Genomic DNA, 55,581 nt, shown 5'->3' with positions numbered 1-55,581 from the left:
AGGCCCGCGAACACCGCGGGAGACGTCTTCGTGTCGACGTGCCCGGCGATGATCGCCGTGCCCACCTCGCCCGGTGACACTCCGTCGGCCTGCCAGCCGACCAGGTTCGTGTCGTCGGCGGGCGGGGGTTCGAGCTGGCCCGTGGGACCGATGGAGAGGCCGGTGAAGGGGGCGTCGACGCCGATCTTCGGGATGAGCAGCCGCTGAGGCCGGGCCCGCGGCAGGTGTTTTCCGGAGGCGCGCGGGGCCGCCGAGGGCGGTGCCTGCGTCGCCGAGGAACCGGTCGTGACCGAGGGTCCGGGCGGTTCGTCGTGCCCGCCGAACAGGCTTGTCGCGAGGACGAGAAGGCCGAGGCCCCAGGCGACCCAGACGCCGGGACGGGATCGCTGCCCGGGCGGCGCGGGATCGGTTTCAGCGGGGGAAGGCGACCGGGCTGCCATCAGAGACCACCTCAAGGACGAGCAGAAAGGAAGTACGGAAGAGCGGGGGAACAGGCGGAGATGCGGGAGGGGCCAGCCGGGCCGCCGCGTGAGGTTCAGGCGGCGGCCCCGGCCGCTATGACAGGCACCGGTCAGGACGCGTCGGACGCGCTCTTGCGGCGCATCGCGAACAGTCCGGCCGCGGCGACACCCAGGACCGCCAGGCCACCGGCCGTGACCCCCGGGCTCGCGAGCGCGCCGCCACCGGTGTGCATGCCACCGGTCGGCTTCTCGTGGTCGGAGCCGCCCCAGGAGTCGTTGCCGCTGTCGTTCTTGTACGTCTCCGGGTCGTACTTCTCCTTGTCCTTGGTCCAGTCGTCGGGCTTGTCGGCCGTCAGCGCGCCACCACCGGTGTGCATCCCGCCGCTCGGCTTGCCGTGCTCCTCGCCGCCCCAGTCCTTGCGCTCGTCGCCGCCGGAGTCCGAGCCGCCCTTCTCCTTGTCCTTCGTCCAGTCGTCGGGCTTGTCGGCCGTCAGCGCACCGCCACCGGTGTGCATCCCGCCGCTCGGCTTGCCGTGGTCGCTGTCCTTGTCGTGCTCCTTGCTGTAGGAAGAGTCGTCGTTGTTGTTCCAGTCGCCTCCGGAGGCCGCGAAGGCGCCGGGCGCGGCGATGGCGAGCGCGGCCGTGGCCGTCGCGGTGGCGAGGAGAATGCGGGCAGAACGCATCGTCGGATTTCCTTCCGCCGCGGCCAGGCCGCTGACCCCTTGTCAGCTGTTGACCAGCCCCGGCGTGATCACCGTCGGCCAGACCTGACCCGCGCACCACTCGAGCCGTCCACCCGGATCACCCCACCGGGGCCTTGCGCCGGATGACGGCCCTCGGGCGGGTCCGGCCCAGCCACCCGTCCTGAGCTGGCATTTAACGGCGTGTGAGAAGACGTACGCGCTCTGCGGCGCGCCGCGTGCACAACCCGATCAGCGGCGACACGAGTGCGCACGGACCGTCCCCCGAGCGCCCGGCCGCCCTGCCGATCGCTGACGGCCCGTCCGCGGAGAGGCCCGATGAAGCGGCGCGCCGCGAACGCACCCGAGACAGGGACGTCAACCCGAGGGCCCCCGGGGCCACTTGACCGCGGGGAGCCGCTCGCGAGGACCGGAGGGGTCCCCCGTCAGGCGTAGTAGTCCTCCGCGCCGACCAGGACCGAGGTGACATGGCGGGGCAGGCCGCCGCGCTCGCGCGGGACCTTCTGGGAGGTCTGCCGGGTGAAGCCGAGGGTCACGCCAGGGATCTTCGGATACGCGGGCGACGAGGTGTCGACCCGCCATCCACGGGCTTCGGCGCGCGCGAAGAGGTCGCGGGCGGGCGTGGTGAACACTTCGTCACCGTCCAGCAGGACACGCGTGGTGGAGCGCCGGCCCTCCCCCGGCCACCACAGCTCGACCGCCGTCACGGCGGCCCCGTCCTCGGCGAGCGCCTGGACGCCGACGTGGTCGAGGGTCCAGGCGGCGAGCGCACTGTCGCCTCGGCGGCGCACCACGTCGGCCTCGCCCCACTCCGGGGACGCCGCCGCGACGGCCTCCTCCAGCGTCACACCGAGCCGCAGCGGGCCCACGCCGTGCGGCGGGTCGAGCACCAGGTCCATCGGCCCTACTTCTCCTGCCCGGTGAGCAGCGTGGTGATCTCGCGGGCGAGGTCCTCGCCGAGTTCGCCCCAGCCGTCCTTGTATCCGTAGACGCTCGCGAGGGTGCGGGCGTCGTAGTCGCCGTTCATGATCTCGATGTCGTTCGCGGTGATGAGCGACGGGTGGGCGACGCCGACGGCGCCCGAGACCTTCAGGAGTTCCTTGCGCAGGGTGCGCAGGTAGACGGCGGCCCGGGTGGACTTCGAGGCGGGGTCGACGCCGCGCACCAGCCAGGGGTCCTGGGTGGCGATACCGGTGGGGCACTTGTCGGTGTGGCACTTCTGGGCCTGGATGCAGCCGATGGACAGCATCGCCTCGCGGCCCACGTTGATCATGTCGACGCCGAGGGCGAAGGCGACGGCCGCGTTCTCGGGCAGGCCGAGCTTGCCGGAGCCGATGAACGTGACGGAGTCGGTCAGGCCACGCTCGGCGAAGGTGCTGTAGACGCGGGAGAAGCCCATGCGGAAGGGCAGGGACACCGAGTCCGTGAAGATGAGCGGGGCGGCGCCGGTGCCGCCCTCGCCGCCGTCGATCGTCACGAAGTCGACGCCGCGGTCGCCGCGCGACATCAGCGTGGCGAGCTCCTGCCAGAAGTCCATCTCACCGACCGCGCTCTTGATGCCGACGGGCAGCCCGGTCGCGTCCGCGATCCGTTCGACGAAGTCGAGCATCGAGTCGACGTCGTGGAACGCGGTGTGCCGGGACGGGGACGCGCAGTCCTTGCCGGCCGGGATACCGCGTATGGCCGCGATCTCGGGGGTCACCTTGGCGCCGGGCAGCATGCCGCCGAGGCCCGGCTTGGCGCCCTGCGACAGCTTGATCTCGATCGCCTTGACGGGGGCGCCCGCGACGACCTCCTTGAGCTTGTCGAGGTCGAACATGCCGTTCTCGTCGCGGCAGCCGAAGTAGGAGGTGCCGATCTGGAGGATCAGGTCGCCGCCGTTGCGGTGGTACGGCGAGAGGCCGCCCTCGCCCGTGTTCTGCATCGTGCCGGCGAGCGCCGCGCCCTTGTTGAGCGCGGTGATGGCGGCGCCGGAGAGCGAGCCGAAGCTCATCGCGGAGATGTTGACGACGCTGGCGGGGCGGAAGGCCTTGGCGCGCCCGCGCGGGCCGCCGAGGACCTTGGCCGAGGGCAGCGGGGCCTGCGGGTCGTGCAGGTCGGGCAGCGGCCCGGCGAACGTGCGCTGCTTCACGTACGCGTGCCCCTGGATGTGCTCCACGTCGACGTCGGTGCCGAAGCCGAAGTAGTTGTTCTCCTCCTTCGCCGACGCGTAGATCCAGGTGCGCTGGTCGCGGCTGAAGGGGCGCTCCTCCTCGTTGGAGGTCACGACGTACTGCCGCAGCTCGGGGCCGATCGTCTCCAGCAGGTACCGGGCGTGCCCGATCACCGGGAAGTTCCTCAGCAGCGCGTGCTTCTTCTGGACGAGGTCCCGGGCCGCCACCAGGGCCACCGCCGTGACCGCCGCCGCACCGATACTCCGAGCACGCATGAAAGGTTCCTCTCCTGGACTGACGTCGTGGCCCCCGCGGGCGATCGTAGAGGCCACGTGCTGAGACGCTCCGCGAGGGGCGATGGTTCGGGGCGCCGGGCCCGTGCTCAGCCGGTGGCGGGCGGGCTCGTCCCGGCCGAGCGGGGGCGGCGTCGCGGCCCCGTCGTCGGCGACCGGCGCCGGGGGCTCGCCGACCGCCTCGTCGAAGGCGGTCGGCGCGTCGACGAGGGCGGTGCGCCGCTCGGGGGCCGGGCGCTGGACGGTCGCCGCGCTCTCCTGGCGGCGGCGCGCGGTGACGTCCTCGACCGTGCGCCGGTCCTCGTCGGTGAGCCGGAGGATGGTCTCGCGGCGGTTGCCCGGGGTGAGCCGGCGGTCGGCGAGACCGGCCGCGACGAGCCGGTCGGCCATCCGCAGGGCGGTCGACGGCGCGACCCCGACAGCTCGGCGGGCGCGACGAGCCCCCGCGAGGCGGTCAGCACGGCACGCGTCACCGCACCTTTCCCCCCTGCGCCGCCGGGCGACCGCCTCGGGTCACACGGAGTCCGGGGTGGGCCGGCCGCGGCCTGCCGCGTTCCGTGACCGGCAGGCGGCGAGGGCGTCGGCGAGCGTGGGGTGCAGGCCGCCGGTCAGGCGTCCGGCGCCCGCGGCGAGGAGGGCGCGGCGCACGGTGGTGCGGGCCACGACGGCGAGCACGGCGCCGCCCGCTCCCATCCGCAGGGCGGCCTCGGCGAAGCGCAGGGCGCCGTCGGCGGCCACCGACTCGACGGCCGCGAGGTCCACGACGAAGTGCCGCTGGCCGATCCGCGCCATCCTCAGCAGCGGCTCGCACAGCCGGTCCGCCCGGTCCGCGTCGAGCTCACCCGCGACATCGACGACGAGGACGCCCCCGTCCTCCCAGTGCGCGCTGTCGGCCGGTCGCGGTGGCACCACGCGTCCCCCTCGGTCCCGGGGCCGACGTCCGGTCGCGGGCCCACTTCTGCGCACCTGCCCATCCCGGGGCGTCCCACACCGGACCCGCGCGCGGTCAGGGGTGGGTCGTCGAGACGACGAAGACCATCGGGTGGTCGGGGTTGGACCGGTTCACGACGACGCTGAGCGTGGGCGCGGGGTCCTTCCGGTCGTGCGTGAGGCCGTACCAGGGGCCGGGGCCGGTGAAGTCCCAGCCGGCGACGTGCCGGTCCCGCGCGCCGATCGCCTCGTCGTCCCGCTTCAGCTTCGAGGGGTCGGAGCCGACGTTGCGCAGGAAGCTGTCGAGGCCCGTGTTGCTCGTGAGGAACTGCGCGTACAGGCGGCTGACCTTGTAGTTGTTGGTCTCGTAGTACGCGACGTTCCGCGAGTAGGCCGGTACGGGTATCTGGTAGAGGCGGCGCTGCACCTTCGACGGCCAGCCGATGGTGAGGCCCGTCGCCGAGTACTTCTCCTCCTTGTCCTTGCCGCTGTCCCGGCTCTGGTTCGCCGAGATCACCAGGTAGCCGGCGGGGATGCCGATGAGCAGCACGATGGTGAGAAGAGTGAGAGCGCGGCGGCGGATCACATGGCCGCGGGCCTCCGCCTCGCGCGGCGGCTCCGCGTCGGGGGCCGCGGACGGGCGGGACGTGGTCATGCGCGGGTTTCCTGTCACTTCACTTACGGTCTCGGTCGGCTGTCCGGTCAGTCCTGGTCGGCGCCGGTGCGGGCCTGGGAGTAACGCTCGTAGCGCTCGTAGCGTTCCACGCGGCGGCGCTTGGCGCGGCGGAAGCGGCGGGCGACAAGCCGGGACAGGTCCGCGGCGCCGACCATGCCGGCCTCGGGGCCGAGCTGGGCGCGGGCGATGCGGGCCTCGGGGCGGTAGCCGCGGCCGGTCAGCTGGCGCTTGAACGCGTCACGGGCCGGTCCGATCAGCAGGTCGTCGGCCGCGGACACACCGCCGCCGATGACGAAGCAGGACGGGTCGAGGGCCGCGGCGAGGTTGGCGATGCCGACGCCGAGCCACTGTCCGATGTCCTGGAGCAGCTCGACGCACATGGCGTCGCCCTCGCGGGCCAGCTCGGTGATGAGCGGGCCCGTGATGTCCGGGACGTGGCCCTTGACCCGCTCGATGATGTTGTACGCGACCGGGGAGTCGGCGGCGGCGAGCTCGCGGGCCTCCCTGACCAGCGCGTTCCCCGAGCTGTACTGCTCCCAGCAGCCGCGGTTGCCGCACGGGCAGCGGTGCCCGCCGGGCACGACCTGCATGTGGCCGAACTCACCGGCGACACCGAACTTGCCGCGCTTGACCTGGCCGTCCTCCAGGATCGCGCCGCCGATGCCCGTACCGAGCGTGATCATGACGAGGTGGTCCTCGCCGCGCCCGGCGCCGAAGCGCCATTCCGCCCAGGCGGCGGTGTTCGCGTCGTTGTCGACGAGTACGGGGACCGAGAGGCGGCCGGAGAGGCGGTCGCGCAGGGGTTCGTTGCGCCAGGACAGGTGCGGGGCGAACAGGACGCGGTTGCGGTCCGCGTCGACCCAGCCGGCGGCGCCGATGCCCACGGCGTGCACGTCGTGGCGGTCGGACAGGTCCAGGACGAGCTCGACGATGGTGTCCTCGACGACCTTCGGGCTCTTCGACTTGTCCGGGGTCTCGGTGCGCAGCGTCTCCAGGATGGTGCCGTCGGCGTCGACGACGCCGGCCATCACCTTGGTGCCGCCGATGTCGATGCCGACCGTGGGGACGCGGGGGGCGGTCAGGTGCGAGCGTCTTTCCCTCGTGCCGACCGTTCGCAGGACGGTCGCGCGGGCGCTGCCACGGTAGGTACTCATTGCCGCGATTCTGCCACGGGGGGCACTCCGTTTCGCGGGACGCCCATGGCTCGGGGGGCGTCTCGTCGTGTCGCGACCGCGGGCCGGTGGGGGCTGGTCGCGCAGTTCCCCGCGCCCCTGAGATGCACACCCTTCGGGTGGCATCTCCCCGATGAGGCGCAGCCTCATCAGGGGCGCGGGGAACTGCGCGAGAAGCCCCACCGGGGCGCGGCCGCCATCGAAACCGGCCGCCCCACGGCGATTACGCGGCGTCCGGTCCCCCGAGGTGCCGCGGACCCGGAGCCCGCTCCAGTTCGTGACGGAGGTCATCGAGCTCACTGCCCCCGGCCATCTGCCGGGTCAGCTCGTCCAGCGTGATCTCGTCCCGCGCATGGCTCCCGAACATCGCCCCGCGCTTGAGCAGGATGAAGTGATCGCCGACGAGATAGGCGTGGTGCGGATTGTGCGTGATGAGCACCACGCCGAGCCCCGCGTCCCGCGCCGCCGCCACGTACTTGAGGACGACCCCGGACTGCTTCACGCCGAGCGCCGCCGTCGGCTCGTCGAGCACGAGCACCTTCGCGCCGAAGTACACGGCACGGGCGATGGCGACACACTGCCGCTCACCGCCGGACAGCGTGCCGATGGGCTGGTCCACGTCGCGCAGGTCGATGCCCATGCGGAGCAGCTCCGCATGGGTCGTGCGGCGCATGAAGTCGACGTCGAGCCGCTTGAACGGCCCGCTCCCCTTCGTCGGCTCGGAGCCGAGGAAGAAGTTCCGCCACACCGGCATGAGCGGCACCACGGCCAGGTCCTGGTACACGGTGGCGATGCCCCGGTTGAGGGCGTCGCGCGGATTGGCGAGCTTGGTCTCCTCGCCCTCGATGGCGAACGAGCCGGCGTCGTGCTGGTGCAGCCCCGCGATGATCTTGATGAGGGTGGACTTGCCCGCGCCGTTGTCACCGAGGACGCAGGTGATGTCGCCCGCGTTCACGGTCAGCGAGACGTCCTCCAGCGCCCGGATGTTGCCGTAGTGCTTGCTGACCCCGGCCAGCTCGACCAGCGGCACGTTCGGCTGCTCGCTGTTCTTCTCGCTCACTTGATCGCCTCCGCGCGCTTGCGGACCCACGCGTTGAGCAGGGTCGCGAGGAGCAGCATCGCTCCGAGGAAGAACTTGAACCAGTCCGAGTTCCACTCGGCGAACACGATGCCCTTGCTGGTCATGCCGAAGATCAGCGCGCCGATGGCGGCGCCGACCGCGGAGCCGTAGCCACCGGTGATGAGACAGCCGCCGATGACGGCCGCGACGATGTAGATCAGCTCGTTGCCCACGCCCTCGCCGGACTGGACGACGTCGAACGAGAACAGCAGGTGCTGGCCGGAGATCCAGGCGCCGAACGCGACGCCCATGTAGAGGCCGATCTTGGTCTTGTTGACCGGGACGCCGACCGCGCGGGCGGAGTCGACGTCACCGCCGACCGCGAAGATCCAGTTGCCGACGCGGGTGCGCAGGAGCAGCCAGGTGGCCACGAGGACGAGGGCCAGCCACCACAGGATGGTGATCTTGAAGTCGACGCCGCCGATGGTGAACGTGGAGGCGAAGACGTCCTTGGCGGAGCCGAAGCCCTCCATGTCGGAGATCGACTTGGTGGAGACGGTGCCGCTGATGAGCTTGGTGAAGCCCAGGTTCATGCCGGTCAGCATCAGGAAGGTGCCGAGCGTGATGATGAAGCTGGGCAGTTTCGTCCGGGTCAGCATGAAGCCGTTGAACGCGCCGATGGCGAGCGTGACCAGCAGGGACACGCCGACGCCGACCCAGGTGTTGGCCGTCATCTGGTAGCTGAACATCGACGAGACCAGCGCGGACGAGGTCACGAGGACACCGGCCGACAGGTCGAACTCGCCGCCGATCATCAGCAGCGCCACCGGTACGGCCATGATGCCGAGGGTCGAGGACGCGTAGAGGACGGTCGCGAGGCTGGAGGCGCGCAGGAAGCTGTCGGCGAAGATCGAGAAGAAGACGAAGACCGCGAGGGCGCCGACGATCGAGCCGAGCTCGGGCCGCCCCATCAGTTTCTTCAGCGGCGAGGTCTTGATCAGGCGTTCGTCGAGTCGCTCCGCGGGCTCGCGCCCGGGCTGCTTCTCGGGAACCGTGGTGGTCATCGTGTCCCCCGCTTCGCGAATTCCTCCAGCGCGGCGGCCTGATCCTTGGTCACGATCTGCGGGCCGGTGAGGACCGGCCGGCCGCCGCCGAGCACGTTGGCGTTGTACCGGTAGAGCCAGAGCAGGTCGACGGCCTCGTAGCCCTGGAGGTACGGCTGCTGGTCCACGGCGAAGCCGAGGTCGCCGCTCTTGAGGCCCTGGGCGACCTTCTCGTTGAGGTCGAAGGTGTCGATCTCGGCCTTGCTGCCCGCGTCCTCCTTGGCCTTCACGGCGGTGGCGGCGAACGGGGCGCCGAGCGTGACGACCGAGTCGATCGACTTGTCGGACTGCAGCTTGGCCTCGATCGCGGACTGCACGTCGGGCATGTTCGTGCCCTCGACGTAGAGGTTCGCCATCTTGCCGTCGAAGGTCGACTTGGCTCCCGCGCAGCGCTGCTCGTGGCCCACGTTGCCCTGCTCGTGCAGGACGCACAGGGCCTTCTTGCGGCCCCGCTTGTTGAGCTCCTCGCCGACGGCCTCGCCCGCGATGGTCTCGTCCTGCCCGATGTGGGTGAGGGCGCCGAACTTCTTGGACTCGGCCGAGCCGGAGTTCACGGTGATGACGGGGATGCCGGCCTTGCGGGCGCGGGCCACGGCCGCCTTCATCGCGTCGGGCTTTGCGAGTGTGACGATGATGCCGTCGACCTTCTTGTCGACGGCGGCGTCCACGAGCTGCGCCTGCTGCTGGGCCTCGTCGTTGTGCGAGTAGACGAAGTTGATGTTGTCCTTGCGCGCGGCCTCCTCGGCCCCGCTCTGGACGATGTCCCAGAAGGTGTCGCCATCGCCCGAATGGGTGATCATCGCGAAGGTCCAGCGCGGGGTGCTCACCGCCGCCTTGCCCCGCGCGGCACTGGCCTTGCGGGCGTCCTCCGCCCGCTTGCCGCCGGTGCTGCTGCATCCCGCCAGCGAGAGGCCGAGCGCCCCCGCTACGGCGATGCTCACCCAGGTCCGAAACCGTGCCACGAGGCCGTGCCCTTCTTGGTCTGCTGCGTCGTTCACCGGGACCGGCGCGCGGCCCGTCCCGGCGGACCGTTCACCGGTCCCCGGGGACCGCTTCGCGGTCCCAAACGCACAAGTATGGGTCACGGGGATCATGCATCCGTTCACCGGGTACCGCGCGCGGTGTACTTCTCCAGGCGCGGTACGTCCTTCCCGGTGACGAGCGCGGGACCGGTGAGGACGGGCTTGCCGCCGCCCAGCACGTTGGCGTTGGTCCGGTACAGCCACAGCTCGTCGACGGCGAGGTAGCCCTGGAGGTACGGCTGCTGGTCGACGGCGAAGCCGACCTCCTTCGCCTTGAGGCGGCGGACCACCTCGGCGTTCAGGTCGAAGGTGGCGATCTCCGCCTTGCTGTCCGCGTCGTCCTTGGCCTTGACGGCGAGCGCGGCGATCGGGGCGCCGAGCGCGACGACGGCGTCGATCGACGGGTCGGCCTGGAGCTTGGCCTCGATGGAGGACTGGGAGCTGGGGGCGTTGGTCCCGTCGACGTTCAGGTTCTCGACCTTGCCGTCGAAGGTCTTCTTGACGCCGGCGCAGCGCTGCTCCAGCGAGACGTTGCCCTGCTCGTGGATGACGCAGAGGACCTTCTTGCGGCCCTCCTTGCCGAGCTGGGTGCCGACGGCCTCACCGGCGACGCTCTCGTCCTGGCCGATGTGGCTGAGCGCGCCGAACCTCGCGGAGAACTCCGAGCCCGAGTTGATCGACACGACCGGGATGCCGGCCTGCTCCGCCTTCTTGAGGACGGCCTCCATGGCCTCGGGCTTGGCGAGCGTGACGACGATCCCGTCGACCTTCTTGTCGATCGCGGCCTGGACCAGCTCGGCCTGCCCCTTGGCCTCTTTGTCGTTGGAGTAGAGGAAGTCGACGTTGTCCTTGGCGGCGGCCTGCTTCGCACCCTTCTGCACGATGTCCCAGAAGGTGTCGCCCTCGCCGGAGTGCGTGATCATCGCGATCTTGAGGCGCGGGGTGTCGACGGCCTTGCCGCCCTGCGCGCCGTCGCTCTTGTCCTCGGAGTCCTTGCCGCCCGAGCCGCTGCATCCGGCGGCGAGCGCGATCACCGCGACGAGGGCCGCGGCCGTACGGGCCGTACGCGTCGTGAGCATGGTCGAGCCACCTCTCCTCCGCCGCCCCGTGCGGCTGGAGGTGTTTGTAGCGGGGGCCGCGCCGCGCGGTCAATGGAATTGTCAGAACATTCGGACCCGCGGGCCTCAGGGCCGCTCCGTCAGGCCTCGGGCCTCGGGCCTCAGGGCCGGACGAGGAGCTGGAACTCGAAGGAGTAGCGGGAGGCCCGGTAGACGTGGGCGCCGAACTCGACGGCGCGGCCGGTGGCGTCGAAGGTGGTGCGACGCATGGCGAGGAGCGGCGCGCCGTCCGCCTCGCCGAGGTGTCCGGCCTCGGCGGCGGTGGCGGCGCGCGCCCCGATGGACTGGCGGGCGCTGTGCAGGGTGAGGCCGGCGGAGCGCATCAGCCGGTACAGGCCGGTGGCCTCAAGGCGGGAGTCCTCCAGGGCGAGCAGGCCGGTGGGCAGGTGGTTGCACAGGTACGCGACGGGCTCGCCGTGGGCCAGCCGCAGCCGCTCGACGCGGTGCACCAGCTCGCCCTCGGCCACCCCGAGTTCGGCGGCGACCTCCGCGGTGGCGGGCACGAGGATGTTGGCGTGGACGCGGGTCTCGGGGCGCTGGCCCGCGGCGGCGAGGTCGTCGTAGAGGCTGCTGAGTTCGAGGGGGCGGCGGACCTGGCTGTGCACGACCTGGGTGCCGACGCCGCGGCGGCGCACGAGCAGCCCCTTGTCGACCAGGGCCTGGATGGCCTGGCGGACGGTGGGCCGGGACAGGCCGAGCCGGCCCGCGAGGGCGATCTCGTTGCCGAGCAGGCTGCCCGGGGTCAGCGCGCCGCGCTCGATCGCCGCCTCCAGCTGCTGGGACAGCTGGAAGTAGAGCGGCACCGGGCTGCTGCGGTCGACGCCGAGCTCCAGGGTGCCGGTCGGGTCGGCTACGGGTTTGGCCACGCGGGCGAGGTTAGCGGCGGGAACGAGGGACGGGAAGTCCGGTTGTCCGGACAAAACAGCCGGGAGGCGGCCGGGCCGGGCGGACGGGTGTTTGTCAGGACAAAGGATTGACAGGGTCCCGGCGGGGCGGCACGTTGAGTCCCATGCGCATCGGACTGATCGGAACGGGCCGTATCGGCACCTTTCACGCGGGGGTTCTGGAGCGTGAGGTGGGCTCGCTCGTCGTCACCGACGCCGAGCCCGGGCGGGCTCAGGCGCTCGCCGAGCGGATCGGCGCGACGGCCGCGCCGAGCGTCGACGAGATCTTCAAGTGGGGCGTGGACGCGCTGGTGATCACCGCGGCGACCTCCGCGCACGCGGAGCTGATCGGGCGGGCCGCGCGGGCCGGTCTCCCCGTCTTCTGCGAGAAGCCCATCGCCCTCGACCTGCCGGGGACGCTGGCCGCGCTGCGGGAGGTCGAGGCGGCGGGCACCGTGCTGCAACTCGGCTTCCAGCGGCGCTTCGACGCCGGGTACACGGCGGCGCGGGCCGCCGTGCGCGACGGCCGGCTCGGCCGGGTGCACACCGTGCGCGCCATGACCTCGGACCCGGCGCCGCCGCCGGCCGCGTATCTGCCGCTGTCGGGAGGCCTGTACCGGGACTGCCTGGTGCACGACTTCGACGCGCTGCGCTGGGTCACCGGCCGGGAGATCGTCGAGGTGTACGCGACGGGGTCCGACGCGGGTCCGCCCATGTTCCGCGAGGCCGGGGACGTGGACACGGCAGCGGTCGTCCTGACCCTGGACGACGGGACGCTCGCGACGGCGACGGCGACGCGGTGCAACGGCGCGGGGTACGACGTGCGCATGGAGCTCTCCGGTGAACGGGACACGGTCGTCGTCGGCCTCGACGACCGCACGCCGATCGCCTCCACGGAACCGGAGGGGCCACGGGCCGCGCCGAAGCCGTGGCCCGGTTTCCTGGAGCGGTTCGCCCCGGCGTACGAGGCGGAGCTCAAGGCGTTCGTGTCCGTGGCCCAGGGCGAGCGGGACAATCCGTGCGACGGGTGGGAGGCGTTGGCCGCTCTGCGGGTGGCCGAGGCGTGTGAGCTGTCCCGTGCGGAGCGGCGGGTTGTCCGCCTGGACGAGGTGCCCGGCGCCTGATCGCGGCTCCGTCCGGGTGGGTGCGGCGTCGTGTGCCGGGTGCGGGTCCGGTGGGGGCTTGTCGCGCAGTTCCCCGCGCCCCTGAAATGCAGACCCTTCGGGTCGCATTTCCCCGATACAGGTGCGGGGCGCCTGTCATCTGGGGAAGGCGCGGCGAAGCCGCTGCCTTTCAGGGGCGCGGGGAACTGCGCGAGACGGAGCCACCGGGCCGCACCCGGCGACGACCCGGAACCCCCCGAGCTGGAAGCCGAGGCCCCCCTACCAGCGGACGCGCAGCTCGCGGACCCCGCGCATCAGCATGCCCGGCAACCACTCCCCCGGCGCCTCCTCCAGGCGGAGCCCCGGACACCGTTCCAACAGCGCCCGAAGGGCGATCCGACCCTCCAGCCGAGCCAGCGGAGCGCCCAGGCAGTAGTGGATCCCGTGCCCGAACGCGAGATGCCCGCGCGCGTCCCGCCGGATGTCGAAGTCGTCCGGCGCGGGGAACCGCTCGGGGTCCCGCCCACCCGTCCCGATCCCGATGAGCACCGGCTGCCCCTCCGGGATCACCGTCCCGCCGATCTCGACCGGCGCCGCGGAGAAGCGGTACGTGGAGGTCTCGACCGGCCCGTCGTAGCGCAGCATCTCCTCCACCGCCCCGTCGAGCAGCGACATGTCGGCCCGCAGCGCGGCGAGCTGCTCGGGATGGTCGAGCAGGGCCCGCACGCCGTTCCCGATCAGGTTCACCGTCGTCTCGTGGCCGGCGATGAGCAGCAGGAAGGCCATGCCGCGCAGTTCGGTGGGTGACAGCCGGTCGCCGTCCTCGGCGGTGGTGCGGATGAGGGCGCCGAGCAGGTCGTCGGCGGGGGCGGAGCCCCGCTTGTCCTCGATCAACGCGTCGAAGAACTCGATGAGTTCCTGCATCAGGACGCCGTCGGGCGCGGCGGTCGGCGCCACGACCTCGGTCGACATGCGGCGGAACCGCTCGTGGTCGATGTCGGGCACGCCGAGCAGCTCGCAGATGACGGCGAACGGGAGCGGGAAGGCGAGCGCCTCGATGAGGTCGGCGGAGCCGAGCGGCACCATCGCGTCGAGCAGCTCGTCGGTGATCTTCTGGATGCGCGGGGCGAGCGCCTCCACCCGGCGCGGGGTGAACTCGCGGGTCACGAGGGCGCGCAGCCGTCCGTGCTCGGGCGGGTCGGCGATCAGGAGGTGGCGGCCGATCGGGTCCATCTCCCGTACGCCGGGCGTGGTCTTGAGGAGGCTCGGGTGGGTGAACGCGGCGCGGGAGGCCTCGTGCCCGACGACGAGCCACAGGTCCTGGCGGGGCTCGGGGCCCGGCACGCGTACGTGGTGGACGGGTCCGAGCTTCCGCAGCCGCTCGTACGTGGGGTACGGGTCGGCCCAGAACGCCTCGGCTCCGTCCGCGTACTCCTCCAGGTCCACCGGTCCTCGTGCTGCACCCATGTGCCGTGGCCTTTCTCTCGCCGCCTGTCCGGTCGTCCCTTCTCCAACTCCCCTGCCCCGCCCGGGGTTCCCCGAACAGCCGGGGAGAGGACAGGAATTGGCCGGGTCAGGGCGCGTCGAGCAGGTCCGCGTCGTGCACGAGCAGGGCGATCTGCACCCGGTTGTTGAGGTCCAGTTTCGTCATGACGCGGGAGACATGGGTCTTGACGGTGGCGACGCTCATGTAGAGGGTCGCGGCGATCTCCGCGTTGGACTTGCCGCGGCCCACTTCGAGGGCGACGTCGCGCTCGCGCTCGGCGAGCAGGGCGACCCGTGCACGGGCCCGCGCGGAGCGGTTCTCGCGCTCGGTCGCGGCGGCGTGGGTCATCAACTGCCGGGTGACGGCCGGGGACAGGACGGGGTCACCGGCCGCGACGCTGCGCACCGCGCCGAGGATCTCGGCCGGTGTGGCGTCCTTGAGGACGAAGCCGGCGGCCCCGGCGCGCAGGGCCCGCAGGACCTGTTCGTCGGCGTGGAAGGTGGTGAGGACGACGACCTCGGGGGCGTCGGGCGCCGCGCGCAGCCGCTCCGTGGCGGTGAGCCCGTCCATGACCGGCATCCGGATGTCCATGAGGACGACGTCGGGCCGTGCCGTGGCGGTGAGTTCGAGGGCCTGCGACCCGTCGGAGGCCTCCCCGACGATCTCGACGTCGTCGGCGCCGCCCAGCATGAGTCTGAGGCCGGAGCGGACGAGGGCGTCGTCGTCGACGAGCAGCAGTCGGATCGGGTTCATGGCCCCACCGTAGTCATCACCGGAATCACCAAGATCAGGATCGGGGAAAGCGTGCGACGGCCCTTGTCACCGCGCCCGGGCGTCATCCTGGCCACGGGAGCCAGGCCTTCACCGTGAAGCCTCCGTCGGGGCCCGGGCCGTGGTCGAGGCGGCCGCCCGCGAGGGTGGCGCGTTCGGTGAGGCCGATCAGGCCCTGCCCCGAGCCGGGCACGTGCGGGACCGGGCCGGGGGGCGGCGGGTTGGTGACGGTGACGGTGAGCCCGTCGCCGGGGGCGCCGTCGACGGTGACGGTGACCTCGGCGCCGGGGGCGTGCTTGCGGGCGTTGGTGAGGCCCTCCTGGGTGATGCGGTAGGCGGTGCGTCCGACGGAGGCGGGGACGGTCGCGGGTGCGCGCACCCGGTGGTCGAGTTCGACCTTCATGCCGGCCTCGCGGGACTCGGCGACGAGCCCGTCGAGCGCGGCGAGCGTGGGCTGCGGGCGGCCCGGTTCGTCGCCCTGGTCGCCGGCCCGCAGCACGCCGATGATCTCGCGCAGGTCCTGGAGCGCCTCGTGCGCGCTCTCGCGGATGACTCCGGCGGCGCGTGCGATCTCCGCGCGGGGTGCGTCGGGCCGGAACTCCAGGGCCCCCGCGTGCACGCTGAGCAGGGTGAGCCGGTGGGCGAGGACGTCGTGCATCTCGCGGGCGATGGCCTCGCGGGCCAGGCGCTGGGCCTGTTCGGCGCGGAGTCCGGCCTCGGTCTCGGCGCGCGTGGCCCGCTCGCGCAGCGACAGCAGGAGCTGGCGCCGGGAGCGGACGAACAGGCCCCAGCCGACCACCGTGATCATGATGACGGCGGTGAAGGCGACGGAGACCCCGTACGAGGTGTCGGCCTCGGGCCGCCACCAGAAGAAGAACGGCAGCAGGGCCGCCGAGACGCCCGCGACCCAGGCGGCGTCGCGGAACGGGCGGTGCACGGCGACGGTGAAGATCGAGATCATGACGGCGCCGCCCGCGGTGTCGGACACGAATCCGGCGGGGATCATCGCGATCGCGTAGCCGAGGGGCCAGCGCCGCCGCAGCCAGACTCCGGCGCAGGCGAGGGCGCCGACCGCCTGGTCGAGGAGGGCGAGGGAGCGCGGCAGGTCCGGGTTCTCCCAGACCTCCTGGGAGAAGGTCAGGCCGAGGAGGACGGCGACGAAGAAGCAGCCGAAGTCGACGGCCCAGTCCCGGGCGGTGCGCCGGCGGCGGCCCGGCCGCCCGTCGGAGTCGAGGTCGAGTTCGTCGGCGACGGCGGAGGACGTCAGCCGGCGGCGCCAGGGCGGACGCGTCCGCTCCGCCGGCTCCGGGGACGTGATCTGCCCGTTTGCTTCCATGGTCGACAAATCTACGCACGGGAGGCGGCCCGGACCGCTTCCTTCGCCCGGCGCGCGACCGAAGTCGCACGACGAACGACTTCGGTCGCACGCGCACCGCCCGGGAGGCGACGTGAGGTGGACGCGCCTCGCCCCGCGGCCGATGTGCGTGGGGGGCCCGCGGGGCGAGAGTCCTCGGTATGGACAACATGGGCAACACGGAGAAGAAGCGGCTGCGCAAGGCTCTGGAGATCGTCGGCGGGATCATGCTTCTGCAGGGCGTCGCGGGACTCGTCAACGAGTTCACCGGGCGGCTGACCTGGGGCCTGATCCAGCACATCGGTTTCCTCGACGGCCGCGAGGTGTACGGCAGCATCGCCCTGATCGTGCTGGCGATCGCCGTCCTCGCGGCCACCGAGAGCCGCCTGGGCGAGCGGCCGGCGGGGTCCGGCGACTAACAGCCGAAGTCGACCAGGTCGAACGTCGCGTAGTGGTCGGCGGTGTAGTAGTCCTCCTGGCTGCGCTCGCCGGTCACGATGCGGCGGGCGCCGCGGGTGTCGGAGCCCGGGGTGATGACCGTGTACTCGTGGTAGTAGCCGGTGGTCTGCTGGGGCAGGACGCCCTCGCGGTTCTGGAAGACGGTGCCGTCCTGGTCGTACGGGTACGGGCCGCCCTGCTCGATGAGGTCCAGGGTGTCGTGCGCCTGCGAGGGCAGGGCCGAGTAGCAGATGTCGCCGACGGCGGCGGTGGACAGGACGGACGCGGAGACCGGGGCCGGTGCGGCCTCGGCGGCGACGGTGGCGGGGCCGCCGAGGAAGAGGGCGGCTGCGATCGCGGCGACGCTGATGAAGCGTGGGGGAATCTTCATGCCTTCAGTGTGACGCGCGTAGAGGAGGCGTCAACACCAACTGCGCCTTGTTTTCCAGGAGTTAACCCGTCGCACTGACACCCCGTGAGTCCGGGCGGCGTACGTGTCCGATGGCCGCCAGCTTCCGTCGCCGGGGCCGACTGGAATGGCGGGACAGGAAGGCGACAGCCGTGACGGGCGCCGAGTTCGCGGTGGACGGCGGGCACGCCGCGTAGCTCCGGCACGGGACACGAAAAATGCGGGGCGCACCGGTGCTGTCAGGCCGGTGCGCCCCGCACGTCCTGTGCGGGACCGCTTACTTGGTGCGGTCGAGCAGCTTGCCCTGCGGCTCGGTGAACTCGCCGTCGGCGACGATGCGCTCGCCGCGCAGCCAGGTCGACTTGACGACACCGTGCAGCGTCTTGCCGGCGTAGGCGGTGACGCGGTTGCGGTGCTGGAGCTCGGCCGGGTCGACCGTGAAGGTCTCCTCGGGGGCGAGGACGGCGAAGTCGGCGTCGCGGCCGACGGCGATGGCGCCCTTGCGGTCGTCGAGGCCGACCAGCGCGGAGGTCCGCTCGGACATCCAGCGGACGACGTCCTCCAGCGAGTGGCCGCGCTTGCGGGCCTCGGTCCAGATCGCCGAGAGGCTCAGCTGGAGGCCGGAGATGCCGCCCCACGCGGTGGCGAAGTCGTCGGTCTTCAGGTCGGCGGTGGACGGCGAGTGGTCGGTGACGACGCAGTCGATGGTGCCGTCGGCCAGCGCCTGCCACAGCAGGTCCTGGTTGGCCGCCTCGCGAATGGGCGGGCAGCACTTGAACTCGCTGGCGCCGTCCGGGACTTCCTCGGCGGTGAGCGTGAGGTAGTGCGGGCAGGTCTCGACGGTGAGCTTGACGCCCTCGGCCTTGGCGGCGGCGATCAGCGGCAGCGCGTCGGAGGACGACAGGTGCAGGATGTGGACGCGGGCGCCGATCCGCTTGGCGGTGTCGATCAGGCCCTTGATCGCGACGTCCTCGGAGACGCGCGGGCGGGTCGCCAGGTAGTCGTCGTACTTCGGGCCGCTGTTGTGCGGGGCGACGTCCAGCTCGTGCGGGTCCTCGGCGTGCACGATGAGCAGGCCGCCGAACCCGGCGATCTCGGCCATGGAGGCGGTGAGCTGGTCGCTGTTCAGGTGCGGGAACTCGTCGACGCCGGAGGGCGACAGGAAGCACTTGAAGCCGAAGACGCCGGCCTCGTGCAGCGGGCGCAGGTCCTTGACGTTGTCCGGCAGGGCGCCGCCCCAGAAGCCGACGTCGATGTGCGCCTTGGCGGCGGCGACCTCCTGCTTGGTGCGCAGGTTGTCGACCGTGGTGGTCGGCGGCAGCGAGTTCAGCGGCATGTCGACGAGGGTCGTGATGCCGCCGGCCGCGGCGGCGCGGGTGGCCGTCCAGAAGCCTTCCCACTCGGTGCGGCCCGGGTCGTTGACGTGCACGTGGGTGTCCACGATGCCGGGCAGCAGCACGTGGTCGCCGAAGTCCTCGACGCGGGCACCGGCCGGCACCTCGGCGTCGTGCGCGAGCACCCCGACGATCTTCCCGCCGGCGACGGCGACCGAAGCGGGCCGCGTTCCTTCGGGGGTGATGACGCGGCTCGAGCGCAGTACCAGTTCGACGTCCGACACCGTGGACCTCCTCATTTCAACGTTCTGTTGAAGGAGTTTTCACTCCGACATGCGAGCCGTCAAGGCTCTGGATGTTTCCACAAAGTGGAATTATGATTCCGATAAGCAGAACGTAGCTACCGACGAACTTAGGGGTCAAGGCAGGACCCGGAAGGAAACCGCCGGGTAGGCTGCACCATTGCCTGCCTGCCCTCGAAAGGAACGCGCCGTGCCGACGTCGTCCCACGCCAGCACCACTGAACCCGCCAAACCCGCGGCCGGTGGTGTCCAGTCCCTCGAGCGCGCCTTCGACCTGCTCGAGCGGATGGCCGACGCCGGCGGCGAGGTCGGCCTGAGCGAGCTCTCCGCCAGCAGCGGCCTGCCGCTCCCCACGATCCACCGCCTGATGCGCACTCTGGTCGCCTGCGGCTACGTACGCCAGCAGCCGAACCGTCGCTACGCGCTCGGCCCCCGCCTGATCCGCCTCGGCGAGTCGGCCTCCCGCCTGCTCGGCACCTGGGCGCGCCCCTACCTCGCCCGCCTGGTCGAGGAGACCGGCGAGACGGCGAACATGGCACTGCTCGACGGCGACGAGATCGTCTACGTGGCCCAGGTCCCCTCCAAGCACTCGATGCGCATGTTCACCGAGGTCGGCCGGCGCGTGCTGCCGCACTCGACCGGCGTGGGCAAGGCCCTGCTCGCGCACACGCCCGCGGACGAGGTGCGGGCGCTGCTCGCCCGTACGGGGATGCCGGCGGCGACCGAGAAGACGATCACGACGCCCGACGGGTTCCTGGACGCGCTGGAAGAGGTGCGCGGGCTCGGGTACGCCGTGGACGACAACGAGCAGGAAATAGGAGTCCGGTGCCTCGCGGTGCTCGTGCCGGACTCGCCGACGGCGGCGGCGATCTCCATCTCCGGCCCCGCGGGCCGCGTCACGGAGGCCGCGACGGACAAGATCGTGCCGGTGCTCCAGCAGGTGGCGCGTGAACTGTCGACGGCGCTGGCCAACACGGGTAACGGGGCGGGCGTCTAGGTCTCGTCGCCGGGTGCGCCCCGGTGGGGGCTGGTCGCGCAGTTCCCCGCGCCCCTGAAATGCAGACCCTTCGGGTCGCATTTCCCCGATGAGGCGAAGCCTCACCAGGGGCGCGGGGAACTGCGCGACCAGCCACGACGAGGCCCGCGGGCGGCGACGGTCAGGCGGTCCCACCCCGGACGCCGGCCTCGGCGAGAACCCCGTCCGCCATCTCGACGACCTGATCGGCAACCCCGAGTTGCCCCCGATCATGGGTGACCAGCACCGTGGCCGTGCCCCGCTCCCGCGTGAGCCCCCCGATCAACTCCAGCACGGCCACCCCCCGTTCATGATCCAGCGCACTGGTCGGCTCGTCGACCAGCAGCACCCGCGGCCCGTTCATGAGGGCCCGCGCGATATTGACCCGCTGCCGCTGCCCGCCGGACAGCTGATGCGGCCGACGGTGCACCTGCCCCGCGAGCCCGACGGAGTCGAGCAGCTCCGCCGCCCGCGCCCGCACGTCCCGGGGACGGCCCCCGCCCAGGTGCGCCATGACCTGCAACTGCTCCAGCGCGGTCAGCGACGGCAGCAGGTTGGGCTGCTGGAAGACGATCCCGACGGCCCCCCGCCGCAGCGCCGCCGCGTCGGCCCGGCTCAGCCCGGTCGCCTCCGTACCGTCGATCACGACCCGCCCGTTGTCCGGCGTGACCAGCGTCGCGGCGACCGCGAGAAGACTGGACTTCCCTGAGCCCGAGGGGCCGACCACGGCGGTCAGCGTCCCGGCCGGGACCTCGAGGCCGACCCGGTCGAGCGCGGTGAGCCGCCCGTCGCCGTCGGGGTAGGTGAGCGTGATGTCGTCGAGCAGCAGGGTCATCGGGCGCTCCCGAGAGCGGTGAGGGGGTCGACGGCGGTGATCCGCCGGATGGACAGGGCGGCGCCGACGAGACCGAGCACGGTCATCACCGCGGCGGGGCCGAGCGCGGTCACGGGTTCGAGGACGAACGGCACACCGTCCGGCACGAACGCCCCGAAGAGCGAGGCGAGCAGGGTCCCGACGGCCGTGCCGCCGAGGAGCATCACGACGGCCTGCCCGAGCGCGTCGCGCAGCAGATAGGGCGTCGAGGAGCCGAGCGCCTTCAGGACGGCGATGTCCCCGCTGCGCTGAATCGTCCAGACGGTGAAGAACGCGCCGACGACGAGCGCCGAGATCACGAAGAGGAAGCCGCGCATCAGCTGCAGCGAGCCGTTCTCCGCCTGGTAGGACCCTATGGCGGACAGCGCGCCCTCGATGGTCGTCGACTCCGTGCCGGCGGCCCGGTCGGCGGCGGCGAGGTCCGCCCCCGCCGAGGTGCGCAGGGCGACGACCGTGGCGCCGGCCGAGTGCGCGAGGGACTGCCAGTCGCCGAGATCGGCCCAGACGACGGGCGTGTGGCTGTACGAGTCCTGGCCGGACACGGCGGTGACGGTGAGCCGCTGCCCGCCCAGCTCGATCCGGTCGCCGCGTGCGGCGCCGAGCTCGTCGGCGGCCTTCGCGGAGAGGACCACGGAGCCGGGCCCGGTGGCGGCGGGCGACAGCCCGGAGTCCGGCCGCACTCCGAACACGGACACGGCCGCGCTCTGCCGCCCCGCCTCGGCGTTGACCGTACGGATCCCGATCGGCTCGGCGCTGTCCACCCCCGGACGCCCGCCCAGCTCCCGCCACTGTTTCTCCGTGACGTCGGAGCCGGTGAAGGACACCGACTGGCCGGCGGCGGGCCGGGCGAAGGCGAGGTGGTCGGCGGGCAGTGCGGTCAGCGCGGACGTGTTGTCCCGGGCCAGGCCCGCGGTCAGTCCCGACAGCAGTCCCACCAGCAGTGTGATCAGTACGATCACGGCCCCCATCAGGGCGAACCGGCCCCTGGCGAACCGTAGGTCTCTCCATGCGACGAACATGAGGTCCACCCTGCTGCTCCAGGCCCCCCGCGGGCATCGCGCCACAGCACGCTTCACCCGAATCGAAGGGGGGAGGCGGCTTTCAAACTTTCGGTTGACCGCGCCGCCCCGCCGGGCTCCGTAGGCTGGTGAGCGGTATGGATCCACGTTCACTCACCCCCGCCCTGCGCGTCCTGCGCCTCTGCCTGCACCTGCTGACGGCGGGGCTGCTCGCGCTCGTCGTGGTCCGCGCGGCCACGGGACGGTCCGACGAACCGGCCGGGGCGGTCGTGGCCGTCGCCGTCGCGATGGGCCTCGTCTACGCGGCGGGCTCCCTGGTGCCGGCCGTGCGCGACGCGCGCACGGGCGCCGCCCTCTGGCTGGCCGCCCTCGGCGCGGTGTGGGCGGTGCTGCTCGTCCTGTCGCCCGACGCGCTGTGGCTGGCCTTCCCCCTGTACTTCCTGCTGCTGCACCTGCTGCCGGCCCGCTGGGCGGTCCCGGCGGTGGTGCTCGCGGCGGGCGCGGCCATCGCCTCGTACGTGGGGCACGACGGGGCGGTGAACCCGGGCGCGTTCATCGGGCCGCTGCTCGGGGCCGCCGTCGCCGTGGCGACCGTGCTCGGCTACCAGGCGCTGTACCGGGAGAGCGAGCGCAGACGGCGGCTGATCGAGGAGCTGATCGCGACCCGGGCCGAGCTCGCCGACGCGGAGCGCGCCGCGGGCACCCTCGCGGAGCGGGAGCGGCTCGCCCGCGAGATCCACGACACGCTGGCGCAGGGCCTGTCCTCGATCCAGCTGCTGCTGCGCGCGGCCCAGCGCGACCTGCCCGGGGACTCCCCCGCCGCCGCGCACATCGAGCAGGCGCGGGCGGCGGCGCAGGACAACCTCGCCGAGGCCCGCCGCTTCGTACGGGCGCTCACGCCGCCGGATCTGGCGCACGGTTCACTGGCCGGTGCGCTGGAGCGGCTGTGCGCGACCGCGCCGGGCCTGACCGCCCGGTGCACGGTGAGCGGCACGCCGCTGGAGCTGCCGACCCCGTACGAGGTGGCGCTGCTGCGGATCGCTCAGTCGGCGCTCGGCAACACGGTGCGGCACGCGCACGCGCGCCGCGCGGAGATCACTCTCAGCTTCATGGAGACCTCGGTGGCCCTGGACGTGGTGGACGACGGAGACGGCTTCGATCCGGAGCGGGCAGCGTCCGGAGACGGCGGCTTCGGCCTGCCGGCGATGCGGGCGCGGGTGCGGGAGCTCGGCGGCACGTTCACGGTCGAGTCGGCACCCGGGCGCGGCACGGCCGTCGCGGTGACCCTGCCGGTACCGGTGCCCGTCGGGGGTGACGCGTGATCCGGCTGCTGCTCGCCGACGACCATCCCGTCGTACGGGCCGGACTGCGGGCCGTGCTCGACGCGGAGCCCGACTTCGAGATCGTCGCGGAGGCCGCCACGGCGGAGCGGGCGGTCGAGGTGGCCGGTGCGGGCGGGATCGACGTCGTGCTGATGGACCTGCAGTTCGGCACGGGGATGCACGGGGCGGAGGCCACGCAGCGGATCGCGGCGCTCGACGGTGCGCCGCGCGTCCTGGTCCTCACGACCTACGACACGGACGCGGACATTCTGGCGGCGGTGGAGGCGGGGGCCTCCGGCTATCTGCTGAAGGACGCGCCGCCGGAGGAGCTGGCGGCGGCGGTGCGGACGGCCGCGTCCGGGCGGAGCGCGCTCGCCCCGGCGATCGCGCTCCGCTTGATGGACCGGATGCGGGCGCCCTCCGAGGCGCTGAGCCGGCGGGAGCTGGAGGTGTTGCAGCTCGTGCGGGACGGACTGTCCAACGCGGAGATCGCCGGTCAGCTCTTCCTCAGCCAGGCGACGGTGAAGTCCCATCTGGTGCACATCTACGCGAAGCTCGGCGTTGAATCGCGCACGGCGGCTGTGGCTCGGGCGACGCGGCAGGGGTTGCTGCGGCCGTAGCGTCGGCGGGTGCGGGTCTCGTCGTGGCTGGTCGCGCAGTTCCCCGCGCCCCTGGAGATGCGCACTTCGTGCGCGACCTCCATCGGGCGGTCACCCGTCGGGGAAATGCGACCCGAAGGGTCTGCATTTCAGGGGCGCGGGGAACTGCGCGAGAAGCCCCACCGGGCCGCAGACAGCAACGAAACAGGTCGGACCGAGCTCTCAGCGGCTCAGGTCGAAGTCCGACGGAGTCGCCCGGCGCAGGGCACGCAGTTCCGCGCGGGGAACAACCCGCAGCGGAACGGAGAGCACAGGGCACACCGCCCCCCGCCGCACCCCACGAGCGACCCGCCCCCGGCGCAGCCGGCGCGGCCGGACGCCGAGGACGAGGAGGTCGTCGGCCTGATCGGCGAAGGACAGGAGCGCCGGCGCGGGCCGCTCGCGGACCACCCGGAGCTCCACGTCCAGCCCCACCGGAATCCCGCCGAGCGCACGCGACACCGCACGGGCCAGCTCCCGCCGCGCCTCCCCGTACCAGTGCCGCGCCCACTGAGGATCGGGCCAGCGCCGGTAGAGGCCCTCGCCCTCGGGCGGCTCCCAGGCCAGCACCACGACGAGCGCCCGCCCCGACCGCCCCGCCTCCGCGGCAGCGACGCGCAGCGCCCCCAGGCTCGCGGCCGACCCCCCGACGCCGACCACGACCCGACCGCTCCTGCCGGTCCCCATGCCCCTGCCTCCTTCACTCCCGTACCAGGCCACTGGTGTGGATTCTGTAGGCTGATTGGTCTGGACGGCAGGGCCAATATCGGAGATGTGGCATGGCAGGTGGCGGCGTGGACGGCTCGGCGGTCGTGCTGAGCAGCAGACGGCTCGGCACGCTCGTGACAGGGGTGACCGGTGAGCGCCCCGGCTACCGGGCCCTGGCCCAGGGCGTACGAACACTGCTGCTCGACGGCCGGATCGCCCTGCACGCGCGACTGCCCGCGGAGCGTGAGTTCGCGGCGGCGCTCGGAGTGAGCCGGGCCACCGTGACCGCCGCGTACGACCTGCTGCGGGAGAGCGGGTACGCGCGCAGCAGGCGCGGCGCCGGCACCTGGACCGAGCTGCCCGACGGGGTGCGGCCGACGAGCGTGGCGACCCCGGCGGCGGGCGACGACGTGATCGATCTGGCGATCGCCGCGCCGGGCGCGCTCGCGGACGAGCTGTCGGCGGCCTATCTGGCGGCGGCGCCCGACGTGACCCGGCACGCGGAGACCGCCGGCTACCACCCGTACGGGCTGCCCGAGCTGCGGGCCGCGATCGCCGAGCGGTACACGCGGCGCGGGCTGCCGACGCTGCCCGACCAGATCCTCGTCACGACCGGCGCCCAGCAGGCGGTGTCACTGACCCTGACGCTGCTCGGCCGGCCCGGCGACCGGATCATGGTCGAGAACCCTTCGTACGCCAACGCGCTGTCGGTGATCCGGCGGCTCGGGCTGCGCACGGTGCCCGTGCCGGTGTCGGCGGACGGCTGGGACTCCGAGCTGATGGAGGCGACGCTGCGGCAGGGCACGCCCCGGCTCGCGTATCTGATCCCGGACTTCCAGAACCCGACGGGCCGGGTGATGCCGCCCGAGACGCGGCAGCGGCTCCTGGCCGCGGCGCGGGCGACCGGCACCTGGCTGGTCATCGACGAGACGGTGGCGGACATCGCGCTCGACGTGCCGACGCCGCCGCCGTTCGGGGCGCTGGCCACCGGGGGCGGCGGCGAGCAGATCGTCACCGTCGGCTCGCTCAGCAAGGGGCACTGGAGCGGGCTGCGGGTCGGCTGGGTGCGGGCGGGGACGCGGCTCATCACCGAGCTCACGACGCTCCGCGTGACGGCCGACATGTCGGGCTCGGTGCTCGACCAGCTGGTCGCGGGGCGGCTGCTGGAGCGGGAGGAGGAGATCCTGCGGCGCCGGCTGCCGATTCTGCGGGCGCAGCGGGATCATCTCGTGGAGCGGCTCGGGGAGGTGTTTCCCGAGTGGCGGTGGCGGTTGCCGGCGGGGGGTCTGTCGCTGTGGGTCGACCTGGGGCGGCCGATCGCGTCGGCGCTCGCGCAGGGGGCGCTTCGGCACGGGGTGCGGATCGAAGGGGGGTCCCGCTTCGGGGCGGATCCGGGGACCTTCGAGCATCGGTTGCGGTTTCCCTATACGCAGCCGGCGGATGTGGCGGACGAGGCGATCCGCCGTATCGCGTCGGGGCTCTCCGAGGGTTTGGCGGGGGCTGACGTGGCCCCGGGCCGACCTCCGTGGGTGGCCTGACCGGTCCATCGCCGGGTGCCGCCCGGTGGGGCTTCTCGCGCAGTTCCCCGCGCCCCTGAAATGCATGCCTTCGGGCGCATTTCCCCGATGCGCAACCGCCCGATGAGATCGCGCACGAAGTGCGCATCTCAGGGGCGCGGGGAACTGCGCGACCAGCCACGACGTACGTGTCACCCGGCAACGAGACGATCAGCCCCGCGGCGGGCCGCCGAACAGCTCCACAGCCCCCCGCACCTGAGCCAGCGCAGCGGAAAGCGCCGAGACCGACCCGACGGCCCCCGCGACAAGGAGCAGCGACCGGCGTAACCGGGGAACCTCGGGCACCCCGCCCCGAGCCATCGCATCGAGCGCCGCCAACTCGTCCTCCGCGATCCCCCGGTCCGGAAACTCCACGGCGTACCCGGCGAGTTCGCGCCGCAGCCGGGACACCGCGGTACGCAGCTCGACCACCCGCGGATCCTCGCCGCTGCCCGCCACCCGCCCCTGCTCCACGCTCCGCAACACAGCTCTCCCCCTCGCACATCGTTGTGCGTGCACCCCTGGCGGACGTCACCCAAAAAGCTCAACCGGGCTTTGTGGGCGCCCAGTTAACGCCACACATCGCCGCTCCGCCAGCCCGTTGCGCAAGGCAACCTCATCGGGTGCGGTATGCAGGGGCCATGACGACGAACAAGGCGCAGGTGGCGGGGCTGCTTCTGGCGGCGGGCGGTGGCCGGCGGCTCGGCGGGCACCCGAAGGCTCTGTTGACGCATCGCGGCCGGCCACTGGTGGAGCACGCGCTGGAGGTGCTGCGCGCGGGCGGTTGCGGCCCGCTGCACGTGGTACTCGGCGCGGCGGCCGGCACCGTACGGGAGCGGGCGCGGCTGGACGGGGTCACGGCGGTGACCAATCCGGAGTGGGCGGACGGGATGGGGTCCTCGCTGCGGGCGGGGCTGGAGTCGCTCGCGGCGACCGGCGCCGACGCGGCGCTCGTCCTCCTGGTGGACCAGCCGGGCATCGGAGCCGCGGCGGTGACCCGGGTCCGGGAGGCGTACCGCTCTCCGGCGTCCCTGGTGGCGGCCTCGTACGACGGGGAGCGGGGGCATCCGGTGCTGTTCGGGCGGGAGCACTGGGCGGGGATCGCGGCGAGCGCCACGGGGGACCGTGGTGCGCGCGCCTATCTGAAGGAGCACCGTGGTGCTGTGGAACTCGTCGAGTGCGGGGACGTCGCGGAGGCGTTCGACATCGACACCGAAGCCGATCTCGGCCACCTTGAGTGAAAGGGGTGGCACCGAGCGCCACGTTCTGTCGACTCAGAGAATCTCGACATCAACAAACCTTGAACTTCCACGATAAGGAAACTAGTATCCACTTCTCAGAAGGGCCGGTCCCCGGAAGCGGGGCCAGCAGCCATACCCAGGCGCCCCGGCACCGAGTGCCGCACGCGTCCGTTCGCTGAAGGAAGTGACAGCCTCATGTCCGCACCAGCGCCGTCCCCGCTGGCCATCGTCGACGCCGAGCCCCTGCCCCGGCAGGACGAGGTGCTCACCGATGCGGCCCTCGCCTTCGTGGCCGAGCTGCACCGGCTGTTCACGCCCCGGCGTGACGAGCTCCTCGCCCGCCGCGCCGAGCGCCGCGCCGAGATCGCCCGCACCTCCACGCTCGACTTCCGCCCCGAGACCGCCGCGATCCGCGCCGACGACTCGTGGAAGGTCGCCGAGGCCCCGGCCGCGCTGAACGACCGCCGCGTCGAGATCACCGGCCCCACCGACCGCAAGATGACGATCAACGCCCTCAACTCGGGCGCCCGCGTGTGGCTGGCCGACTTCGAGGACGCCTCGGCCCCGACCTGGGAGAACGTCGTCGGTGGTCAGCTGAACCTGACCGCGGCCTACAACCGCACCATCGACTTCACCGACGAGCGCACCGGCAAGTCGTACGCCCTCAAGGACGCCGACCAGCTCGCGACCGTCGTGATGCGCCCGCGCGGCTGGCACCTCGAGGAGCGCCACCTGGTGGACGAGAGCGGCAAGCCGGTCCCCGGCGCCCTCGTCGACTTCGGCCTGTACTTCTTCCACAACGCCAAGCGCCTCATCGAGCTCGGCAAGGGCCCGTACTTCTACCTCCCGAAGACGGAGTCGTACCTGGAGGCCCGCCTCTGGAACGACATCTTCGTCTTCGCCCAGGACTACGTCGGCATCCCGCAGGGCACCGTCCGCGCCACCGTCCTCATCGAGACGATCACCGCCGCGTACGAGATGGAGGAGATCCTCTACGAGCTGCGCGACCACGCCGCGGGCCTGAACGCCGGCCGCTGGGACTACCTCTTCTCCATCGTCAAGAACTTCCGTGACGGCGGCCAGAAGTTCGTCCTGCCGGACCGCAACGCGGTGACGATGACCGCCCCGTTCATGCGCGCCTACACCGAACTGCTCGTGCGCACCTGCCACAAGCGCGGTGCCCACGCCATCGGCGGCATGGCGGCCTTCATCCCGTCGCGCCGCGACGCCGAGGTCAACAAGGTCGCGTTCGAGAAGGTCCGCGCCGACAAGGACCGCGAGGCCGGCGACGGCTTCGACGGCTCCTGGGTCGCCCACCCCGACCTGGTCCCGATCGCCATGGAGTCCTTCGACAAGGTCCTCGGCGACAAGCCGAACCAGAAGGACCGTCTGCGCGAGGACGTCTCCGTCGCCCCCGGCGACCTCATCGCCATCGACTCGCTCGACGCGAAGCCCACGTACGACGGTCTCGTCAACGCCGTCCAGGTCGGCATCCGCTACATCGAGGCGTGGCTGCGCGGCCTCGGCGCCGTCGCCATCTTCAACCTGATGGAGGACGCCGCCACCGCCGAGATCTCGCGCTCGCAGATCTGGCAGTGGATCAACGCGGGTGTCGTGTTCGAGAACGGTCAGCCCGCGACCGCCGAGCTGGCGCGCACCGTCGCCGGTGAGGAGCTCGCGAAGATCAAGGCCGAGATCGGCGAGGAGGCCTTCGCGGCCGGCAAGTGGCAGCAGGCCCATGACCTGCTGCTCCAGGTCTCCCTGGACGCCGATTACGCGGACTTCCTGACCCTTCCCGCGTACGAGCAGCTCCGCTGATCTACCCGCACCCTTGGCCCCCGGCACCGCACAGCGCCGGGGGCTTTGTGCTTCGTCTGCGGCCCGGTGGGGGCTGGTCGCGCAGTTCCCCGCGCCCCTGAAATGCAGACCCTTCGGGTCGCATTTCCCCGATGAGGCGCAGCATCCTTAGGGGCGCGGGGAACTGCGCGACCAGCCCCCACCGGGCCGTCAGCCGAGATGCACCGACCAGTCCTGCTCGGCGCCGGGCTTGCCGTGGAGGTCGGGGACGCGCTTCAGCCAGGCCGGACGATCCCGCTCCATGGCGGCAGCCCGCTCCGCGTCGGCCGCCGCCAGCTCGTCCCGCGACGGGAACTCCGTCGGCAGCCAGGACGCCGAGCTCCGGGCGCGGGCCAGCAGAAAGCCGACGTAGGCGTCCCGTACCGCGTCGGGCCCGTCGAACCCCGGCTCGTCCACCAGCCAGGCATCAGGCACCAGCGCGAGCACCTCCCGCAGCATGTCCTCGGTCACCCGCGGAGCGAGCTCCGCGTCGGCGGCCCGCACATCGGGCCCGTACACCCCCAGCGCGTGATGCCGGAAGTCGTACGCCTTCTCCGGCGCGGCCCCGTCCCAGCGGTGGTGGAAGACGAGCGCCGCCCCGTGATCGATGAGCCACAGGCGCGGCGGCGCCGTGCCGAAAGTGGGCCACACCATCAGGTTCGAGCTGTGGACGGTGCGGTCCACGTTCACCGTCAGCGCGTCGAGCCAGACGATCCGCCCGGCCTCCAGCGGGTCGACGGGGAACACCCCGGCGATCTCGGGCGTGAAGTCGGCGGCGCCCGGCAGGAAGTCCATGCCGAGGTTGAGCCCGGCGCTGGCCCGCAACAGGTCCTGGACCTCCTGGTGCGGCTCGCCCGCGGCGACGGCCGGGTCGAAGTGCGCGAGCACCAGCTCGGGGAAGCGCAGCCCGAGCCGTCGCGCCAGCTCCCCCACGACGATCTCCGCGACGAGCGCCTTCACGCCCTGCGCCGAGCCGGTGAACTTCAGGACGTAGGTGCCGAGGTCGTCCGCCTCGACCACACCGGGGACCGAGCCTCCGGTGTGCAGCGGGTTCAGATAACGGACGGCAGTCACTTCGCGCAGCACAACGCCACTGTAGATCAGGGGACGCGGCCGGTTCCTGTCGGTTTCCGCCCGCCGGGGGCCCGGGGCTGGAAGGATCACGCGCGGTGTCGTCGACCACAGGGAGTGGGCATGCGCAGGGGTCAGGGGCCGTCCGTGGCCGTCGTGGGCGGGAGCATCGCGGGGTGCGCCGCGGCGCTGGCCCTGCGGCGGGGCGGCGCGGGCGCGGTGACCGTGCACGAGCGAGCCGCGGGATCGCTGGACGCGCGCGGCGTCGGCGTGGCCCTGCACGACGGCCGCTACGCGGAGCTGGCGGCGTCCGGCTATGTCGACGAATCGATGCCGTGGGTCCAGATGAGGAAGCGGCGCTGGTACGTGCGGGACGAGAGGGCCGCCGTGCCGCTCGGCCGCGAGCTGTGGACGACACCGTTCCCGTTCCGCGCGTACAACTGGGGTTCCCTGTGGCGGGAGCTGCGGCGCCGGGTGCCCGCCGATGTGGAGGTGCGGTCGGGTTCGCCGGTGCGGGAGGTGGCCGCGGATCCGGACGGCGACGGGGTGCTCGTCCACGCCGGGACGGGCGCGCCGGAGCGCTTCGACCTGGTGGTCGGCGCCGACGGGTACCGGTCGGTGGTGCGGGCCGCGGCCTGCGGTGACGTACGCCCCGAGTACGCGGGATACACGGCGTGGCGCGGCGCGTTCCCGGTCGAGCGGCTCGCGGCGCCCGGCCTCTGGCCCGACGACGAGTGCGCGTACGTCGTCTTCCCCGGCGGGCATCTGATCGTGTACCGCATCCCGGACGCGTCCGGCGGCGGGCAGCACGCCAACTGGGTGCTGTACACGACGCCGCCGCCCGGTCACGCCCCGGCGCCCGACTCGCCGGTGAGCCTGCCACCGGGCACCGCGCCCGCGCCGCTGAGGGAGCATCTCGCGTACGTGGCCGAGGAGTTGCTGCCCCCGTACTGGGGTGACCTGGTCCGGCTGACGACCCCGGAGGAGCTGATCCTCCAGCCGCTGTACGACTTCACCGCGCAGCGGTACACGGCGCCGGGGATGGCGCTGACGGGCGACGCGGCGACCGTGGCCCGGCCGCACACCGGTGCGGGCGCGGTGAAGGCGCTGCAGGACGCGACGGCCCTGGAGGCGGCGCTGTCCGGGACGCCCACCCTGTCCGCCGCCCTGGCCGCGTACGACGCGGACCGCGCCGCGGTGGGCCGCACGATGGTGACGCTCGGGCGCCGGCTGGGCCGTGAGCTGGTGGAACGGACCCCGCGCTGGGGGGAGATGGACCGCGTGGAGCTGGAGAAGTGGTGGGGCGGGCTCGACGGCTCGGGCGCGTTCGGCGGACGCAGCCTCGCGCAGGGAAAGAGCTGAGGAAAGAGGTGAGGAAGGAGGTGAGGAAGGAGGTGAGGACGAGCTGACGACGGGTCCCGCGAAGTGTGCCGGGACACAAAGCGGCTGATCCCCTATCAGAACCCGGTCGCCGTTTTGGCATCGACGCGCCCGGCTCCATAGGATCCGCCGATGATCACTAGAAAACGGCTGGCGGCGGGCGCGAGCGCCCTGCTCGCCGCCGTCGCCCTCGGCGGGTTCGGTCCCGTCGGCAGCGCGGCGGCCGCCGACGAGCCTGCGGGGGACAAGCCCGCTCCCAAGGTCGAACTCGTCCTGGACGTCAGCGGGTCCATGCGGGCCCGCGACATCGACGGCGACTCCCGGATGGCCGCCGCGAAGCAGGCGTTCAACGAGGTGCTCGACGCGACGCCCGAGGAGGTCGAGCTCGGCATACGCACCCTCGGTGCGAACTATCCCGGCGAGGACCGCAAGACGGGCTGCAAGGACACCGCGCAGCTCTACCCCGTGGGCCCGCTGGACCGCACCGAGGCGAAGACCGCCGTGGCGACGCTGCGGCCGACCGGCTGGACGCCGATCGGCCCGGCGCTGCTGAAGGCGGCCGACGACCTGGAGGGCGGTGACGGCACCCGCCGGATCGTCCTCATCAGCGACGGCGAGGACACCTGCCAGCCGCTCGACCCGTGCGAGGTGGCCCGCGAGATCGCGGCGAAGGGCATCGGCCTCACCATCGACACGCTCGGCCTCGTCGCCGACGCCAAGACGCGGGCGCAGCTGTCCTGCATCGCGGACGCCACCGGCGGCACGTACACCTCCGTCCGCCACAAGGACGAACTGACCGACCGCGTCGGCCAGTTGGTGGACCGGGCCGCCGACCCGGTCGTGACGCCGGTCGCGGTCGAGGGCGCGGCGCAGTGCGCGAGCGCCCCGCAGCTCAAGCCCGGCCTGTACACCGACCGGGAGAAGTTCGGCGAGCACCGCTACTACCGGGTGGACGTCGAGCCCGGCAAGGAGCTGCGCGCCGCGGTGAGCGTCGCGGCGGACCGGGCCGTGAACCGGGACTACGGGGTGCTGCTGCGCGCCGTCACCACGCACGGCCGGGAGATCGTGCGGGGTCAGGGTGCCGGGGACGGGCGCACGGACGTCGTCTCGACCGGCCTGCGCTACCCGAAGCCGGACGCCGATTCCGGTACCGAATCCGACTCCGATGAGCCGCAGGCCGAGACGGTCTGCCTCCAGGTGTCCAACTCCTACTCCGCTCCGGCGTCCGTGAAGACCACGCCCGGCCTGCCGGTCGAGCTCACGGTCGACGTCGTGGACGGGCCGGACAGCTCCTCCGACGTGGCGGCGTTCGGTCTGGGACGCGGCTGGTGGCTGCTCGGCGCGCTCGTCGTGGCCGGGTTCCTCACCGGTGTGATCTGGGGCTGGCTGTCGCGCTGGCGCGTGGCCGTCTGGAGGACGAACTGATGCGACGCACACGAATGCTGACGGGTGCCCTGCTGGGCGGCCTGGTCTCCCTGCTCGCCTTCGCAGGCCCCGCGGCGGCCGCGGGCGAGGACACGGAGCAGAAGGCGCCGACCGAGGCGGGCACGTCGTTCCGTACGGCGACCCCGTTCGAGCAGGGCCAGAAGGCGACGGCGAGCGCGTCGACCGGCGACTACCTGTACTGGTCGTTCCCGGCGCACTCCGGGCAGCGCCCGACGGTCCGGGCGAGCGTCGCACTCCCCGACGCGCAGGCCCGGCACGGTGCGCAGAGCTGGCGGATCGACGTGTACGACGGGCTGCGGCGCCGCCAGTCGTGCATGTACGGGACACAGGCGCGCACGGTTGCGGCGGACGCGGCGAAGGTCGAACTGGCCTGCACGCTGCGGACGGTGCGGGCCTGGTCGGAGCCGTGGGCCGATGACCCGCTGCCCGGCTCCTACTACGTGCGGCTCACGGTGACGGGGCTCGACGACGCGGACCTGGGTCTGCCGGTGTCGGCGTCGCTGGAGGCGACGTCGAAGGAGATCGGCGCGGCCTCGGCGGTGGACGGCGCCCTGTCCGAGCCCCTGCTCGCGCCCGGCGCCCCGGACGACCACGACTGGTCCTCCCCGTGGTGGACCACGCGCTGGCTCTGGACCGCGCTCGGCGCGGCGCTCGCCTCACTGGCCGGCATCTGGGGCTACACCCTGACCCGCCCCCGCCGGGCCTGACCCTCTTCGGCCCCGAAGCCCCTGAGGAGCGCACGAAGTGCGCCTTCAGGGGCGCGGGGCTGTATCGATCTGCGGCTCCGCCGCGCGGGCGCGCTCAGCCACGACGCCGGCACCCCCAGGGGCTCCGCCCCAGCCCCCGCTCCTCAATCGCCGGAGGGGCTTGAATCACCCACCCACCGCCCCTGGGGTGCACGAAGTGCGCCTTCAGGGGCGCGGGGAACTGCGCGAGAAGCCCCACCGGCCCGCGCCCGGCGACGACATCGCAACCCCCAACGGCGGCACCCCCCGGGGCTCCGCCCCGGACCCCGCTCCTCAATCGCCGGAGGGGCTTGATTTTCCCGGACTACCGCTGTCAGGCGCGCCATGGGTCTGGGGCCGGCCTACCCCTGCGAGGCTAGGAGGGCCTTCGCCAAGGCCCCTGCGCCGGTGACGTTCACCGCCCCCTCCCGCGCGGCCACGACCACATCCCGCTCCCCGCGAGCGATCGCCCCGGCCACCTCCGCCTCCAGTTCCAGCCGCACATCGGCCTCCCCGCCCCCGAACACGCCCTCCCCGTACGGGTCCCCGTCCAGACCGACCCGTACGAAGAACTCGCCCTCGTCGACCCGGACGGCGACGACCCCGCTCTCTCCCAGCCCGGCGAGCCCACGCAGCACGGGAAAGGCCAGCCAGTGGGCACGGACCGCGTCCGTGGCGCGCCGCTCGGCCAGCAGGGGCCCGCCCCACTCCCCCAGCGCCTGGAGCACGGGCAGCAACTCGCGTCCGCGCGGGGTGAGTTCATACACGTAGGAGGAGGCGGGCGGCGCGAGGCGGCGGCGCACGGCGACCCCGTCCCGCTCCAGGTCCTTGAGCCGCGCGGCCAGCATGTCCGTGCTGACGCCGGGCAGATCGGCGTGCAGGTCCGTGTAGCGGCGCGGCCCGGCGAGGAGTTCCCGCACGATCAACAGCGTCCAGCGGTCCCCGACGACGTCGAGAGCGCGGGCGGCGGCGCAGTACTGGTCGTAGCTTCGGCGGCTCATGACCGGCAGTCTATGCAACTTGTTGGACTTTCCAAGCTCCAGCTTGGTAAAACCAAGTACCCCAGCAAGGAGGCACGCACATGGAGTTCCGGCAGTCGAGCAAGCTGAGCGAGGTCTGCTACGAGATCCGCGGCCCGGTGATCGAGCACGCCAACGCGCTCGAGGAGGCCGGCCACAGCGTGCTGCGCCTCAACACCGGGAATCCCGCCCTCTTCGGATTCGAGGCGCCCGAGGAGATCGTCCAGGACATGATCCGGATGCTCCCGCAGGCGCACGGGTACACCGACTCGCGCGGCATCCTCTCCGCCCGCCGCGCCGTGGCCCAGCGGTACCAGGCACTCGGCCTGGAGGTGGGCGTCGACGACGTGTTCCTCGGCAACGGCGTCTCCGAGCTGGTCTCCATGGCCGTACAGGCGCTCCTGGAGGACGGTGACGAAGTCCTGATCCCCGCCCCGGACTTCCCGCTGTGGACGGCGGTCACGACGCTGTCCGGCGGCAAGGCCGTGCACTACCTGTGCGACGAGCAGTCCGAGTGGTACCCGGACCTCGACGACATGGCCGCGAAGATCACGGACCGCACCAGGGCCGTCGTCATCATCAACCCCAACAACCCGACCGGCGCGGTCTATCCGAAGGAGATCGTCGAGGGCATCCTCGATCTCGCCCGCCGGCACGGCCTGATGGTGTTCGCCGACGAGATCTACGACCAGATCCTCTACGACGACGCGGTGCACCACAGCGCCGCCGCCCTCGCCCCCGACCTGGTCGTGCTCACCTTCTCCGGGCTCTCCAAGACGTACCGGGTGGCGGGCTTCCGGTCGGGCTGGCTGGTCGTCACAGGTCCGCGGCAGCACGCGAAGAGCTACCTGGAGGGCCTGACCATGCTGGCCTCCATGCGGTTGTGCCCGAACGCGCCGGCCCAGTACGCGATCCAGGCCGCGCTCGGCGGTCGCCAGTCGATCCGTGAACTGACCGCGCCGGGCGGCCGGTTGCACGAGCAGCGCGACAAGGCGTGGGAGAAGCTCAACGAGATCCCCGGCGTCAGCTGCGTCAAGCCGAAGGGCGCGCTGTACGCGTTCCCGCGCATCGACCCGGCCGTGCATCCGATCGTGGACGACGAGAAGTTCGTCCTCGACCTGCTGCTGCGCGAGAAGATCCAGGTGGTGCAGGGCACGGGCTTCAACTGGCCGCGCCCCGACCACTTCCGCATCCTCACCCTCCCGCACGCCGACGACCTCGACGCCGCGATCAGCCGCATCGGCCGCTTCCTGAGCGGCTACCGGCAGTAGGTCACCGCCCGGCGGCTCCGGCCGCCGCCTCCACGACGAAGAACAGGAAGCACGGCTGCGTCGCGAGCTTCTCGAAGTCGTCGGGGAAGAGCGCGCGGACGGCCGGGTCGGGCCGCGGCTCGCTGAGCGCGGTGACGCGGAAGCCGGCGGCGGCGAAGGCCTCGGTCATCGCGTGGATCGGCCTGCGCCACAGTCGCATCGGCAGGCTCCGCCCGCCGAACTCCCAGGTGAAGTCGTAGCTGCTGGTCGCGAAGTAGTCGGGCCGCGTGCCCGGGTGCGTGTACGCGACGAAGGGGTGGTCCACGGACGCGATCAGCCGGCCGCCGGGCCTCAGCACGCGACGCAGTTCGGCGAGGGTGGGCCCCCAGTCCTCCAGGTAGTGCAGCACCAGGGACGCGATCACGTCGTCGAACGCGCCGTCGCCGAACGGCAGCGGGTCGCGCAGGTCGCCCACGTGCAGGTCGGCGCGGTCCCCGAGGCGGCGGCGGGCGAGCGCGATCATCGCGGCGCTCGCGTCGATGCCGGTGACCCGCGCGCCGCGTTCCGCCAGCGTGGCGGACAGCGGGCCCGCGCCGCAGCCGGCGTCGAGGATCCGGCGGCCGGTCACGTCACCGGCGAGGCCGAGCACCGCCGGCCGCTCGTAGTGGGCGTTCGCGAGGCTGTGCTCGTTGACCTCGGCGTACACCTCGGCGAACCCGTCGTAGTCGTTCTCCGTCGTGCCCGTCAGTCGATCCATCGGGGCAGCCTACGGGGCGGCCGGAACCGGAGGGGGGCTGAACGAGCCGTTCCGGGGGCGGGTTACGGTCGGGGGATGGAGAACGTACTGCGCCCGCTGATCGTCCTCGGCGGTTCCGTCGTGCTCACACTCCTCGTCGGGTGGGCCGTCGACCGTCTGCTGCAACGCGCCGACCGACGCCACCCGGAGACCCCGCTGTGGGATCTGCTGCGCCGCTGCCGGCTCCCGTACCAGCTGGTGCTGTGCTCGGCGCTGCTGCGCGGCTCGTACGACCAGGCGCGGGTCGCCCGCGACCACACGGCGCTGATCGGCCAGGTGCTGAGCCTCGTGCTGATCGGCGCCACCGCGTGGCTCGTCGTGCGGATCGCGACGGCGATCGTCGAGTCGTCCTACACGCGCTACGCCGACCAGCACCGGGACGCGGCGCGGGTCCGGCGCGTCCGCACCCAGATCACGCTCATCCAGCGGATCGTGACCGCGGTCGTCGGGGTGGTGGCGGTCGCCGCGATGCTCCTGACGTTCCCGTCGTTCCGCGCGGCCGGGGCCTCGTTGCTCGCGTCCGCGGGCATCATCAGCGTCGTCGCCGGTGTCGCCGCGCAGTCGACGCTGGGCAACCTGTTCGCCGGGTTCCAGATCGCGTTCGGCGACATGGTGCGGATAGGCGACACCGTCGTGGTCGACGGTGAATGGGGCACCATCGAGGAGGTCACCCTGACCTACCTCGCCGTACGCACCTGGGACGAGCGGCGGATCACGATGCCGGTCTCGTACTTCACGTCGAAGCCGTTCGAGAACTGGTCGCGGGGCGGCGCCCAGATGACCGGCACGGTCTTCTTCCATCTGGACCACAGCGCCCCGATCGACGCGATGCGCGAGAAGCTCCACGACATCCTGCGCGAGTGCCCGGCCTGGGACGGCCGCAACTGGGGCCTGGCCGTCACCGACACGACACCGAGCACCCTCCAGGTGCGCGCGGTGGTCACCGCGAAGGACGCGGACGACATCTGGACGGTCCGGGTCACGGTCCGCGAGCACCTGGTCCGCTGGCTCGCCGATCAGCACCCCTACGCCCTCCCCCGCGTCAACACGGCCACTGCCGCCCTTCCCCCGGACACGGACGCGGTCGTCTCCCTGAGCCGCGACGGCCGCCCGCCCCGCACCGGCCGGGGCTGACCCTCCCCGACCACGCGGGACTTTCGACACACGCCCTAAGCGGCGCCCGACCCGTCGTGGACGGTCAGGGCTCCGGCGAGGTCGAGGTCGGCGTTGGTGCCGTGGGCGCCGGCGCGGACGAGCAGCACGGCGCCGAGCGCGGTGCTCCAGAAGGTCCTGGCCTCCACGTCGAACGGCCGGCCGGCCCCCCAGCCGCGCGTCTCGACGAGCCGGGACACGTAGCGCTCCGACTGCCGGAACAGCAGTTGGAGGTGCTGGTCGACCACAGGCGCGAGTTCGGGCTTGGAGATCGCGGCGGCCAGGGCCCGGGCGACCGACGGCAGCGAGGGCATGGCCAGGACGGCGCGCGCGATGTTGCGCCGGAACGCCGCCGCGTCGGGGGCCTGGCGGCCGATGCGCTCGATGCGCCGGGCGTCGTGCAGCAGTCCGAGGAACGCGGCGTGCACGAGCAGCGCGTCCTTGGACCCGAAGTGGTACGTGACCTGGTTCGGGAAGACTCCTGCCGCCGCGGCGATCTCCGCGACGCTCACCTCGGCGCCGGGCCGCTCCTCGCAGAGCCGCGCCGTCACCTCGATCAGTCTGCGCTTGGTCGCGCGCCCGCGATCACGGGGCCGGGCGGCGGCCTGTCGCGCCTCGGTCCTCTTCTTCTCCGCCTTCTCCACCCCGGAATTGTATGTGATACAACATGGCTTCGTTCATTTGTATCGCATACAAGAAAAGGCGAAGCGCATGCACCGGACCGAAGTCGTCGTGACCGGACTCGGCGCGATCACACCGCTCGGCGCCGACGTGGCGTCCACCTGGGAGGCCCTGCTCGCCGGAGAGTCCGGCATCCGCGGCGGCGCTCTGCCGGGCCACGAGGACATCGACCTGCCGGACATCGCGGCCGGCACGATGGCGGCCGATCCCGCCGCGGGGCTGCCTCCGGCCCGGGCCAGGCGGCTCGACCGTTCGCAGCAGGCGGCCCTCACCGCGGCGGCCGAGGCCTGGGCGGACGCGGGCGCGCCGGGCGTGGACCCGGACCGGCTCGCGTCGTCGATCGGCACGGGCATCGGCGGCGTGCGGACGCTGCTGAAGGAGGACGACACCCTGGAGGCCGCCGGGACCCGGCGCGTCTCGCCGCGCACGGTGCCCATGCTGATGCCGAACGCGGCGGCGGCCCTGATCAGCATCGAGTACGGCGCCCGGGCCGGCGCCCACACCCCCGTCTCGGCCTGTTCGTCCGGGGCCGAGGCCATCGCCCTGGGCGCCCGGCTCATCCGGGCCGGCGAGGCGGACATCGTCATCGCTGGCGGCACCGAGGCCGCGCTCACCCCGATCACCGTCGCCGGCTTCACCCAGGCGCAGGCGCTGTCCCGGCACACCGGCGAACCCGCCTCGGCGTCCCGGCCGTTCGCCGCGGACCGCAGCGGGTTCGTCCTCGGTGAGGGCGCCGCCGTCCTGGTGCTCGAGAGCGCCGAGCACGCCGGGGCCCGGGGCGCCCGCGTCCACGCGGTGCTCGCGGGAGCCGGCATCGCCGCCGACGCCCACCACATCACGGCGCCCGCCACCGACGGCGCCGGTCAGATCTCGGCGATGCGCAAGGCCCTCGCAGAGGCCGGTCTGCCCCCGGAGCGGATCGGCCACGTCAACGCGCACGCCACCGGGACTCCGGTCGGTGACGCCGCCGAGGCGCGCGCGATCCGGGAGGTCCTCGGCCGCGCCACGGTGACCGCGCCCAAGGCGGCGCTCGGTCATCTCTTCGGCGCGGCGGGCGCGGTCGAGGCGCTCGTCGCCGCCCTCAGTGTGCGGGACGGCATGATCCCGCCGACCCGCAACCTCACCCCGTCCGGCGTCGATCCCGGCATCGACCTCGATGTCGTCGCGGAGCGCCGGGACGTCCCCCAGGAGGCCGTGCTGAGCAACTCCTTCGGTTTCGGCGGGCAGAACGTGTCCCTCGTCCTGCGGCGTCCCTAGGTCCCGTCCGCACTCGACAGCGGTGGCCCCATCGGGTTGAGTTCGTGCCGACCGGTGTCCGGTGGTCGATCGGTGAGTCGAGGGGTGCGAGGCGATGGATGCGGCGCTGATTGCCGTGCTGGGAACGCTGTTGGGGTCCGTGGTCACGCACTTCTTCCAGGGGCGGGCCACCGTGCGCAGCGCCGAACTGGCGCGGGCCGAGCAGATGCGGCAGGAGCGGATCTCCAGCTACAGCGCGTTCGCCGGGGAACTGCACGACTATCGGCGGGCGCAGAACGACCGCTGGTACCGGGCCCACGAGGACGCACCGGCGAGCATCGCCGACGCCTCGCGCTACGCCTCCTACGAGGCACGCATCGCGGCCCGGGCCGCACTCACCCGCGTACAACTGGTCTGCGCGGACCCGGCCCTGCGCGAACTCGCCGCCCGAGCCTTCGAGTTGACGAACTGCATGCACGACGCGACCGACGAGTCCGACCGTGACCGCCGCTCACGCGAGGCGAAGGCGGCCCTGGACACCTTCGTCACGCGCGCGGCGCCGACCGTGCACGAGTGAAGCCCCGTCAGGTGAGGCCGAGCAGCGAGTCGAGTGCCGACACCGGGTCCGGGGAGGGTTCGCCGCGGGGCCACCAGTCCTCGCGGCCGGGGTCGGACTCGTAGCCGTACCAGCGGCCGTCGCGGCCCAGGCGGAGCTGGAGGGACGGGGTCGAGAGGTGGTTGCGGCGCGGGCGGAACTCGGGGTGGCCCGTGGCGAGGAGCGCGGGGCGGGCGCGGTCGAAGGGGCCGGCCGGCGGGTCCCACTCCTCCTCCAGGACGCCGAGGCCCGCGAATCCGCCCTGCCGCCAGGCGGCGACCGCGCGGGCGAGGTCGGCAGGGGTGCGGCCGGTGCCGCGGGCCAGGGAGGCGTACAGGGCGCGGGTCGCCGCGGTGAGGCCGGAGCCGGGATGCGCGGCGGCGAGCCGGACCGCGTCCTGCCAGGGCGTGAATCCGGCGAGCGGGTCGAGGCCCGTCGTGAGCAGGGCGTGGGCGCGGGCCGTCGCCTCCGTGGCGAGGAGGTCGAGGGCGAGCGGGTCGGGGGCGCCGGGCGCCTGCGGGTAGGACGGCGGGCGCTCGGGGTGGGCGGGCGGCGGGAACTCCGGTGGCAGGGCGGGCAGTCGGGCCGTGTCCCGCGCGAACACGTCACGGGCGGGGAGCGAGTCGAGCTCGGGACCAGCGGCCTCGGCGCCGGCCTCCTGCTGCTCGCGCGCCGTGTGCGTGGCGTGCCGCCGGGTCAGGTCGGCGAGCAGCTCCTGCTCGCCGCGTCCGCGCAGCAGGAAGAGGACGAACGGGTCCTCGTCGATGAGCCGCGCCGTCTGGTAGCAGAGCGCCGCCGCGTGCTTGCACGGGTGCGCGCGGTCCGGACAGGTGCACTCGGGGGTGAGGTCGTCGACGGCCGGGAGGAGGTCGGCGGACGCGGCGAGCGCGTGCGGCACGTCCTTGTCGAGCAGGGACGCCATGTGGTCGGGGCGGGAGACCGCGGTGTCCAGGAAGCGCTCCCAGGCCTCGTCCGGCAGGGTGCGCAGCCGCAGTTCGGCCCGGTAGGGGCGGGGGCGCGAGCCGTGCACGTACGCGACGACGCGGCCGGGCGTGACGGTGATCGCGTCGACGTGGCCCCGGTCCGCGTAGGCACGGCCGCGGGCGAGGCGGGCCGGGTCGAGGGCGGTGTCCTCCAGGGCGTCCACCCACGCGTTGCCCCACCAGGTCAGCGCGAACGCGGCGCTCGCCTGGGCGCGGGGCGGCAGCGGCGGGAAGGTGCGGCGGGTGTCGGTGTGCCGGGCCTGGGCCTGCTCACCGGACCGGGCGCGGCCGGGGATGTGCGCGGCGGGACGCCGGGCGCGGGCGGGGCTCATGTCGGGTCACTTCCCTTCGCGCTCATGACGCCTGCCGGCGCAGGGAGACCAGGTCGGTCAGCTCGCGGTCGGACAGCTCGGTGAGGGCGGCCTCGCCGGAGCCGAGCACGGCGTCGGCAAGGGCCCGCTTGCTCGCGAGGAGTTCGGCGATGCGGTCCTCCACGGTGCCCTCGGTGATGAGCCGGTGGACCTGGACGGGCTGGGTCTGTCCGATGCGGTAGGCGCGGTCGGTGGCCTGCTCCTCCACGGCCGGGTTCCACCAGCGGTCGAAGTGCACGACGTGGCCGGCGCGCGTCAGGTTGAGCCCCGTGCCCGCGGCCTTCAACGACAGCAGGAAGACGGGGACTTCGCCGGCCTGGAACCGGTCGACCATGCGCTCGCGCTCCGCGACCGGGGTGCCGCCGTGCAGCAGCTGGCAGGGGATCGCGCGGGTGGCCAGGTGGGTGGCGAGCAGCTTGGCCATGGACACGTACTGGGTGAAGACGAGGACGGAGCCTCCCGAGCCGTCCTCGGCGACGATCGTGTCGAGGAGTTCGTCGAGCAGGGCGAGCTTGCCGGAGCGGCCGGCGAGCCGGGGGCGGCTCTCCTCGGCCTCTTTCAGGTACTGCGCCGGGTGGTTGCAGATCTGCTTGAGGGAGGTCAGCAGCTTCATGACGAGGCCGCGGCGGCCGATGCCCTCGGCGGCCTCGATCTGCGCCATGGACTCGCGGACCACGGCCTCGTACAGCGAGGCCTGTTCACGGGTGAGCGGGGCCGGGTGGTCGGACTCGGTCTTGGGCGGCAGCTCGGGGACGATGCCGGGGTCGGACTTCTTGCGGCGCAGGATGAACGGGCGGACGAGCCGGGCCAGCCGCTCGATCGCCTCCGGGTCCGTGCCGCCGTGCCCCTGGAGCGGGACCTCGCCCTCGACCACGCGCGCGTGCCGGGCGCGGAACGCCTTGAGCGGGCCGAGCAGTCCGGGGGTCGTCCAGTCGAGCAGGGCCCACAGCTCCGACAGGTTGTTCTCCACCGGGGTGCCGGTGAGGGCCACGCGCGCGGGGGCGTCGATGGTGCGCAGCGCCTTCGCCGTCGCCGAGTGCGGGTTCTTGACGTGCTGGGCCTCGTCGGCGACGACCATGCCCCAGGTGTGCGCGGCGAGTTCGGCGGCGCGGGTGCGGACGGTGCCGTACGTGGTGAGGACGAAGCCGCTGGAGTCGAGCGTGCGGGCGCTGCTGTGGAAGCGGGTCACGGGGACGCCGGGGGCGAACTTCTCGATCTCGCGCTGCCAGTTGCCGAGGAGGGAGGCGGGGCAGACGACGAGGGTGGGGTGCGGGCGGGCGCGGCGCAGGTGGAGGGCGATGAGGGTGACGGTCTTGCCGAGGCCCATGTCGTCGGCGAGACAGCCGCCGAGGCCGAGTGAGGTCATGAGGTCGAGCCAGGCGAGGCCGCGCAGCTGGTAGTCGCGCAGGGTGGCGGCGAGGCCCGGGGGCGGCTCGACGGTGTCGAGGCCGCGGGTGAGGCGGTCGCGCAGCTCGGCGAGGCGCCCGGTCGGCACGGCGGGGACGCGCTCCCCGTCGACCTCTGCTTCGCCGGTGAGCGCGACGGCCAGCGCGTCGACGGGCTGGAGCAGTCCCAGTTCGCGCTTGCGGGCCTTGCGCACGAGGTCGGGGTCGACGACGACCCACTGGTCGCGCAGCCGCACCACCGCGCGGTGGGACTCGGCGAGCCGGTCCATCTCGCGCTCGGTGAGCGGGTCGCCGTCGAGCGCCAGCTGCCAGTTGAACGCGAGCAGTTCGTCGCTGTCGAAGAACGGCGTGCCGTCGGTCGCGGAGCCGGGCGCGGCCTGGGCCCGGACGACGGCCGTGGCGGTGAGGGAGCGGGCCAGCTCGCGGGGCCAGTGGACGGCGACGCCGGCCTTCGCGAGGCGTGCGGCGCCCGGCCCGAGCAGGTCGATCAGCTCGCTCTCGCTCAGGGCGAGGACGTCGGGCACGTCCTGCTCCATGAGGCGGCCGAGCGGCGGCCAGGCGGCGACGGCGCGGCGCACGGCGAGCACCGCGTCGATCCGGGCGCGCGGCCCGAAGTGCTCGTCGGCGTCCCCGGCCCACAGGGCGGCGGCGTCGACGACGCGCGTGGGGTCGGCGAGGCTGTGCACCTGGACGACGGCGGCCCCGGCGCGCCGCTCCCCCGTCTCCTCGGGCGAGGCGTCCTCCTCGGCCGCGTCGAAGAGGGCGTGCTGCGCGAGGTCGAGCCGGAGCGAGACCTTCACCCCGGCGTCAAGGCCGGCGGCTGCCTCGACGGCCCAGGGGCGCGCGTGCGGGAGGTACTGGGCGGCGGCCGCGGCGAACGGCGCGCCGGCCGCGTGCGCCGCGGCCGGGGTGCGGGGCAGCGTGTCGGCGACGGCGTCGAGGAACGCGCGCACGAGCGCCTGCGGCTCGGGCAGCCGCAGCGGGCGGCGGCCCGGGAGCGGGATCGCGTACCCCTCGGGCGGCAGGGCGGCGGCGATGCCCCGGATCTGCGCGACGTCGTCCTCGTCGAGCGGGCCCGCGCGCCAGGCGTCGTGGTCGGAGGCGGTGAGTCCGGGCAGCAGCCGGCCGCGGGCGACCAGGTGCAGGGCGTGGGCGGCGGCGGCGCCCCAGGCGGCGGTGGCGGGGTGGGCGGCGCGGGTGCGGCGGGCCCGCAGGAGCAGCGGCAGCGCGTCGGCCACGGGCAGGACGCGCGCGGGGACCTTGCGGGAGCGCACGCCGGTGCCGTGCGGCCGGACCACCGTGATCTCCTCGTCGGCGCCGGGCGGCCCGGCGCCCTCCGGGCACCACAGGGCGACACGGCCCTCGCGCGGCAGCGGCGCGGGCAGGAAGACGGCGGCGACCTCCGCGCCCACACCCTGCGGCTCCGGCAGCGTCACGCCACGTCACCTCCTCCTGCTGACTGCTCACTGTTGGTGTCCTGTCCGGTCCGCGTCCCGTGCGGCCCGGTCTCCACGACCCGTACGACCTTACGGGCCGGGTCTGACAATCACGGTCGGCGCTCCCCGGTCCGCGCCGTGGGCGGGCCTCGGGGAGAATGGCCCCGGACCTGCACGAGACCTCATGAACAGGCGTGAACCTTGGGTGATCTGCTTCTCGTCCGGCACGGCGAGACCGAATGGGCGCTGAACGGACGGCACACCAGCTGGACGGACATCCCGCTCACGGAGAACGGCAGGGAGCAGGCGCGCCGGGTCGCGCCGCTCGTCGGCAGCTATCACGTGGGGGCGGTGTTCACGAGCCCGATGCGGCGCGCCCGGGACACGGCGAAGCTCGCGGGCCTGGACCAGGCCGTGGTGGACCCGGACCTGTGCGAGTGGGACTACGGCGGCTACGAGGGCGTGACGACGCTGGAGATCCATCGCACCCGGCCCGACTGGTTCCTGTTCGACGACGGGGTGGCGCCGGGTCCGCCGGAACACCCGGGCGAGACGCCGGAGCAGGTGGGGGCGCGCGCGGACCGGATGCTGTCGAAGGTGGACGCGGCGCTCGCCAACAACGAGGGCAGTGTCGTGCTCGTCGCCCACGGCCATTTCCTGCGGGCCCTGACCGCGCGGCGTCTCGGCCTGCCGGCGTCCGAGGGCGCGCACTTCCTGCTGGCGACGGGCACGGTGAGCCGGATCAGTACGGAGCACGGCCGGCCGGTGATCGCGGGCTGGAACCTGCGTCCCTGACCTGGCGCCCGACGCAGCGTTGTCGGCGTTGTCGGCGTTGTCAGTGGTCCCGTGCACCATCGTGGTCAGGAGGTGTGCCATGACCAGACCGCCGACCGCCGCGCAACGGCGGATCATCGACGCGGCCGACCCGGAGACGGGCCGGATCACCGGGAGCGAGGCCCAGCTGGCGCGGCTCGTCGTGCTGAAGCTGGCGTTCCGGCATCCCCGGCCGCCGCACGCCCACTTCCTGACCCCGGAGGGGCACCGGCTGCGGGAGGCGGGCCCGGAGCTGCCGCCGCCGCCCGAGCCGGAGACAACGCAGGACGGGCGGTTCCGGGCGCGGCTGGGCGGCGAGCCGGACGCCGTGGCTTCGCCCGCGCGAGCCCGCGAGGTGCGCACGGCCTGGCAGGGGCTGCTCGAGATACGCCGGATGACGAATCCGGACGGCGCGCTCGACCGGCCGTGCGCCTGGGAGCGCGGCCGGCTCGAACACGCGGCGGCCCTCGCCCTGGAGGCGGCGGGCCGGGAGCCCGCGAGCGGGGCGGCGCCGGGGTACCGGGTGACGTCGACGCCGCAGCCCGAGGCGGTGTCGGTGCACCATCCGGACGCGGCGGGCCTCGCCGCCTGCGCGGCGACGCTGACCGAGGCCGGCTGGCAGGTCAGCGAGCACGCCGGGAAGCGGGGCGAGCGCTGGCTGCTCGCCTCGCCCAGACGCACGTAGCTGCCCCCTGGTCCGGGCCAGGGACGAGGAATGCGGGGCCGCTCCCGGCTGTTGGCCTCGTCAAGAGGCCTGAGCAAGCGCTCAGGCATAGAGGCAGGCAGCGCAGGGCGCAGCGAGAGGAACATCGTGACCGATCCGCACAACAGCGAGCCGTACTCCGTCCACATCCAGGTCCGGGGCTACGAGACCGACTCCCAGGGGCATCTGAACCAGGCGGTCTACCTCCAGTACGCGGAGCACGCGCGCTGGTCGGCGCTGCGGCACGGCGGCATCGAGCAGGGCGACCTGCTGGCCCGGGGCGTGGGCCCGGTGGCGCTGGAGACGACCATCCGCTACCTGCGCGAGCTGCGGGCCGGCGACGAGGTGGACGTGGACTGTGTCTTCGAATGGGGCGAGGGAAAGACGTTCCGCATGCGTCAGACGGTGCGCAAGGCGGACGGCACGGTGTCGGCGGAGGTGTCCGCCGTGGGCGGGATCCTGGACCTGAAGGCGCGCAAGCTGGTGCCGGACCCGCGGCAGATCTTCAAGGAGCTGTCGGCGGACCCGGGCGTGTTCGGCCTGTAGACCGGACACCCGGGCCCGCCGGTCGGCCCGGGGCTCAGTCGGCCGTCAGGCGGCGGGCCGGGACGATCTGCTGTTCCTGGTCCGGGCCGGACCAGAGGAGCTTCATGTGGGCCTCGCCGGTGTTCTCCGTGTAGTCGATCCGGATCGCGTGCCGGGTGCCGGCCGTGAGGCGCACCGTCCCCTTGTCGACGCGCGGGCCGTGCGGATCCGAGGCGTCGACGACCAGTTTGCCGTCGATCCAGACGCGGGCGGTGTCGTCGGAGACGGTGGTGAGGGTGTAGTTCTCCGTGCGCGGGGCGGTCAGGTGGCCGCTCCAGCGGACGGAGAAGGTGTCCGCCGGGATGCTCGGGTCGGGTGAACCGGCGTACTTCCAGGCGTGGTTGACGGTCGGGTCGACGCGGGTGATCTTCGGGTCGCCGCTGAGCGTGGCGTTGTCGAAGATCTCCTGCTTGAGCCCGTGGCCCGTGCTCGTGGGCGTCTCGGGGCCTGTGTCGACGGTCAGCCGGACGACGGTGGCGATGTCGTTGGTGGGCCCTCCGGACGGGGCGAGGTCGTAGCCGTCACCGGAGCGGGTGACGGTGACCTCCTGGTCGCTGCCGAGCACCCGCGCGTGCGCGATCTTGAAGTCGGTGCGGGCCTTGAGGTGCAGCGGCTGTCCGGCGGCGGGCCAGTCGGTGACGGCGGCGTACAGCACGTCGCCCTTGCGGCTGACCGAGCCCCAGGCCGGCTCGTCGACGAGGCCCGCGTACCGGGCCCCGTACACGGCATCGCCCTGGCCGTCCGCCCGGAGCCAGTCACCCATCTGCTTCAGGCGGTCCACAGATTGCTGCGGGATGCGGCCGCGGCTGTCGGGGCCGACGTTGAGCAGATAGTTGCCGCTGCGCGAGGACGTGGCGAGCAGGTTGCGGACGAGGCCGCCGGGGGACTTCCAGTTCTGGTCGTAACGGGCGTAGCCCCAGTGCCCGTTGAGGGTCATGCAGGACTCCCAGAGCTGGCCGTCGACCGGGGCGTCGGGGATGGTCTGCTCGGGGGTGCCGTAGTCGCCGTCGACGACGCGGCGCTTGCCGACGCGGTTGTTGACGACGAGGTCCGGGTCGAGGTCGTGGAGGTAGGACTCCAGGCGTTCGCCGTCGCGCGCGGTCCAGGGGTTGTGCGGGTCCTCGGTGTCCCATTCGCCGTCGAACCACAGCAGGGCGGGGTCGTAGGAGTCGACGAGCTCCTTGAGCTGGGCGTACATGCGCTTCTCGTACTTCGGGAAGGTCGCCGGGTCCGGGAAGTCGGGGTCGTGCCAGTCCCAGATCGAGTAGTAGAAGCCGAGCTTGATGCCCGCGTCGTCGGCGGCCTTCTTCAGTTCGGCGAGGATGTCGCGGTTCTTGTCGAAGGACGAATGGTCGCGCAGGTTCCAGGAGTTGACCTTCGTGGGCCACATCGCGTAGCCCTCGTGGTGCTTGGACGTGATGACGATGTACTTCATCCCCGCGTCCTTGGCGGTCTTCACGACGGCCTTCGCGTCGAAGTCGGCGGGGTCGAACGTCGCCGCCTTCTTCTCGTACGCGTCCTTGGAGATCTTGCACGAACGCTGGATCCACTCGGCGTCGCGGCAGACGGTGCCGTCGGCCCGCGGATACTCGCCCTCCCAGTTCGAGTAGGCGCCGAAGTGGATGAACATGCCGAAGCGGTCCTGGCGCCACCAGTCGGTGCGTTCGGCGGTGAAGGGGTCGTCGTGGGCGTAGTCCGTGCCGGGTCCTGCGGCGGTGGCGGCGGCGGCCGCCGGCGGCTCGGACGGGGCCGCGGCGACCGGCACGGCGGCCGTGGCCGCCAGGGTCGCGGCGAGCAGGACGGCGAGTCCCGCGATGCTTCGCTGGATGCGCATGGTGCGGCTCCCGGGGTGTGGGTACGTCGGTGCATGCGTGGCGCGTGGGACCTGAGGCGAACCAAACGCATCGGAACGTAGAGGCGCAGACATCGGATGTCAATGCGTCCGGCACTCGACGGATACCCGGGAGTCGCACGAGAATCAGCCACTCCGACGCCACTACATCCGATGAATCGGCACGCGATCCGGCCGCGGTCGACGGGGTCGCGCGTGCGTCGCGGCGGGGGTCGTTCACCTGTCTCCTGCCGGGGCTTCGGCATGGCGTCACCTCCGCCGGGGGTCGCGCCGGGTATGCAGGAGCCATGCCGCTGGCTCGCCGTACGCTCCTGACCGCGCTCGCCGGATCGGCCGCGGTGTCCTGCACCGCCGGGGCCGACCGGGCCGACGCCCTACCCTCCTCCGCCGCGACCAGCGGCGCCGCCGCACGCGCCGCGCGCCGGCTCCTCGGGCCCGTCGCGGACCAGCTGGACTTCGGCCCACCGGGCGGCACGCACGACACCTACCGGGTGGCGGCCTCGGGTGGCCGGATCCGGGTGACGGGATCCTCGCCCGCCGTCCAGCTGGCCGGTCTGCGCCGGTACTTGAAGGACGTCGCGCACGCCAACATCTCCTGGGCGGGCGAGCAACTGGACCTGCCGGACCGGCTGCCGCTGCCCGCGCGGGCGCTGACCGGGCGCGCGGGTGTGCCGCACCGGTTCGTCCTCAACGACACGAACGACGGCTACACCGGGGCGTACCACGACTGGGCGTACTGGGAACGCGAGCTGGACGTGCTCGCGCTGCACGGGTTCAACGAGGTGTTCGTGCAGGCCGGCGCGGACGCGCTGTACCACCGTGTGTTCCGCCGCTTCGGGTACACGGACGCCGAGCTGCGGGCCTGGATCCCCTCCCCCGCGCACCAGCCGTGGTGGCTGCTGCAGAACATGGCGGGCCCGGCGGGCGGGCCCGTCTCGGCGCAGCTGCTCGCGGCGCGGGCCCGGCTCGGTCGCCGGATCGCGGACCGCGTACGGGAGTTGGGCATGGAGCCGGTGTTCCCCGGCTACTTCGGGACGGTGCCGCCGGGCTTCGCGGACCGCAACCCGGGCGCGCACGTAGTGCCGCAGGGCGACTGGTACGGGTACCGGCGCCCCGACTGGCTGGATCCGCGCGGCCGACAGTTCGCCGCGGTGGCCGCCGCGTTCTACCGGGACCAGGAGGAGCTGTTCGGTCCCGCCCGGCTGTTCAAGATGGATCTGCTGCACGAGGGCGGCAGCGCGGGCGACGTACCGGTCGGGGACGCGGCACGCGGCGTCGAGCGGGGTCTGCGCGACGCGCGCGGCGACGCGGTCTGGGTGATCCTCGGCTGGCGGCACAATCCGCCGCGGGCGATCGTGGACGCCATCGACAAGCGGCACATGCTGGTCGTCGACGGGCTCTCCGACCGGTTCACGAGCGTCACCGACCGGGACACGGACTGGGGCGGCACACCGTACGCGTTCGGCTCGATCTGGAACTTCGGCGGGCACACCGTGCTCGGGGCCAACACCCGGGACTGGGCGGAGCTGTTCCCGGCCTGGCGGGACCGCCCGGGCAGCGCGCTGCGCGGTACGGCGCTGCTGCCGGAGGCGGCCGACAACAATCCGGCCGCGTTCGAGATGTTCTCCGAACTCGCCTGGAGCAACGGCGCGTTGGACCTCAAGAGCTGGTTCGAGGCGTACGCCGTGGCCCGGTACGGGGAGCGGGACGCGCGGGCCGTCGCCGCGTGGGACGTGCTGCGGCGCACCGCCTACGGGACGACGCGCGCGGACGAGTGGGCGGAGGGCGCGGACGGGCTGTTCGGGGCGCGACCCTCGCTCAAGGCCGTGTCGGCGGCGACGTGGTCGCCGAAGCGGCTGCGCTACGACGCGGGCGAGTTCGAGAAGGCCCTCGACCATCTGCTGGCGGTGCGCTCGGGACTGCGCGGCTCGTCGGCGTACCGCACCGACCTGCTCGACGTGGCGCGGCAGGCCCTGTCGAACCGGAGCCGGACGCTGCTGCCGCGGATCAGGGCGGCGTACGAGGCGAAGGACGCGGCCAAGTTCGACCGGCTGTGCGCGGACTGGCTCTCCCTCATGAGCCTGCTCGACCGGCTGCTCGCCACCGACTCCCGTCATCTGCTGGGCCGTTGGGTCGCCGAGGCGCGGGCCTGGGGCGCCGACCCGGCCGAGCGGAACCGGCTCGCGCAGGACGCGCTGTCGATCGTGACGGTGTGGGGGACGCGGTCGGGCGCCGCGGCGGGCCTGCACGACTACGCGAACCGGGAGTGGGCGGGCCTGGTCGGCGGGCTCTACCGCAAGCGCTGGGCGGCGTACTTCACCGAGCTGCGGGCCGCGCTCGGCGCGGGGCGCGCGCCGGGGAAGCAGGACTGGTACGCGTTCGACTCGGCGTGGATCCGCGATCCGGGGGCGCTCGCGACGCGGCCGAGCGGCAGCACGTACGACCTGGCGGTTCAGGTGCGGGACCGGCTGCGGCAGGGCTGAACCGGCCCCGCTCCGCAGACGTCTGACGGGTGCTTGACGGGTGTACGTCACGCCAGATCTCTGGTAGGAAACCTTCCTAACAGTCGGCGGAACGTTCAACTCCCCCAGGAGGAACCGTGCCCACCCCCCACATACGCACCTCCCGTCGCACGCTGCTCACCCTGATCGGCGCCACCGTCGTGGCGGCTCCGCTCCTCACCACCCAGCTCGCCGGGGCCGCCGGGTTGCCGGCGCGCGCGGTCGGGCTCGACGACCCGGCGAAGAAGGAGATCGCCATGCAGCTCGTGTCGAGCGCGGAGAACTCCTCGCTCGACTGGAAGGCCCAGTACCGGTACATCGAGGACATCGGCGACGGCCGCGGCTACACGGCGGGCATCATCGGGTTCTGCTCCGGCACCGGCGACATGCTCGACCTCGTCGAGCTCTACACCCGGCGCGCACCGGACAACCCTCTCGCCGACTATCTGCCCGCCCTGCGCGAGGTCGACGGCAGCGACTCGCACGAGGGCCTCGACCCGGGCTTCCCCGACGCCTGGGCCGAGGCGGCCCGCGACAGCGCGTTCCGCAAGGCGCAGGACGACGAACGGGACCGGGTCTACTTCGATCCGGCCGTGTCCCGCGGAAAGGCCGACGGGGTCGGCACGCTCGGGCAGTTCGCGTACTACGACGCCATCGTGATGCACGGCGACGGGTCGGACCCCACGAGCTTCGGCGGGATCCGCGCGCGGGCGCTCCGCGCGGCGCAGCCGCCGGCGCGGGGCGGGGACGAGGTGGCGTGGCTCGACGCGTTCCTGGACGCGCGGGTGTGGGCGATGCGGCAGGAGGAGGCGCACAGTGACACCAGCCGGGTCGACACGGCTCAGCGGGTTTTCCTCCGGAAGGGGAACCTGGGGCTTGAGACGCCGCTCGACTGGAAGGTGTACGGGGATGCGTATCACATTGGGTGAGTTGGTCTAGGCCCCGCTGGGGTGCGGGGAGTCGGGCTGCGCGGACTCGTCTGCCTGGACCGGCGCGTGCGCGTCTGCCGGTCGCGTCGTGGCTGGTCGCGCAGTTCCCCGCGCCCCTTACGGGGCGCTTGCGCCCTCTCAGCCGATCGTGACCACTCGGGCCCAGTCTGGGGGGCCCGCGGGCTCGTAGTCCTCGTTGTTCTCGTTCACCCTGCGGGCGGGGCGGGGGAAGAGGCCCACCACTGTGCGGCAGGGTGGGCGTTCGGAGGGCCAGGGGGTCTGGCCGTCGGTCAGGGCGACGATCACGTCGGGGCCCGGGCTGCGGCGCAGGGCCGTCGCGAAGCCCGAGCGCAGGTCGGTGCCGCCCCCGCCCACCAGTTCCAGGCTCTCCGCGCGGCAGAGCGGCACCGCGACCCCGGCCGCCGCGTCGCACGAGACGACCGAGACGAGGTCGCGCCGGCCGCCCACCGCGCGGGCGATCGCGGCCACCTCCAGCAGGGCGCTGCCGAGTTCGGCGTCGCTCACCGAGCCGGACGTGTCGATGACCACGCAGACCCGGGGCGGCGTGCGGCGCAGGCTCGGCAGGATGACGCCGGGCAGCGAGGCGGAGCGGCGCGAGGGGCGCCGGTAGCTGTGGTTCTCGCCGACGCCGGGGGCGCCCGCCGCCGAGCGGATCGCGGCGCCGAGCAACTGCCGCCAGGGCTGGGGAGGTTGGAACGCCTCGTCGGCCCAGCGCCGCCAGCCCGCGGGGGCCTCGCCGGGGGCGCCCTTGATCGCCTCGGTCACCCGGAACCGTACGGCGTCCCGCTGCTGGCGGGTGAGGCCGTGGGCGCCGTCGGGGCCCAGCTCCCACGGGCGCGGTTCGCCGTCGGCGCCGCTGCCGCAGTCCAGCCAGGCCAGGTCGCCGGCGAGGCCCTTCATGGAGGCGGTCCGCAGGTACTCCTCCATCAGCAGGCCGTCGCTGAGCCTCAGCCGCGAGGGCAGGACGACTCCGGCGGGCGTCGGGAGGCCGTCGCCGTAGATGTCGTCGTTGATCTCGAAGTCGGCGGCGATGTTGCGGCGCAGCCGCTGGAAGGCGCCGTGCTCCTCGTGTTCCCGGGCGTAGCGGGCGCCGCGTTCGTGATGGTCGCGCAGCAGGTGGGACACCTCGTGCACCCAGACCCCGGCCAGGTCCTCGACGCTCGTCCGGGCCACGAAGGCGGGCGAGACGTAGCAGCGCCAGTGCGCGTCGACACCCATGGTCGGCACCGCCCGGTCCTCCACGATCTGCAGCGCGAACAGGGCCGCCGCGAGGTAGGGCCGGACCTTCACGGCGTGCAGCCGCGCGGCGAGCAGCTTCTCCATGTCGAGCGGCGGCCCGGACGTGTCGGGGGTCCGGGCGGGCGGCTGGGTGAGCGGGGCCTTCACCGGGCGCGGCGGCGGGGGTGGGGCCATGGGGCGGGGCAGGGGGCGCGGGGCCGGATTCGTGGTCGTCATCGGCGTGCGCCGTTCGCCGCGGAGCGGACGCGGTCCACCGAGCGGTCGGCCGTCCTGGCGATGCCGATGACGTCGGCCAGGCGTTCCATCGCGGCCGGGACCTCCCAGGAGTCGCGGCGCAGGCCGGCCAGGGCCGTCGCGGGGGCGACCAGGAGGTCGGGGGCTCCGGTCTCCAGGGCCCGTACGAGGACGGTCCAGGCCGCGTCCCAGCGGGCCCGTTCCGGGCGGGCGCCCACGGCGGCGACCACCGCTTCGAGCGCGGCCTGGCGCAGGTCTCCGCGCTCGGGGAGCTCCGCGCGGGGCGGCTGGGCGAGGAGGTCCTCCGGGTTCGGCAGGTCCATCCGGTCGAGGTGGGCGAGGAGTTCGAGCCCGGGGCCGTCGCCGACCGCGCCCCGCACCAGCAGCGCCAGCACGTCGCGCGAGACGCCGGCCGCCGTGGCGAAGGCCAGCAGGGTCAGCGCCGCCTCCCAACTGCGCGGCGAGGGCCAGGCACCGCCGCGCCGGGTCTCGGAGGTGGGCAGCCGGTGGATCAGGGTGGGGCGGGCCTCCAGGAAGCCGCAGACCGCGCGCCGGGCGAGCGCGACGGCGTCGGCGAGCCGGTCCGGGTCGAGGCTCGGCAGGGTGGGCCGGGGCCAGACGCCGCCCAGCCCCCGCACGACCACGTCGCGGTCGTGCACCCAGTACAGGTGCACGAACCGGTTGGCGAGCGGCGGGCTGAGCTCCCAGCCGTCGGCGGCGGAGGCCCGCGGGTTGGCGGCGGCCACGATCCGTACGCCGGGCGGCAGTTGGAGCGATCCGACGCGGCGCTCCAGGACGACCCGGAGCAGGGCCGCCTGTACGGCCGGGGTCGCGGTGGACAGCTCGTCGAGGAAGAGCAGACCGCGGCCGGCCCGTACGAGGTCCACCGCCCACTGCGGCGGGGCCATCGGGACGCCCTGCGTGGCGGGGTCCTCGCCGACGATCGGGAGGCCCGAGAAGTCGGACGGCTCGTGCACGCTGGCGATCACGGTCGTGAGCGGCAGTCCGAGCGAGTCGGCGAGCTGGTTCAGCGCGGCGGTCTTCCCGATGCCGGGTTCGCCCCAGAGCAGCACGGGGAGGTCGGCGGCCACGGCGAGGGTGAGCGCCTCCAGCTGCTCGTCGGGGCGGGGTTCGGTCGTGGTCCGCCGCAGCAGCGTCAACAGGTCCCCGGCGACGGCGAGTCGGGAGGCGGGACCCTCCGGGTGCGCGGGAGTAGGAGGGGGCGTGGGCGTGGGCAGAAGGGAGCTGAGCGTCATGGGCATCACCTGGTGTGTTGGGGGACGGGACACACGCCCGTCCGGAGGCTGGGAGAAAAGCAGGGGACGTTGTCGGGTGCGGGTACGTGGGGGCTGGGGCATCGGGGAAATGCGCCCGAAGGGCAGGCATTTCAGGGGCGCGGGGAACTGCGCGACCAGCCCCCACCGGAGCGGCACCCGGCGACGAACCCGTCAACGGCTCCGCGGCCGCCGCCACCCGTTCCGACGCCCCCGCTTGAGGAGGAGTTCGGGCGGAAGGCTGCGGGCCAGACGCAGACGCGCCCGGGGCCCCGCCTCCGCACCCGGGTGCTCCTCGGGGAGGCCGGAGCGGAAGAGGCCGTGGTCGACCCGGCCCGCCGCGGCCTGTTCCAAGGCGTCGCGGAGCGGACCGGCGCGGAGCATCGCTCCAGCGCCGAGCAGGCCTTCGACGACATCGAGCGCTCCGCGTACGTCGCCGTGTCCGAGCCGTTCGCGTACGGCCGGCAGGGCCTCGGGCGTGCGGTGGACCGCGTCGATGGCGCGCAGGCAGGGCAGCGGCGGGCCGCCGAGCGCCACCAGGAGGTCCTCGCGGCGCAGTTGCTCGGCGTCGTGGTCGACCGCGGTCAGGACGCCGTCGCGCAGTGCGATCCGGTGGATCTCGCCGCGGCACTCGACGCGGTGCGGGTCGGCCGGTTCGGTGCCGGCGTCGAAAGACCCTGGTTCCGGTCCCGCGTACGGGTGCAGTGCTGCCGCGACCAACGGGTGGAGGTCGCCGAGGGAGACGAGTCCGGATCGCAGGAGGGCCAGGTCGGGGGCCTCGTGGACGGCCGCTTCTGGGAGCGCGGGCAGCGCGGCGGCCTGGCGGGCCGGCACGGCGTCGCGCAGCGGGCGGACCGTGGGGGCGTGGCTGTCGTCGGGGGCGACGAGTTCGAGCACGGCGCGC

51 protein-coding genes and 1 pseudogene (2 of these 52 only partly in view) are annotated in these 55,581 nt (G+C 73.1%); 20 read left to right on the top strand and 32 right to left on the bottom strand.

Going from position 1 to position 55,581, the window contains the following annotated elements; translation table 11 throughout:
* The 13 genes and pseudogenes from ACZ4E1_RS09630 to ACZ4E1_RS09570 all read right to left on the bottom strand — a co-directional run.
* Positions 1-440, bottom strand: the 5' portion of a protein-coding gene (locus ACZ4E1_RS09630; protein ID WP_467537458.1) for a class F sortase. It extends 229 nt beyond the left edge of the window; the window shows 440 of its 669 coding nt (coding positions 1-440); it begins with the start codon at positions 438-440; the stop codon falls past the left edge of the window.
* 131 nt (positions 441-571) lie between these two features.
* On the bottom strand, positions 572-1,144 hold the full coding sequence (locus tag ACZ4E1_RS09625) for a hypothetical protein (protein WP_467537456.1): 573 nt from the start codon (positions 1,142-1,144) through the stop codon (positions 572-574).
* A 443-nt stretch (positions 1,145-1,587) separates the two neighbouring features.
* Positions 1,588-2,061 carry a hypothetical protein gene (locus ACZ4E1_RS09620; RefSeq protein ID WP_467537454.1) on the bottom strand — a complete coding sequence of 158 codons (474 nt, stop codon included), beginning with the start codon at positions 2,059-2,061 and terminating at the stop codon, positions 1,588-1,590.
* Between the two features lie 5 nt (positions 2,062-2,066).
* Positions 2,067-3,590 (bottom strand): FMN-binding glutamate synthase family protein, encoded by a 1,524-nt coding sequence (locus ACZ4E1_RS09615; protein ID WP_467537621.1) that lies wholly within the window; start codon positions 3,588-3,590, stop codon positions 2,067-2,069.
* Between the two features lie 135 nt (positions 3,591-3,725).
* Positions 3,726-4,022 (bottom strand): annotated as a pseudogene (locus tag ACZ4E1_RS09610) (MarR family transcriptional regulator); the annotation flags it as partial.
* 99 nt (positions 4,023-4,121) lie between these two features.
* Positions 4,122-4,520, bottom strand: a complete 399-nt coding sequence (locus ACZ4E1_RS09605) for an STAS domain-containing protein (protein WP_467537452.1) — start codon at positions 4,518-4,520, stop codon at positions 4,122-4,124.
* Between the two features lie 94 nt (positions 4,521-4,614).
* The gene (locus tag ACZ4E1_RS09600) at positions 4,615-5,193 is read right to left on the bottom strand and encodes a sugar kinase (RefSeq protein WP_467537449.1); all 579 of its coding nucleotides are present in this window, start codon (positions 5,191-5,193) and stop codon (positions 4,615-4,617) included.
* A gap of 47 nt (positions 5,194-5,240) precedes the next feature.
* Positions 5,241-6,368, bottom strand: a complete 1,128-nt coding sequence (locus ACZ4E1_RS09595; protein WP_467537447.1) for an ROK family glucokinase — start codon at positions 6,366-6,368, stop codon at positions 5,241-5,243.
* Between the two features lie 241 nt (positions 6,369-6,609).
* The gene (locus ACZ4E1_RS09590; RefSeq protein ID WP_467537445.1) at positions 6,610-7,446 is read right to left on the bottom strand and encodes an ATP-binding cassette domain-containing protein; all 837 of its coding nucleotides are present in this window, start codon (positions 7,444-7,446) and stop codon (positions 6,610-6,612) included.
* Complete coding sequence (locus ACZ4E1_RS09585; protein WP_467537443.1) at positions 7,443-8,510, bottom strand: ABC transporter permease; 1,068 nt, start codon at positions 8,508-8,510, stop codon at positions 7,443-7,445. The genes ACZ4E1_RS09590 and ACZ4E1_RS09585 overlap by 4 nt, the downstream gene beginning before the upstream one ends.
* The gene (locus ACZ4E1_RS09580) at positions 8,507-9,511 is read right to left on the bottom strand and encodes a sugar ABC transporter substrate-binding protein (RefSeq protein ID WP_467537441.1); all 1,005 of its coding nucleotides are present in this window, start codon (positions 9,509-9,511) and stop codon (positions 8,507-8,509) included. The genes ACZ4E1_RS09585 and ACZ4E1_RS09580 overlap by 4 nt, the downstream gene beginning before the upstream one ends.
* A 140-nt stretch (positions 9,512-9,651) precedes the next feature.
* Entirely contained in the window at positions 9,652-10,650 is a 999-nt protein-coding gene (locus tag ACZ4E1_RS09575) for a sugar ABC transporter substrate-binding protein (RefSeq protein ID WP_467537439.1), read from the bottom strand.
* Between the two features lie 140 nt (positions 10,651-10,790).
* Positions 10,791-11,555, bottom strand: coding sequence for a GntR family transcriptional regulator (locus tag ACZ4E1_RS09570; protein ID WP_467537437.1), 765 nt, complete (start codon positions 11,553-11,555; stop codon positions 10,791-10,793).
* 143 nt (positions 11,556-11,698) lie between these two features.
* On the opposite strand from ACZ4E1_RS09570, the gene ACZ4E1_RS09565 reads away from it, so the two are divergent.
* Positions 11,699-12,697: a Gfo/Idh/MocA family protein gene (locus ACZ4E1_RS09565; protein ID WP_467537434.1), complete on the top strand. Its 999-nt coding sequence runs from the start codon at positions 11,699-11,701 to the stop codon at positions 12,695-12,697.
* Between the two features lie 258 nt (positions 12,698-12,955).
* Here the strand turns inward: ACZ4E1_RS09565 and ACZ4E1_RS09560 are convergent, their stop codons facing one another.
* The 3 genes from ACZ4E1_RS09560 to ACZ4E1_RS09550 all read right to left on the bottom strand — a co-directional run bounded on the left by ACZ4E1_RS09560 (position 12,956) and on the right by ACZ4E1_RS09550 (position 16,269).
* On the bottom strand, positions 12,956-14,143 hold the full coding sequence (locus tag ACZ4E1_RS09560) for a cytochrome P450 family protein (RefSeq protein WP_467537432.1): 1,188 nt from the start codon (positions 14,141-14,143) through the stop codon (positions 12,956-12,958).
* A gap of 106 nt (positions 14,144-14,249) precedes the next feature.
* A complete protein-coding gene (locus tag ACZ4E1_RS09555) occupies positions 14,250-14,915 on the bottom strand; it encodes a response regulator transcription factor (RefSeq protein WP_467537430.1) in 666 nt (221 codons plus the stop codon).
* Between the two features lie 82 nt (positions 14,916-14,997).
* Complete coding sequence (locus ACZ4E1_RS09550) at positions 14,998-16,269, bottom strand: sensor histidine kinase (protein ID WP_467537429.1); 1,272 nt, start codon at positions 16,267-16,269, stop codon at positions 14,998-15,000.
* A 179-nt stretch (positions 16,270-16,448) separates the two neighbouring features.
* Between ACZ4E1_RS09550 and ACZ4E1_RS09545 the strand changes: the two genes are divergently transcribed.
* A complete protein-coding gene (locus tag ACZ4E1_RS09545; protein ID WP_467537427.1) occupies positions 16,449-16,706 on the top strand; it encodes a hypothetical protein in 258 nt (85 codons plus the stop codon).
* Here ACZ4E1_RS09545 and ACZ4E1_RS09540 read toward each other — a convergent pair.
* Together ACZ4E1_RS09540 and allB are read right to left on the bottom strand one after the other, a co-directional pair.
* Positions 16,703-17,116 (bottom strand): ribonuclease, encoded by a 414-nt coding sequence (locus ACZ4E1_RS09540; RefSeq protein WP_467537426.1) that lies wholly within the window; start codon positions 17,114-17,116, stop codon positions 16,703-16,705. The genes ACZ4E1_RS09545 and ACZ4E1_RS09540 overlap by 4 nt on opposite strands.
* Before the next feature lie 295 nt (positions 17,117-17,411).
* Positions 17,412-18,752: an allantoinase AllB gene (gene allB / locus ACZ4E1_RS09535; protein WP_467537425.1), complete on the bottom strand. Its 1,341-nt coding sequence runs from the start codon at positions 18,750-18,752 to the stop codon at positions 17,412-17,414.
* A gap of 208 nt (positions 18,753-18,960) precedes the next feature.
* Here allB and ACZ4E1_RS09530 point away from each other — a divergent pair, with 208 nt between their 5' ends.
* Positions 18,961-19,767 (top strand): IclR family transcriptional regulator, encoded by an 807-nt coding sequence (locus tag ACZ4E1_RS09530; RefSeq protein WP_467537424.1) that lies wholly within the window; start codon positions 18,961-18,963, stop codon positions 19,765-19,767.
* Between the two features lie 160 nt (positions 19,768-19,927).
* Here the strand turns inward: ACZ4E1_RS09530 and ACZ4E1_RS09525 are convergent, their stop codons facing one another.
* Both ACZ4E1_RS09525 and ACZ4E1_RS09520 read right to left on the bottom strand, forming a co-directional pair.
* The gene (locus ACZ4E1_RS09525) at positions 19,928-20,620 is read right to left on the bottom strand and encodes an ABC transporter ATP-binding protein (protein ID WP_467537422.1); all 693 of its coding nucleotides are present in this window, start codon (positions 20,618-20,620) and stop codon (positions 19,928-19,930) included.
* Positions 20,617-21,678 carry an ABC transporter permease gene (locus tag ACZ4E1_RS09520; RefSeq protein WP_467537420.1) on the bottom strand — a complete coding sequence of 354 codons (1,062 nt, stop codon included), beginning with the start codon at positions 21,676-21,678 and terminating at the stop codon, positions 20,617-20,619. Before ACZ4E1_RS09520 ends, ACZ4E1_RS09525 begins: the two co-directional genes overlap by 4 nt.
* 137 nt (positions 21,679-21,815) lie before the next feature.
* On the opposite strand from ACZ4E1_RS09520, the gene ACZ4E1_RS09515 reads away from it, so the two are divergent.
* Complete coding sequence (locus tag ACZ4E1_RS09515) at positions 21,816-23,000, top strand: sensor histidine kinase (protein WP_467537418.1); 1,185 nt, start codon at positions 21,816-21,818, stop codon at positions 22,998-23,000.
* On the top strand, positions 22,997-23,620 hold the full coding sequence (locus tag ACZ4E1_RS09510) for a response regulator (RefSeq protein ID WP_467537416.1): 624 nt from the start codon (positions 22,997-22,999) through the stop codon (positions 23,618-23,620). Before ACZ4E1_RS09515 ends, ACZ4E1_RS09510 begins: the two co-directional genes overlap by 4 nt.
* A 201-nt stretch (positions 23,621-23,821) precedes the next feature.
* On the opposite strand, the gene ACZ4E1_RS09505 is transcribed toward ACZ4E1_RS09510, so the two are convergent.
* Positions 23,822-24,325, bottom strand: a complete 504-nt coding sequence (locus ACZ4E1_RS09505; protein WP_467537414.1) for a universal stress protein — start codon at positions 24,323-24,325, stop codon at positions 23,822-23,824.
* A 92-nt stretch (positions 24,326-24,417) separates the two neighbouring features.
* Here ACZ4E1_RS09505 and yczR point away from each other — a divergent pair, with 92 nt between their 5' ends.
* Complete coding sequence (yczR, locus tag ACZ4E1_RS09500; protein ID WP_467537413.1) at positions 24,418-25,884, top strand: MocR-like transcription factor YczR; 1,467 nt, start codon at positions 24,418-24,420, stop codon at positions 25,882-25,884.
* 189 nt (positions 25,885-26,073) lie between these two features.
* Here the strand turns inward: yczR and ACZ4E1_RS09495 are convergent, their stop codons facing one another.
* Positions 26,074-26,388, bottom strand: a complete 315-nt coding sequence (locus ACZ4E1_RS09495; RefSeq protein WP_467537411.1) for a DUF5955 family protein — start codon at positions 26,386-26,388, stop codon at positions 26,074-26,076.
* 155 nt (positions 26,389-26,543) lie between these two features.
* Between ACZ4E1_RS09495 and ACZ4E1_RS09490 the strand changes: the two genes are divergently transcribed.
* Both ACZ4E1_RS09490 and aceB read left to right on the top strand, forming a co-directional pair.
* The gene (locus ACZ4E1_RS09490) at positions 26,544-27,143 is read left to right on the top strand and encodes a nucleotidyltransferase family protein (RefSeq protein WP_467537409.1); all 600 of its coding nucleotides are present in this window, start codon (positions 26,544-26,546) and stop codon (positions 27,141-27,143) included.
* Positions 27,144-27,338: 195 nt separating this feature from the next.
* Entirely contained in the window at positions 27,339-28,961 is a 1,623-nt protein-coding gene (gene aceB / locus ACZ4E1_RS09485; RefSeq protein ID WP_467537407.1) for a malate synthase A, read from the top strand.
* A gap of 189 nt (positions 28,962-29,150) precedes the next feature.
* Here the strand turns inward: aceB and ACZ4E1_RS09480 are convergent, their stop codons facing one another.
* Positions 29,151-30,065, bottom strand: coding sequence for a HipA family kinase (locus ACZ4E1_RS09480; protein WP_467537405.1), 915 nt, complete (start codon positions 30,063-30,065; stop codon positions 29,151-29,153).
* A gap of 108 nt (positions 30,066-30,173) precedes the next feature.
* Here ACZ4E1_RS09480 and ACZ4E1_RS09475 point away from each other — a divergent pair, with 108 nt between their 5' ends.
* The 3 genes from ACZ4E1_RS09475 (at position 30,174) to ACZ4E1_RS09465 (ending at position 33,583) form a co-directional block, all read left to right on the top strand.
* Complete coding sequence (locus ACZ4E1_RS09475; protein ID WP_467537403.1) at positions 30,174-31,412, top strand: FAD-dependent monooxygenase; 1,239 nt, start codon at positions 30,174-30,176, stop codon at positions 31,410-31,412.
* 150 nt (positions 31,413-31,562) lie between these two features.
* Positions 31,563-32,855: a VWA domain-containing protein gene (locus ACZ4E1_RS09470; protein WP_467537401.1), complete on the top strand. Its 1,293-nt coding sequence runs from the start codon at positions 31,563-31,565 to the stop codon at positions 32,853-32,855.
* A complete protein-coding gene (locus ACZ4E1_RS09465) occupies positions 32,855-33,583 on the top strand; it encodes a hypothetical protein (protein ID WP_467537399.1) in 729 nt (242 codons plus the stop codon). The genes ACZ4E1_RS09470 and ACZ4E1_RS09465 overlap by 1 nt, the downstream gene beginning before the upstream one ends.
* Positions 33,584-33,963: 380 nt before the next feature.
* Here the strand turns inward: ACZ4E1_RS09465 and ACZ4E1_RS09460 are convergent, their stop codons facing one another.
* Complete coding sequence (locus ACZ4E1_RS09460) at positions 33,964-34,602, bottom strand: winged helix-turn-helix transcriptional regulator (protein WP_467537397.1); 639 nt, start codon at positions 34,600-34,602, stop codon at positions 33,964-33,966.
* An 80-nt stretch (positions 34,603-34,682) separates the two neighbouring features.
* Between ACZ4E1_RS09460 and ACZ4E1_RS09455 the strand changes: the two genes are divergently transcribed.
* Positions 34,683-35,891, top strand: a complete 1,209-nt coding sequence (locus ACZ4E1_RS09455; protein ID WP_467537395.1) for a pyridoxal phosphate-dependent aminotransferase — start codon at positions 34,683-34,685, stop codon at positions 35,889-35,891.
* Between the two features lies 1 nt (position 35,892).
* Here ACZ4E1_RS09455 and ACZ4E1_RS09450 read toward each other — a convergent pair whose 3' ends face one another.
* Positions 35,893-36,627, bottom strand: coding sequence for a class I SAM-dependent methyltransferase (locus tag ACZ4E1_RS09450; protein WP_467537393.1), 735 nt, complete (start codon positions 36,625-36,627; stop codon positions 35,893-35,895).
* Between the two features lie 75 nt (positions 36,628-36,702).
* On the opposite strand from ACZ4E1_RS09450, the gene ACZ4E1_RS09445 reads away from it, so the two are divergent.
* On the top strand, positions 36,703-37,800 hold the full coding sequence (locus tag ACZ4E1_RS09445; RefSeq protein ID WP_467537391.1) for a mechanosensitive ion channel family protein: 1,098 nt from the start codon (positions 36,703-36,705) through the stop codon (positions 37,798-37,800).
* A gap of 35 nt (positions 37,801-37,835) precedes the next feature.
* On the opposite strand, the gene ACZ4E1_RS09440 is transcribed toward ACZ4E1_RS09445, so the two are convergent.
* Positions 37,836-38,462, bottom strand: a complete 627-nt coding sequence (locus tag ACZ4E1_RS09440) for a TetR/AcrR family transcriptional regulator C-terminal domain-containing protein (protein WP_467537389.1) — start codon at positions 38,460-38,462, stop codon at positions 37,836-37,838.
* Between the two features lie 67 nt (positions 38,463-38,529).
* On the opposite strand from ACZ4E1_RS09440, the gene ACZ4E1_RS09435 reads away from it, so the two are divergent.
* Entirely contained in the window at positions 38,530-39,756 is a 1,227-nt protein-coding gene (locus ACZ4E1_RS09435) for a beta-ketoacyl-[acyl-carrier-protein] synthase family protein (protein WP_467537387.1), read from the top strand.
* Between the two features lie 94 nt (positions 39,757-39,850).
* On the top strand, positions 39,851-40,312 hold the full coding sequence (locus tag ACZ4E1_RS09430) for a hypothetical protein (RefSeq protein ID WP_467537385.1): 462 nt from the start codon (positions 39,851-39,853) through the stop codon (positions 40,310-40,312).
* A 7-nt stretch (positions 40,313-40,319) separates the two neighbouring features.
* On the opposite strand, the gene ACZ4E1_RS09425 is transcribed toward ACZ4E1_RS09430, so the two are convergent.
* Entirely contained in the window at positions 40,320-41,645 is a 1,326-nt protein-coding gene (locus tag ACZ4E1_RS09425; RefSeq protein ID WP_467537383.1) for an SWIM zinc finger family protein, read from the bottom strand.
* 22 nt (positions 41,646-41,667) lie between these two features.
* Positions 41,668-44,526 carry a DEAD/DEAH box helicase gene (locus ACZ4E1_RS09420; RefSeq protein WP_467537381.1) on the bottom strand — a complete coding sequence of 953 codons (2,859 nt, stop codon included), beginning with the start codon at positions 44,524-44,526 and terminating at the stop codon, positions 41,668-41,670.
* Positions 44,527-44,727: 201 nt separating this feature from the next.
* Between ACZ4E1_RS09420 and ACZ4E1_RS09415 the strand changes: the two genes are divergently transcribed.
* From ACZ4E1_RS09415 to ACZ4E1_RS09405, 3 genes are all read left to right on the top strand, one after another.
* Positions 44,728-45,321, top strand: coding sequence for a histidine phosphatase family protein (locus tag ACZ4E1_RS09415; RefSeq protein ID WP_467537379.1), 594 nt, complete (start codon positions 44,728-44,730; stop codon positions 45,319-45,321).
* A 79-nt stretch (positions 45,322-45,400) separates the two neighbouring features.
* Positions 45,401-46,024, top strand: a complete 624-nt coding sequence (locus ACZ4E1_RS09410) for a hypothetical protein (RefSeq protein WP_467537378.1) — start codon at positions 45,401-45,403, stop codon at positions 46,022-46,024.
* Between the two features lie 126 nt (positions 46,025-46,150).
* Positions 46,151-46,588 carry an acyl-CoA thioesterase gene (locus tag ACZ4E1_RS09405; protein WP_467537376.1) on the top strand — a complete coding sequence of 146 codons (438 nt, stop codon included), beginning with the start codon at positions 46,151-46,153 and terminating at the stop codon, positions 46,586-46,588.
* A 34-nt stretch (positions 46,589-46,622) separates the two neighbouring features.
* Here ACZ4E1_RS09405 and ACZ4E1_RS09400 read toward each other — a convergent pair whose 3' ends face one another.
* Complete coding sequence (locus ACZ4E1_RS09400) at positions 46,623-48,461, bottom strand: alpha-L-fucosidase (RefSeq protein ID WP_467537375.1); 1,839 nt, start codon at positions 48,459-48,461, stop codon at positions 46,623-46,625.
* 305 nt (positions 48,462-48,766) lie between these two features.
* Between ACZ4E1_RS09400 and ACZ4E1_RS09395 the strand changes: the two genes are divergently transcribed.
* The gene (locus ACZ4E1_RS09395; protein WP_467537373.1) at positions 48,767-50,962 is read left to right on the top strand and encodes an alpha-N-acetylglucosaminidase; all 2,196 of its coding nucleotides are present in this window, start codon (positions 48,767-48,769) and stop codon (positions 50,960-50,962) included.
* A 116-nt stretch (positions 50,963-51,078) separates the two neighbouring features.
* Complete coding sequence (locus ACZ4E1_RS09390; protein ID WP_467537371.1) at positions 51,079-51,909, top strand: chitosanase; 831 nt, start codon at positions 51,079-51,081, stop codon at positions 51,907-51,909.
* A 138-nt stretch (positions 51,910-52,047) separates the two neighbouring features.
* Here the strand turns inward: ACZ4E1_RS09390 and ACZ4E1_RS09385 are convergent, their stop codons facing one another.
* The 3 genes from ACZ4E1_RS09385 to ACZ4E1_RS09375 form a co-directional block, all read right to left on the bottom strand.
* Complete coding sequence (locus tag ACZ4E1_RS09385; protein WP_467537619.1) at positions 52,048-53,253, bottom strand: vWA domain-containing protein; 1,206 nt, start codon at positions 53,251-53,253, stop codon at positions 52,048-52,050.
* 128 nt (positions 53,254-53,381) lie between these two features.
* The gene (locus ACZ4E1_RS09380; protein WP_467537369.1) at positions 53,382-54,659 is read right to left on the bottom strand and encodes an AAA family ATPase; all 1,278 of its coding nucleotides are present in this window, start codon (positions 54,657-54,659) and stop codon (positions 53,382-53,384) included.
* A 192-nt stretch (positions 54,660-54,851) separates the two neighbouring features.
* Positions 54,852-55,581, bottom strand: partial view of a hypothetical protein gene (locus ACZ4E1_RS09375; protein ID WP_467537368.1) — the 3' portion only. Its footprint extends 626 nt past the window's final position; only the last 730 of its 1,356 coding nucleotides appear in the window; its start codon lies beyond the right edge, outside the window — the gene reads right to left on this strand; it ends in the stop codon at positions 54,852-54,854.

The organism is Streptomyces sp. NPDC025806, assembly GCF_055558275.1.
Note: the sequence above shows the minus strand (reverse complement) of the source record. Positions and strands in the feature narration are given on the sequence as shown.

Excerpts from the sequence above, each read along its gene's own strand:
- ACZ4E1_RS09515 (WP_467537418.1), top strand. The coding sequence starts at position 21,816 with ATGGATCCACGTTCACTCACCCCCGCCCTGCGCGTCCTGCGCCTCTGC.
- ACZ4E1_RS09560 (WP_467537432.1), bottom strand. The coding sequence starts at position 14,143 with ATGGGTGCAGCACGAGGACCGGTGGACCTGGAGGAGTACGCGGACGGA.
- ACZ4E1_RS09545 (WP_467537427.1), top strand. The coding sequence starts at position 16,449 with ATGGACAACATGGGCAACACGGAGAAGAAGCGGCTGCGCAAGGCTCTG.
- ACZ4E1_RS09435 (WP_467537387.1), top strand. The coding sequence starts at position 38,530 with ATGCACCGGACCGAAGTCGTCGTGACCGGACTCGGCGCGATCACACCG.
- ACZ4E1_RS09475 (WP_467537403.1), top strand. The coding sequence starts at position 30,174 with ATGCGCAGGGGTCAGGGGCCGTCCGTGGCCGTCGTGGGCGGGAGCATC.
- ACZ4E1_RS09505 (WP_467537414.1), bottom strand. The coding sequence starts at position 24,325 with ATGGGGACCGGCAGGAGCGGTCGGGTCGTGGTCGGCGTCGGGGGGTCG.
- ACZ4E1_RS09430 (WP_467537385.1), top strand. The coding sequence starts at position 39,851 with ATGGATGCGGCGCTGATTGCCGTGCTGGGAACGCTGTTGGGGTCCGTG.
- ACZ4E1_RS09385 (WP_467537619.1), bottom strand. The coding sequence starts at position 53,253 with ATGGAGAAGCTGCTCGCCGCGCGGCTGCACGCCGTGAAGGTCCGGCCC.
- ACZ4E1_RS09400 (WP_467537375.1), bottom strand. The coding sequence starts at position 48,461 with ATGCGCATCCAGCGAAGCATCGCGGGACTCGCCGTCCTGCTCGCCGCG.
- ACZ4E1_RS09460 (WP_467537397.1), bottom strand. The coding sequence starts at position 34,602 with ATGAGCCGCCGAAGCTACGACCAGTACTGCGCCGCCGCCCGCGCTCTC.
- ACZ4E1_RS09620 (WP_467537454.1), bottom strand. The coding sequence starts at position 2,061 with ATGGACCTGGTGCTCGACCCGCCGCACGGCGTGGGCCCGCTGCGGCTC.
- ACZ4E1_RS09565 (WP_467537434.1), top strand. The coding sequence starts at position 11,699 with ATGCGCATCGGACTGATCGGAACGGGCCGTATCGGCACCTTTCACGCG.
- ACZ4E1_RS09380 (WP_467537369.1), bottom strand. The coding sequence starts at position 54,659 with ATGACGCTCAGCTCCCTTCTGCCCACGCCCACGCCCCCTCCTACTCCC.
- ACZ4E1_RS09575 (WP_467537439.1), bottom strand. The coding sequence starts at position 10,650 with ATGCTCACGACGCGTACGGCCCGTACGGCCGCGGCCCTCGTCGCGGTG.
- ACZ4E1_RS09555 (WP_467537430.1), bottom strand. The coding sequence starts at position 14,915 with ATGAACCCGATCCGACTGCTGCTCGTCGACGACGACGCCCTCGTCCGC.
- yczR (WP_467537413.1), top strand. The coding sequence starts at position 24,418 with ATGGCAGGTGGCGGCGTGGACGGCTCGGCGGTCGTGCTGAGCAGCAGA.
- ACZ4E1_RS09525 (WP_467537422.1), bottom strand. The coding sequence starts at position 20,620 with ATGACCCTGCTGCTCGACGACATCACGCTCACCTACCCCGACGGCGAC.
- ACZ4E1_RS09615 (WP_467537621.1), bottom strand. The coding sequence starts at position 3,590 with ATGCGTGCTCGGAGTATCGGTGCGGCGGCGGTCACGGCGGTGGCCCTG.
- ACZ4E1_RS09595 (WP_467537447.1), bottom strand. The coding sequence starts at position 6,368 with ATGAGTACCTACCGTGGCAGCGCCCGCGCGACCGTCCTGCGAACGGTC.
- ACZ4E1_RS09455 (WP_467537395.1), top strand. The coding sequence starts at position 34,683 with ATGGAGTTCCGGCAGTCGAGCAAGCTGAGCGAGGTCTGCTACGAGATC.
- ACZ4E1_RS09625 (WP_467537456.1), bottom strand. The coding sequence starts at position 1,144 with ATGCGTTCTGCCCGCATTCTCCTCGCCACCGCGACGGCCACGGCCGCG.
- aceB (WP_467537407.1), top strand. The coding sequence starts at position 27,339 with ATGTCCGCACCAGCGCCGTCCCCGCTGGCCATCGTCGACGCCGAGCCC.
- ACZ4E1_RS09470 (WP_467537401.1), top strand. The coding sequence starts at position 31,563 with ATGATCACTAGAAAACGGCTGGCGGCGGGCGCGAGCGCCCTGCTCGCC.
- ACZ4E1_RS09465 (WP_467537399.1), top strand. The coding sequence starts at position 32,855 with ATGCGACGCACACGAATGCTGACGGGTGCCCTGCTGGGCGGCCTGGTC.
- ACZ4E1_RS09490 (WP_467537409.1), top strand. The coding sequence starts at position 26,544 with ATGACGACGAACAAGGCGCAGGTGGCGGGGCTGCTTCTGGCGGCGGGC.
- ACZ4E1_RS09585 (WP_467537443.1), bottom strand. The coding sequence starts at position 8,510 with ATGACCACCACGGTTCCCGAGAAGCAGCCCGGGCGCGAGCCCGCGGAG.
- ACZ4E1_RS09425 (WP_467537383.1), bottom strand. The coding sequence starts at position 41,645 with ATGAGCCCCGCCCGCGCCCGGCGTCCCGCCGCGCACATCCCCGGCCGC.
- ACZ4E1_RS09450 (WP_467537393.1), bottom strand. The coding sequence starts at position 36,627 with ATGGATCGACTGACGGGCACGACGGAGAACGACTACGACGGGTTCGCC.
- ACZ4E1_RS09445 (WP_467537391.1), top strand. The coding sequence starts at position 36,703 with ATGGAGAACGTACTGCGCCCGCTGATCGTCCTCGGCGGTTCCGTCGTG.
- ACZ4E1_RS09600 (WP_467537449.1), bottom strand. The coding sequence starts at position 5,193 with ATGACCACGTCCCGCCCGTCCGCGGCCCCCGACGCGGAGCCGCCGCGC.
- ACZ4E1_RS09395 (WP_467537373.1), top strand. The coding sequence starts at position 48,767 with ATGCCGCTGGCTCGCCGTACGCTCCTGACCGCGCTCGCCGGATCGGCC.
- ACZ4E1_RS09410 (WP_467537378.1), top strand. The coding sequence starts at position 45,401 with ATGACCAGACCGCCGACCGCCGCGCAACGGCGGATCATCGACGCGGCC.
- ACZ4E1_RS09540 (WP_467537426.1), bottom strand. The coding sequence starts at position 17,116 with ATGAAGATTCCCCCACGCTTCATCAGCGTCGCCGCGATCGCAGCCGCC.
- ACZ4E1_RS09520 (WP_467537420.1), bottom strand. The coding sequence starts at position 21,678 with ATGTTCGTCGCATGGAGAGACCTACGGTTCGCCAGGGGCCGGTTCGCC.
- ACZ4E1_RS09550 (WP_467537429.1), bottom strand. The coding sequence starts at position 16,269 with ATGGAAGCAAACGGGCAGATCACGTCCCCGGAGCCGGCGGAGCGGACG.